Source organism: Enterobacter sp. RHBSTW-00318 (assembly GCF_014101375.1).
GTDB classification, from domain to species: Bacteria; Pseudomonadota; Gammaproteobacteria; order Enterobacterales; family Enterobacteriaceae; genus Enterobacter; species Enterobacter ludwigii.
Map to the genome: position 1 here is coordinate 798829 of NZ_JABXQH010000001.1, position 56563 is coordinate 855391.

General features: G+C 54.5%; 58 protein-coding genes and 1 pseudogene (1 of these 59 cut by a window edge). 30 read left to right on the forward strand and 29 right to left on the reverse strand.

Translation table 11 applies throughout. From position 1 onward, the window contains the following. The 5 genes in view from astE to HV157_RS03945 are tightly spaced (at most 10 nt apart) and all read right to left on the reverse strand, a layout consistent with a single transcriptional unit that may run on beyond the window. A protein-coding gene (gene astE / locus HV157_RS03925) for a succinylglutamate desuccinylase (protein ID WP_182268484.1) crosses the window boundary here: on the reverse strand, positions 1–702 show its 5' portion. It extends 264 nt beyond the left edge of the window; the window shows 702 of its 966 coding nt (coding positions 1–702); its start codon is at positions 700–702; the stop codon falls past the left edge of the window. 10 nt (positions 703–712) lie between these two features. Next, the gene (gene astB / locus HV157_RS03930; protein ID WP_182268483.1) at positions 713–2038 is read right to left on the reverse strand and encodes an N-succinylarginine dihydrolase; all 1326 of its coding nucleotides are present in this window, start codon (positions 2036–2038) and stop codon (positions 713–715) included. Further along, positions 2025–3512: a succinylglutamate-semialdehyde dehydrogenase gene (gene astD / locus HV157_RS03935; RefSeq protein ID WP_182268482.1), complete on the reverse strand. Its 1488-nt coding sequence runs from the start codon at positions 3510–3512 to the stop codon at positions 2025–2027. The genes astB and astD overlap by 14 nt, the downstream gene beginning before the upstream one ends. Continuing rightward, positions 3509–4543: an arginine N-succinyltransferase gene (gene astA / locus HV157_RS03940; RefSeq protein WP_014169664.1), complete on the reverse strand. Its 1035-nt coding sequence runs from the start codon at positions 4541–4543 to the stop codon at positions 3509–3511. Before astA ends, astD begins: the two co-directional genes overlap by 4 nt. Next, positions 4540–5760: an aspartate aminotransferase family protein gene (locus HV157_RS03945; protein WP_040017242.1), complete on the reverse strand. Its 1221-nt coding sequence runs from the start codon at positions 5758–5760 to the stop codon at positions 4540–4542. The genes astA and HV157_RS03945 overlap by 4 nt, the downstream gene beginning before the upstream one ends. A 433-nt stretch (positions 5761–6193) precedes the next feature. Here HV157_RS03945 and xthA point away from each other — a divergent pair, with 433 nt between their 5' ends. The 6 genes from xthA to HV157_RS03975 all read left to right on the forward strand — a co-directional run bounded on the left by xthA (position 6194) and on the right by HV157_RS03975 (position 12369). Beyond that, the gene (xthA, locus tag HV157_RS03950; protein ID WP_020884424.1) at positions 6194–7000 is read left to right on the forward strand and encodes an exodeoxyribonuclease III; all 807 of its coding nucleotides are present in this window, start codon (positions 6194–6196) and stop codon (positions 6998–7000) included. Between the two features lie 6 nt (positions 7001–7006). After that, positions 7007–7690, forward strand: coding sequence for a TVP38/TMEM64 family protein (locus HV157_RS03955; protein ID WP_025204411.1), 684 nt, complete (start codon positions 7007–7009; stop codon positions 7688–7690). Positions 7691–7696: 6 nt separating this feature from the next. Then, complete coding sequence (locus HV157_RS03960; protein WP_074147003.1) at positions 7697–8866, forward strand: ABC transporter substrate-binding protein; 1170 nt, start codon at positions 7697–7699, stop codon at positions 8864–8866. Continuing rightward, positions 8839–10368 (forward strand): thiamine ABC transporter permease, encoded by a 1530-nt coding sequence (locus tag HV157_RS03965; protein ID WP_040017241.1) that lies wholly within the window; start codon positions 8839–8841, stop codon positions 10366–10368. The genes HV157_RS03960 and HV157_RS03965 overlap by 28 nt, the downstream gene beginning before the upstream one ends. After that, entirely contained in the window at positions 10368–10988 is a 621-nt protein-coding gene (locus HV157_RS03970) for an ATP-binding cassette domain-containing protein (RefSeq protein ID WP_040017239.1), read from the forward strand. The genes HV157_RS03965 and HV157_RS03970 overlap by 1 nt, the downstream gene beginning before the upstream one ends. A gap of 73 nt (positions 10989–11061) precedes the next feature. Beyond that, on the forward strand, positions 11062–12369 hold the full coding sequence (locus HV157_RS03975; RefSeq protein ID WP_182268481.1) for a rhodanese-like domain-containing protein: 1308 nt from the start codon (positions 11062–11064) through the stop codon (positions 12367–12369). On the opposite strand, the gene HV157_RS03980 is transcribed toward HV157_RS03975, so the two are convergent. Both HV157_RS03980 and HV157_RS03985 read right to left on the reverse strand, forming a co-directional pair. Beyond that, positions 12366–12983, reverse strand: a complete 618-nt coding sequence (locus tag HV157_RS03980) for a CDP-alcohol phosphatidyltransferase family protein (RefSeq protein ID WP_032677958.1) — start codon at positions 12981–12983, stop codon at positions 12366–12368. The two genes, HV157_RS03975 and HV157_RS03980, sit on opposite strands and share 4 nt — an antisense overlap. Further along, positions 12976–13545, reverse strand: coding sequence for a carboxymuconolactone decarboxylase family protein (locus HV157_RS03985; protein WP_040017238.1), 570 nt, complete (start codon positions 13543–13545; stop codon positions 12976–12978). Before HV157_RS03985 ends, HV157_RS03980 begins: the two co-directional genes overlap by 8 nt. 75 nt (positions 13546–13620) lie before the next feature. Here HV157_RS03985 and HV157_RS03990 point away from each other — a divergent pair, with 75 nt between their 5' ends. Then, on the forward strand, positions 13621–14037 hold the full coding sequence (locus HV157_RS03990; RefSeq protein WP_025204417.1) for a pyrimidine (deoxy)nucleoside triphosphate diphosphatase: 417 nt from the start codon (positions 13621–13623) through the stop codon (positions 14035–14037). On the opposite strand, the gene HV157_RS03995 is transcribed toward HV157_RS03990, so the two are convergent. Continuing rightward, positions 13997–14269: a YnjH family protein gene (locus tag HV157_RS03995; protein ID WP_032677956.1), complete on the reverse strand. Its 273-nt coding sequence runs from the start codon at positions 14267–14269 to the stop codon at positions 13997–13999. The two genes, HV157_RS03990 and HV157_RS03995, sit on opposite strands and share 41 nt — an antisense overlap. A gap of 228 nt (positions 14270–14497) precedes the next feature. On the opposite strand from HV157_RS03995, the gene gdhA reads away from it, so the two are divergent. Beyond that, the gene (gene gdhA, locus HV157_RS04000; RefSeq protein ID WP_014169652.1) at positions 14498–15841 is read left to right on the forward strand and encodes an NADP-specific glutamate dehydrogenase; all 1344 of its coding nucleotides are present in this window, start codon (positions 14498–14500) and stop codon (positions 15839–15841) included. A 49-nt stretch (positions 15842–15890) separates the two neighbouring features. Here the strand turns inward: gdhA and HV157_RS04005 are convergent, their stop codons facing one another. The 3 genes from HV157_RS04005 to HV157_RS04015 form a co-directional block, all read right to left on the reverse strand. Continuing rightward, positions 15891–17798: a DNA topoisomerase III gene (locus HV157_RS04005; protein WP_040017237.1), complete on the reverse strand. Its 1908-nt coding sequence runs from the start codon at positions 17796–17798 to the stop codon at positions 15891–15893. A 4-nt stretch (positions 17799–17802) separates the two neighbouring features. Then, entirely contained in the window at positions 17803–18846 is a 1044-nt protein-coding gene (gene selD / locus HV157_RS04010; protein WP_020884436.1) for a selenide, water dikinase SelD, read from the reverse strand. A gap of 116 nt (positions 18847–18962) precedes the next feature. Then, positions 18963–19514 (reverse strand): NAD(P)H nitroreductase, encoded by a 552-nt coding sequence (locus HV157_RS04015; protein WP_014169648.1) that lies wholly within the window; start codon positions 19512–19514, stop codon positions 18963–18965. A gap of 167 nt (positions 19515–19681) precedes the next feature. Here HV157_RS04015 and sppA point away from each other — a divergent pair, with 167 nt between their 5' ends. The 4 genes from sppA (at position 19682) to HV157_RS04035 (ending at position 24699) form a co-directional block, all read left to right on the forward strand. Next, positions 19682–21538: a signal peptide peptidase SppA gene (gene sppA, locus HV157_RS04020; protein WP_014169647.1), complete on the forward strand. Its 1857-nt coding sequence runs from the start codon at positions 19682–19684 to the stop codon at positions 21536–21538. 63 nt (positions 21539–21601) lie between these two features. Continuing rightward, the gene (ansA, locus tag HV157_RS04025) at positions 21602–22618 is read left to right on the forward strand and encodes an asparaginase (protein ID WP_020884438.1); all 1017 of its coding nucleotides are present in this window, start codon (positions 21602–21604) and stop codon (positions 22616–22618) included. Positions 22619–22627: 9 nt separating this feature from the next. Further along, the gene (gene pncA / locus HV157_RS04030) at positions 22628–23269 is read left to right on the forward strand and encodes a bifunctional nicotinamidase/pyrazinamidase (RefSeq protein WP_032681225.1); all 642 of its coding nucleotides are present in this window, start codon (positions 22628–22630) and stop codon (positions 23267–23269) included. Positions 23270–23439: 170 nt separating this feature from the next. Next, complete coding sequence (locus HV157_RS04035; RefSeq protein ID WP_182268480.1) at positions 23440–24699, forward strand: glycoside hydrolase family 18 protein; 1260 nt, start codon at positions 23440–23442, stop codon at positions 24697–24699. Between the two features lie 55 nt (positions 24700–24754). Here HV157_RS04035 and HV157_RS04040 read toward each other — a convergent pair whose 3' ends face one another. Together HV157_RS04040 and msrB are read right to left on the reverse strand one after the other, a co-directional pair. Then, a complete protein-coding gene (locus tag HV157_RS04040) occupies positions 24755–25033 on the reverse strand; it encodes a YeaC family protein (protein ID WP_182268479.1) in 279 nt (92 codons plus the stop codon). Positions 25034–25074: 41 nt separating this feature from the next. Next, entirely contained in the window at positions 25075–25488 is a 414-nt protein-coding gene (msrB, locus tag HV157_RS04045; RefSeq protein WP_020884441.1) for a peptide-methionine (R)-S-oxide reductase MsrB, read from the reverse strand. 341 nt (positions 25489–25829) lie between these two features. Between msrB and gapA the strand changes: the two genes are divergently transcribed. Together gapA and HV157_RS04055 are read left to right on the forward strand one after the other, a co-directional pair. Beyond that, positions 25830–26825 (forward strand): glyceraldehyde-3-phosphate dehydrogenase, encoded by a 996-nt coding sequence (gene gapA, locus HV157_RS04050; protein ID WP_020884442.1) that lies wholly within the window; start codon positions 25830–25832, stop codon positions 26823–26825. 74 nt (positions 26826–26899) lie between these two features. After that, entirely contained in the window at positions 26900–27784 is an 885-nt protein-coding gene (locus HV157_RS04055) for a D-hexose-6-phosphate mutarotase (protein ID WP_182268477.1), read from the forward strand. A gap of 47 nt (positions 27785–27831) precedes the next feature. Here HV157_RS04055 and HV157_RS04060 read toward each other — a convergent pair whose 3' ends face one another. Together HV157_RS04060 and HV157_RS04065 are read right to left on the reverse strand one after the other, a co-directional pair. Then, entirely contained in the window at positions 27832–28686 is an 855-nt protein-coding gene (locus HV157_RS04060) for an aldo/keto reductase (protein ID WP_182268476.1), read from the reverse strand. Between the two features lie 91 nt (positions 28687–28777). Then, positions 28778–29527 carry a MipA/OmpV family protein gene (locus HV157_RS04065; RefSeq protein ID WP_014169638.1) on the reverse strand — a complete coding sequence of 250 codons (750 nt, stop codon included), beginning with the start codon at positions 29525–29527 and terminating at the stop codon, positions 28778–28780. A 432-nt stretch (positions 29528–29959) separates the two neighbouring features. On the opposite strand from HV157_RS04065, the gene yeaG reads away from it, so the two are divergent. The 3 genes from yeaG (at position 29960) to HV157_RS04080 (ending at position 33892) form a co-directional block, all read left to right on the forward strand. Continuing rightward, positions 29960–31894, forward strand: coding sequence for a protein kinase YeaG (gene yeaG / locus HV157_RS04070; RefSeq protein ID WP_014169637.1), 1935 nt, complete (start codon positions 29960–29962; stop codon positions 31892–31894). A 99-nt stretch (positions 31895–31993) separates the two neighbouring features. Next, a complete protein-coding gene (locus HV157_RS04075; protein WP_040017223.1) occupies positions 31994–33277 on the forward strand; it encodes a YeaH/YhbH family protein in 1284 nt (427 codons plus the stop codon). Positions 33278–33391: 114 nt separating this feature from the next. Then, on the forward strand, positions 33392–33892 hold the full coding sequence (locus HV157_RS04080) for a YbaK/prolyl-tRNA synthetase associated domain-containing protein (protein WP_014169635.1): 501 nt from the start codon (positions 33392–33394) through the stop codon (positions 33890–33892). Between the two features lie 20 nt (positions 33893–33912). On the opposite strand, the gene yoaI is transcribed toward HV157_RS04080, so the two are convergent. Further along, positions 33913–34017 carry a small membrane protein YoaI gene (gene yoaI / locus HV157_RS26215; RefSeq protein ID WP_014169634.1) on the reverse strand — a complete coding sequence of 35 codons (105 nt, stop codon included), beginning with the start codon at positions 34015–34017 and terminating at the stop codon, positions 33913–33915. Positions 34018–34161: 144 nt separating this feature from the next. On the opposite strand from yoaI, the gene HV157_RS04085 reads away from it, so the two are divergent. After that, complete coding sequence (locus HV157_RS04085; RefSeq protein ID WP_014169633.1) at positions 34162–34608, forward strand: DUF441 domain-containing protein; 447 nt, start codon at positions 34162–34164, stop codon at positions 34606–34608. Here the strand turns inward: HV157_RS04085 and HV157_RS04090 are convergent. Next, entirely contained in the window at positions 34592–35383 is a 792-nt protein-coding gene (locus HV157_RS04090) for a helix-turn-helix transcriptional regulator (protein WP_040017221.1), read from the reverse strand. The genes HV157_RS04085 and HV157_RS04090 overlap by 17 nt on opposite strands. A 99-nt stretch (positions 35384–35482) precedes the next feature. Between HV157_RS04090 and HV157_RS04095 the strand changes: the two genes are divergently transcribed. Then, the gene (locus HV157_RS04095; RefSeq protein ID WP_040017220.1) at positions 35483–36670 is read left to right on the forward strand and encodes a CynX/NimT family MFS transporter; all 1188 of its coding nucleotides are present in this window, start codon (positions 35483–35485) and stop codon (positions 36668–36670) included. Between the two features lie 30 nt (positions 36671–36700). Here the strand turns inward: HV157_RS04095 and HV157_RS04100 are convergent, their stop codons facing one another. After that, entirely contained in the window at positions 36701–37408 is a 708-nt protein-coding gene (locus HV157_RS04100; RefSeq protein ID WP_040017219.1) for a CTP synthase, read from the reverse strand. A 151-nt stretch (positions 37409–37559) separates the two neighbouring features. On the opposite strand from HV157_RS04100, the gene HV157_RS04105 reads away from it, so the two are divergent. Beyond that, positions 37560–37904: a DUF488 domain-containing protein gene (locus HV157_RS04105; RefSeq protein WP_040017218.1), complete on the forward strand. Its 345-nt coding sequence runs from the start codon at positions 37560–37562 to the stop codon at positions 37902–37904. Here the strand turns inward: HV157_RS04105 and HV157_RS04110 are convergent, their stop codons facing one another. Beyond that, a complete protein-coding gene (locus HV157_RS04110; RefSeq protein ID WP_182268475.1) occupies positions 37905–38210 on the reverse strand; it encodes a hypothetical protein in 306 nt (101 codons plus the stop codon). Positions 38211–38290: 80 nt separating this feature from the next. Continuing rightward, on the reverse strand, positions 38291–38545 hold the full coding sequence (locus HV157_RS04115; RefSeq protein ID WP_020884447.1) for a DUF333 domain-containing protein: 255 nt from the start codon (positions 38543–38545) through the stop codon (positions 38291–38293). A 304-nt stretch (positions 38546–38849) separates the two neighbouring features. On the opposite strand from HV157_RS04115, the gene HV157_RS04120 reads away from it, so the two are divergent. Together HV157_RS04120 and HV157_RS04125 are read left to right on the forward strand one after the other, a co-directional pair. Continuing rightward, positions 38850–39878 (forward strand): sensor domain-containing diguanylate cyclase, encoded by a 1029-nt coding sequence (locus HV157_RS04120; protein ID WP_182268474.1) that lies wholly within the window; start codon positions 38850–38852, stop codon positions 39876–39878. A 45-nt stretch (positions 39879–39923) separates the two neighbouring features. Next, on the forward strand, positions 39924–40022 hold the full coding sequence (locus tag HV157_RS04125) for a YoaK family small membrane protein (protein ID WP_014883431.1): 99 nt from the start codon (positions 39924–39926) through the stop codon (positions 40020–40022). Between the two features lie 129 nt (positions 40023–40151). Here the strand turns inward: HV157_RS04125 and HV157_RS04135 are convergent, their stop codons facing one another. From HV157_RS04135 to HV157_RS04145, 3 genes are all read right to left on the reverse strand, one after another. Next, a complete protein-coding gene (locus HV157_RS04135; RefSeq protein ID WP_006174788.1) occupies positions 40152–40400 on the reverse strand; it encodes a GlsB/YeaQ/YmgE family stress response membrane protein in 249 nt (82 codons plus the stop codon). Positions 40401–40675: 275 nt separating this feature from the next. Beyond that, positions 40676–42160 carry a sensor domain-containing diguanylate cyclase gene (locus HV157_RS04140; RefSeq protein WP_230074984.1) on the reverse strand — a complete coding sequence of 495 codons (1485 nt, stop codon included), beginning with the start codon at positions 42158–42160 and terminating at the stop codon, positions 40676–40678. A gap of 169 nt (positions 42161–42329) precedes the next feature. Then, positions 42330–43850, reverse strand: coding sequence for a cyclic diguanylate phosphodiesterase (locus tag HV157_RS04145; protein WP_182268473.1), 1521 nt, complete (start codon positions 43848–43850; stop codon positions 42330–42332). Positions 43851–44087: 237 nt separating this feature from the next. Here HV157_RS04145 and HV157_RS04150 point away from each other — a divergent pair, with 237 nt between their 5' ends. Beyond that, positions 44088–45419: an EAL domain-containing protein gene (locus HV157_RS04150; RefSeq protein ID WP_182268472.1), complete on the forward strand. Its 1332-nt coding sequence runs from the start codon at positions 44088–44090 to the stop codon at positions 45417–45419. A 38-nt stretch (positions 45420–45457) separates the two neighbouring features. Here the strand turns inward: HV157_RS04150 and HV157_RS04155 are convergent, their stop codons facing one another. Continuing rightward, positions 45458–46438, reverse strand: coding sequence for an IS5-like element ISKpn26 family transposase (locus HV157_RS04155; protein ID WP_000019445.1), 981 nt, complete (start codon positions 46436–46438; stop codon positions 45458–45460). Between the two features lie 70 nt (positions 46439–46508). On the opposite strand from HV157_RS04155, the pseudogene HV157_RS04160 reads away from it, so the two are divergent. Continuing rightward, positions 46509–46799 (forward strand): annotated as a pseudogene (locus HV157_RS04160) (EAL domain-containing protein); the annotation flags it as partial. Here HV157_RS04160 and HV157_RS04165 read toward each other — a convergent pair. From HV157_RS04165 to icd, 5 genes are all read right to left on the reverse strand, one after another. Beyond that, positions 46796–47491: a hypothetical protein gene (locus tag HV157_RS04165; protein ID WP_182268471.1), complete on the reverse strand. Its 696-nt coding sequence runs from the start codon at positions 47489–47491 to the stop codon at positions 46796–46798. The pseudogene HV157_RS04160 and the gene HV157_RS04165 overlap by 4 nt on opposite strands. Positions 47492–47734: 243 nt before the next feature. Further along, complete coding sequence (locus tag HV157_RS04170) at positions 47735–47980, reverse strand: YmjA family protein (RefSeq protein WP_014169620.1); 246 nt, start codon at positions 47978–47980, stop codon at positions 47735–47737. A 76-nt stretch (positions 47981–48056) separates the two neighbouring features. Continuing rightward, on the reverse strand, positions 48057–48407 hold the full coding sequence (locus tag HV157_RS04175; RefSeq protein ID WP_020884453.1) for a DUF1304 domain-containing protein: 351 nt from the start codon (positions 48405–48407) through the stop codon (positions 48057–48059). A 199-nt stretch (positions 48408–48606) separates the two neighbouring features. Then, a complete protein-coding gene (locus HV157_RS04180; protein ID WP_182268470.1) occupies positions 48607–49653 on the reverse strand; it encodes a glycosyl hydrolase in 1047 nt (348 codons plus the stop codon). A 590-nt stretch (positions 49654–50243) separates the two neighbouring features. Then, positions 50244–51494 carry an NADP-dependent isocitrate dehydrogenase gene (icd, locus tag HV157_RS04185; protein ID WP_014169617.1) on the reverse strand — a complete coding sequence of 417 codons (1251 nt, stop codon included), beginning with the start codon at positions 51492–51494 and terminating at the stop codon, positions 50244–50246. A 117-nt stretch (positions 51495–51611) separates the two neighbouring features. Between icd and rluE the strand changes: the two genes are divergently transcribed. The 6 genes from rluE to HV157_RS04215 all read left to right on the forward strand — a co-directional run bounded on the left by rluE (position 51612) and on the right by HV157_RS04215 (position 56543). Continuing rightward, entirely contained in the window at positions 51612–52265 is a 654-nt protein-coding gene (gene rluE / locus HV157_RS04190; protein ID WP_020884455.1) for a 23S rRNA pseudouridine(2457) synthase RluE, read from the forward strand. A gap of 9 nt (positions 52266–52274) precedes the next feature. Beyond that, positions 52275–52748, forward strand: coding sequence for an NUDIX hydrolase (locus HV157_RS04195; RefSeq protein ID WP_182268469.1), 474 nt, complete (start codon positions 52275–52277; stop codon positions 52746–52748). A gap of 40 nt (positions 52749–52788) precedes the next feature. Then, entirely contained in the window at positions 52789–53901 is a 1113-nt protein-coding gene (gene mnmA, locus HV157_RS04200; RefSeq protein WP_182268468.1) for a tRNA 2-thiouridine(34) synthase MnmA, read from the forward strand. A 27-nt stretch (positions 53902–53928) separates the two neighbouring features. Next, complete coding sequence (gene hflD / locus HV157_RS04205; protein ID WP_014169611.1) at positions 53929–54558, forward strand: high frequency lysogenization protein HflD; 630 nt, start codon at positions 53929–53931, stop codon at positions 54556–54558. A gap of 19 nt (positions 54559–54577) precedes the next feature. Continuing rightward, complete coding sequence (gene purB / locus HV157_RS04210) at positions 54578–55948, forward strand: adenylosuccinate lyase (protein ID WP_182268467.1); 1371 nt, start codon at positions 54578–54580, stop codon at positions 55946–55948. Between the two features lie 331 nt (positions 55949–56279). After that, positions 56280–56543, forward strand: a complete 264-nt coding sequence (locus tag HV157_RS04215) for an XRE family transcriptional regulator (RefSeq protein WP_182268466.1) — start codon at positions 56280–56282, stop codon at positions 56541–56543. Positions 56544–56563 lie beyond the last annotated feature (20 nt).

Here is a 56563-nt window from a genome sequence, read left to right on the forward strand (position 1 = left end):
CAGCGCGCGAAGCGCAAGATGCGTTGGCGCGAAGCGCGTGAGATCGTTCTGGCCAAACGGTAGCGCTTTTCCCAGCTCCAGCGTGCAGGCCAGCGCGCTGAAATGCTCACAGGTGAAATGGGTAAATGTGCCCCCCGGCGACTGATGAAACACCAGAGCCTCCAGCCCGGCGTCGCCCAGCCAGCTCAGAAACGCCTCATCCCACGGCTGGTTACGCTGGGGCAGAACACCAAAGCGCACATGATAAGAGGCGCGAATTGCCGTATGCAGGTCGAGATGCCAGCGCACGGAACCGGCCGCGGCGAAAAATGTTGCAACCACGTGCTCAAGCCACTGCGCCCGCGACGTTTCATCGCTTGGCACAAACTGTGACCAGCGGCCGCCAAACATGCGGTTAAGGTCGCTCTCAAGATAACGTTTGTTTTGCGCCAGCGCAGGCGGGTTGCCAAACACCACCAGCAGACGGCACTGCAGGGTGATATCTCCCCGATACAACGCGCGCAGCAGCAGGTCGACAATTTCAACCGGCGCGGTTTCATTGCCATGGATACCGGTTGAAAGCAGCAGCGATAACTCACTCTTCGCGGCCGGTGTCAGTTCAAGGACGCCGCGACCCAACCACCGCCAGTGAAATGAGGGGCCCTCCCCCTCACGCTCTTCGGGGGTTTCATCGGCCAGTGTCAACGCCAGTAAATTTTCCATAGCCACTCCTTTAGCGCTGGAACGGATAAACCGATCCCAACTGCAGGATTGTTGTTAACGCGTCCAGTGCCTCACGCCCCTCACGCAGTAGCTGAGGGTCGACCAGATCGGCCTGCGTTAATCTGTCACGATAGTAGCGGTCCACCCAGTCATTCAGGGAGTTAAACAGCGTCTCATTCATCATCACGGCCGGATTAACAGCCTGCATTTCGTTCTGCGTCAGCACTACGCGCAGGCGTAAACAGGCCGGACCGCCGCCGTTGGCCATGCTTTCGCGCAGGTCAAAGACGCGCAGTTCATCGATCGGGTTATCGGCTTTCACCAGTTCAGACAGATAACGCCACACCCCTTTATGGTCCTGCGACTCTTGCGGCAGCACCAGCATCATGCTGCCGTCCTCACGGCTCAACAGCTGGCTATTAAAGAGGTAAGTTTCAACCGCGTCCTGCACGCTGACCGCCTGGGTCGGCACCTGAATAGGCATAAACCCCGGCACCCGCTCATGCAGCGTAGCGAGCAGCTTCTCCTGATGGGCAAACGCCTGCTCATGGCAGAACAGCACCTGGCGGTTAGAGACGGCAATGACGTCATTGTGGAAAACCCCCTGGTCAATCACCTGCGGGTTCTGCTGAGCAAAAATCACCTGTGAGGGATTCACCTGGTTCAGCCGCGCGACGGCCTGGCTTGCCGCCAGCGTCTGGCGGGCGGGATAACGGACAGGCGCCGAATGGCCGCCCTCTTCTCGCCCGTAAATGAACAGTTGCACGCCGGGATCGCCATAATCCCCCCCAAGACGGTTATGGTTTGCCGCTCCTTCATCCCCGAACATGGCCACCTGTGGCAACGCCTGATGGACCTCAAAGTGAGCCTCATTACGGAAAATCGCACGCAGAACGCGCTCGGTCGTCTCCGCTTCAGTGGCACGGTGGAATTTGTTATTCAGGTTCGCCACCGTTAAATGCACTTTGCCATCCAGCGTATCAGCCGACGGTGCAACGGTAGCAGCGTTTGCCACCCACATCGACGAAGCAGAGCTCGCCGCTGAAAGCAGGTGCGGCGTCTGCGTACCCGCTTTTTCGATAACCTGCTCATCGCTGCCGCTAAAGCCGATCTGACGTAACACCGCCACGTTCGGGCGCTCCTGCGGCGGGATCACCGCCTGCGGGAAACCGGCATCCGACAGGGCTTTCATTTTCAGCAGCCCCTGCTTCGCCGCCAGTTTCGGGTTGGAGACCTGAAAACGGTGCTTCGTCGAGGCTTCATTACCAAACGAGAGGCCGGCATAGTGGTGCGTCAGCCCCACCAGCCCGTCAAAGTTGACTTCATGCGCTTTCATGACGATCCCCCTGAGTAAAATCCAGCCCCGGACTCAGCGTTTCCGGCAGCGTCAGCGCAGGCGTTTCCAGGCTCGCCATCGGCCACGCGCAGTAATCTGCGGCATACCACGCGCTGGCGCGGTGGTTACCCGAAGCGCCTACCCCGCCAAACGGTGCCGTACTCGCCGCACCGGTAAGCGGTTTATTCCAGTTCACAATCCCGGCGCGTGCTTCGAGCAGCAGCTGATCAAATTTCTCACGATGCGGGGAAATCAGACCGCTCGACAGTCCATAGCGGGTGTGATTGGCCATCTCAATGGCGGTGTCAAAATCGTCATAACGCCAGACGCAGAGCAGCGGGCCAAAGACCTCTTCATCCGGCACGTTGCGTGCGCCACTCATCTCAACAATGCCCGGCGTCAGGAGCGATGTTCCGGGCTTGATTTGCTTTGGCTCAAGCAGGGTTTTCGCCCCGCGCGCCACGTGATCCTGCCAGGCTTTCAGCACGTTCAGCGCGGCCTGCTCGGAAATCAGCCCCCCAATAAACGGCTGTGGGTCGGCATCCCACTGCGCAGGCACCAGACGCGCGCTGATTTCCACCAGCCGCGCGAGGAAGGCGTCGCCCTGTGCACCCCGTTTCACCAGCAGACGACGCGCGCAGGTGCAGCGCTGTCCGGCGGTAATAAACGCTGACTGGAGGGTCAAATGCACCGCCGCGTCGATATCATCGGGATCTTCAACGATCAGCGGGTTGTTACCGCCCATCTCCAGCGCGAGAATTTTTTCCGGCTGCCCCGCCAGCTGGCGATGCAGTTGATAGCCTGTTCCGGCGCTGCCGGTAAACAGCAGGCCGTCGATATCACTCAACGCACTCAGCGCCTGGCCGGTTTCACGTCCCCCCTGCACCAGGTTGAGCACCCCGTGCGGCAGACCAGCCTGTTCCCAGAGCTTCACCACCACCTCACCGGTCAGTGGCGTTAACTCACTCGGCTTGAAAATCACGCTATTGCCCGCCAGCAGCGCGGGCACGATATGCCCGTTCGGCAGATGCCCCGGGAAGTTATAGGGGCCAAATACCGCCAGCACGCCGTGCGGACGGTGGCGCAGCGTGGCCGCGCCGTCAGGCATATCGGTATGTTGCTCGCCGGTCCGGGTATGGTACGCCTTCACCGAAATGGCGATTTTATTGATCATCGCTGTCACTTCCGTGGCCGCCTCCCAGCGCGGCTTGCTGGTTTCCTGAGCGATAACGCGCGTCAATTCGGCTTTATTGGCCTCCAGCAGTGATGCAAATTTCTCGACAATTCCCTGGCGTACGGAGAACGGTTGTTTCGCCCATCCCGGGAAGGCGCGACGGGCGGCGTGACAGGCCTGTTCGACCTGCCCGGCGCTGGCATCATTTCCCTTCCAGAGCACTTCTTGTCCGACCGGATTGGTCTTTATGCGCGGCTCGCCTTCGCCCGTGACCCAGTCACCGTTGATCCATAAAGTCATGCTGTTTTCTCCTCAGGGCAGAGACGCACCAGGCGAACCGTGTCGCCGGCGTTACATTTCAGGGCATCCAGTTGCGCGGCCGTCAGCACCAGACGTTCACTTTTCGGGTTGGTTCGCACCAGCATGGCGCGGAAATTGTTGTACTGCTCGTTAGCCACCAGACATGCCGGCCACTCACCCGGTGCAGGCTGGCCTTCGGAAACCTCAACCAGCCGGCTTTTACGGATCGCACGCACGCGGTCGATATCGCACTCCAGGGTGGGTCCGCCGTCAAAGATGTCCACATAGTTACGGTAGCGGAAACCCTCTTTTTCCAGCACCGCCCGGGCAGGCGCGGTTTGCGGGTGCACTTCGCCAATCACCGCCTGCGCCTGGGGGCTTAAGAAATGGGTATAGATGGGGTGTTTCGGCATCAGTTCGGCGATAAACGCTTTCTGCCCGGTGCCGCACAGATAGTCCGCCCGGCTGAACTCCATCGAGAAGAAGCGCTCGCCCAGGCTCTCCCAGAAAGGTGAATAGCCGGTGTCGTCGATCACGCCGCGCATCTCGGCGACGACCTTTTCGTTAAAACGATCGCGGAACGCGGCCATAAACATGAAGCGCGACTTGGAGAGCAGATAACCGTTGCCCTCTTTGCGCCACGCAGGATCGAGGAACAGCGTGCAAAGCTCGCTGGCTCCCGTGTGGTCATTACAGAGAAAAAGCGTGGGCAGCGCGTTATAGACGTTCAGCTCTTTTGAGGCGTGAACCATCGTACCGACACGGTAGTTGTACCACGGGTCGTTAAGCCCGACGGCCACTTCGATTGCGCAAATGCCGGCCACGGTACCGGTGTCGGTATCTTCGAGAACGAACACATAACCCTGTTCGCTTTTTGGCAACGTCCCCTGCCAGGTTTGCAGGGCGCGCTCAATGCGCGCCGACAGCGTTTTTTCATCGGCAGGAAGCGAGGTCAGCCCGCCTCCCGTCTTACCGGCAAGCTGCATGAGCCCGGCAATATCGCCGCGCTCAACGGGACGGATGACCATCATGATGACACCCCGGACTTCGCATGTTCACAGGCCAGTGCAAAACGGTCTAAACCGGTTCTCACCTCTTCCTCGCTGACAATCAGCGCAGGGGCAAAACGCACCACGTTGGCACCGGCAATCAGTACCATCACGCCCATTTTTGCCGCTTCCTGTGAAATAAGTTTAGCTTTTCCGGCAAACTCAGGTGTGAGTTCGCAGCCAATTAACAGACCCAGACCGCGGATCTCTTTAAACAGTCCCGTCTTGCTGTTGATGGCGTTCAGGCGCTCAACAAACCAGTCATGACGTTGTTTAACGCCCTTGAGCACTTCCGGCGTGTTAATGATGTCGAGAACCTGTCCGGCCACGGCGGTAGCCAGCGGGTTACCCCCGTATGTTGTACCATGCGTACCCACGGTCATTACGCTGGCGAATTTATCAGTGGTCAGCATGGCGCCAATCGGGAAGCCACCGCCCAGCGCTTTCGCCGTAGAGAGCACGTCCGGCGTTACGCCGTAGTGCATATAGGCATACAGCTCACCGGTACGCCCCACACCCGTCTGGACTTCATCGAAAATCAGCACCGCGTGATGACGATCGCACAGCTCACGCAGCCCCTGCAGGAACGCTTTTTGCGCCGGAAGGACCCCGCCCTCACCCTGCATAGGTTCGACGATCACCGCACAGGTGGTGTCGTTGATAAGCTCACTGGCGGACTGCAGATCGTTATACACGCCGTGACGAATATCCGGCGGCAGTGGCGCAAAATCCTGCGAGTATGACGGCTGACCGCCAGCGCTGACGGTAAAGAGCGTGCGGCCGTGGAACGCGTTTTTAAACGCCACAATGCCGCTCTTATGAACGCCGAATTTATCGTGTGCATATTTGCGCGCCAGCTTCAGGGCCGCTTCGTTTGCTTCCGCACCTGAGTTACAGAAAAAGACTTTTTCGGCAAACGTTGCGTCGATCAGCTTTTTCGCCAGTCGCAGAGCGGGCTCGTTGGTAAAACCGTTACCGGTATGCCAGAACTTCGCCGCCTGGTCGTTCAACGCCTGGCGCAGTGCCGGGTGCGCGTGACCCAGCGCGTTTACCGCAATCCCGCCTGCAAAGTCGATATACTCTTTGCCCTGTTGATCCCACAGGCGTGAGCCTTCCCCCCGTACCGGAATAAAAGCCGCCGGAGCGTAAACCGGCATCATCCATTCATCGAAATTTTCACGCGTAATTGACAGAGACATAGCGACCTCATCCGGTAAATAAAAGGTTATTTAGATGTTAAATAATTGAGTGTTTGCACTGTGAATGTAGATTGCAGCCTTCGTGCCAGCCAGCGATAAAAATGCATAAACGGGTTAGGGGTACAGAATATCAATAAGTTACGATATGGAGTTATTCACTGTTATTGCATAAAAAGTGAATATTTTTACGACAAGCGGCGCTTTGCCGCATGAAAATAAGAAAGAGTATGCAGAAGCCAAATATAATTCTGGAATTGTGATCGCTCGCGAAATTTATCGGTTCTTTACGCCCTGTTGGGGGGCAATGCGCGTCAAAATGGTGCAAATATTGCACCGTTGGCATGATCTGTCGCAGTTATTGGTCGAACCCCGTAACAGTTGACGCAAATTCTGCTACCATCCATGCACTATTCACCTTGCATTGGCAGCGACTATGAAATTTGTCTCTTTTAATATCAACGGCCTGCGTGCCCGCCCTCACCAGCTTGAAGCAATTGTTGAGCAACATCAGCCAGATGTGATCGGCCTGCAGGAGACAAAAGTTCACGACGATATGTTCCCCCTCGAAGAGGTGGCGAAGCTCGGTTACAACGTCTTCTATCACGGACAGAAAGGTCACTATGGCGTGGCGCTGCTGACCAAAGAGACGCCGGTTTCCGTACGTCGTGGCTTCCCGGGCGATGATGGCGAAGCGCAGCGTCGCATCATCATGGCGGAAATTCCTTCACCACTTGGCAATATCACGGTGATTAACGGGTATTTCCCGCAGGGTGAGAGCCGCGACCATGAGACAAAATTCCCGGCCAAAGCAAAGTTTTATCAGGATCTGCAGGATTACCTGACCACCGAACTGAAAAAAGAGAATCCGGTGCTGATCATGGGCGACATGAATATCAGCCCGACCGATCTCGATATCGGCATTGGTGAAGAGAACCGCAAACGCTGGTTGCGTACCGGTAAATGTTCTTTCCTGCCGGAAGAACGCGAGTGGATGGAACGCCTGCTCGGCTGGGGTCTGGTTGATACTTTCCGCACCGCCAACCCGGAAACACAGGATCGCTTCTCGTGGTTTGACTACCGCTCAAAAGGCTTTGATGACAACCGCGGTCTGCGTATAGACCTGCTGCTGGCCAGCCCGCCGCTGGCGGAACGCTGCATCGAAACTGGCATCGACTACGATATCCGCAGCATGGAAAAACCGTCTGACCATGCGCCGGTCTGGGCGAAATTCAAACTGTAACCTCGTGTGAACACGCAAAAAATACTCCTGATGTGCGCCCTTCTGGGCGCATTTGTTCTGACCTTCGTCTTTCTTCCGCCGGGGACGCTCTCCCTGGAAACCATCAAAACGCACCAGCAGTCGCTCCTCTCGCACGTGGAACAGGCACCGTGGCAAAGCGCGTTTTTCTTTTTCGCCCTCTACGTATTGGTCTCCGCCCTGTCGATACCCGGTGCGGCGATACTGACGCTGCTGGCGGGAGCGCTGTTTACGCTGTGGGAAGGCACCCTGCTGGTCTCGTTTGCTTCTACCCTCGGCGCCACGCTGGCGATGCTTGCCAGCCGTTATCTGCTGCGCGACTGGGTACAGCGGCGATTCACATCGCAGATGAATACGGTGAATGCCGGTATGGCGCGAGACGGTGCAGGGTATCTTTTTGCCCTGCGTCTGATGCCCTTGTTCCCGTTTTTTCTGGTGAATCTGCTCATGGGGCTGACCCGTATTGCGGTCAGTCGCTACTGGTGGGTGAGCCAGGTCGCCATGCTGCCTGCAACCATTATCTTTCTGAATGCCGGACGCGCGCTGGGGAAAGTGAATTCGCTTCGCGATATTTTATCGCCGGGACTGATATTCGCCTTTACACTACTGGGGTTATTGCCGCTGGCGACGCGCTGGCTGTTTTCCCGTTTTACCCCTTCATCAAAAAAGTGAGGCATTATGCGCCGTGTGCGTTTTTGCACGTTTCTGAGCGGTCTGCTGCTGGCAGCCCCGCTGTTTGCAGCGGACAACTGGCAGGCTATCCAACAACAAGCCAAAGGCCAGACCGTCTGGTTTAACGCCTGGGGCGGCGATCGGGCGGTAAACCGCTACCTCGAGTGGGTAAGCGGTGAGATGAAAACGCATTACGACATAACCCTTAAAATCGTCCCACTGGCGGATGCCGCCGATGCGGTCAAACGTATTCAAACAGAAGCCGCCGCAGGCCGGAAAACGAACGGTTCAGTCGACCTCTTATGGGTCAACGGTGAGAACTTCCGGACCCTGAAAGCCGCTAACCTGCTGCAAACCGGATGGGCGCAGACCTTGCCCAACTGGCGCTATGTCGATACCCGCAAACCGGTTATGGAGGATTTTGCTGTCCCCACCGATGGCGCGGAATCCCCGTGGGGCGGTGCGCAGCTCACCTTTATTGCCCGCCACGCAAGCCTGCCTGCGCCCCCAAACGATCCTCAGGCGTTACTGGCGTATGCGCAGCAGCATCCGGGCAAAGTCAGCTACCCACGCCCGCCCGATTTTACCGGTACGGCATTTCTGGAACAGTTGCTCCTGACCCTCACCGCTCACCCGGAGGCGTTGCAAAAAGCCCCTGATAACACCTTTGCCCAGGTGACGGCTCCGCTGTGGCACTACCTGGACAAATTACACCCGCTGCTGTGGCGAAAGGGAGAGGACTTTCCTCCCTCGCCCGCCAGAATGGATACCTTGCTTGCCAGCGGTAGCCTCAATCTCTCCCTGACCTTTAACCCGGCACATGCGCAGCAAAAAGTGGCCAGCGGTGAACTGCCTGCCGACAGCTACAGCGTTGGTTTTGACAACGGAATGATAGGCAATGTCCATTTTGTGGCCATTCCGTCGAATGCCAGTGCAAGCGCAGGCGCGAAGGTGGTCGCCAATTTCCTCCTTTCACCGCAGGCGCAAATCCGCAAGGCCGACCCGGCCATCTGGGGAGACCCGAGCGTACTGGATGCGAAAACACTGCCCGAAAAAGAAGCGAAGCAGCTCGCTGCCCATACGCCGGCAGGGCTGCCAAAAATGCTTCCCGAGCCGCACGCTGCCTGGGTTAACGCGCTGGAGCAGGAATGGCTGCGTCGTTACGGCACCCGCTGAGCTGGCTCGTCTGGCTGGCGATGGCGGTCATCTATCTGCCGCTGCTACCCACCGCCGCCATACTGTTTGCCCCGGCATTCTCGCTGAACAACTGGCAGTTGCTGCTTAACGACCCGCAGCTGCCACAGGCAACGATCGCCACGCTGGTCTCAACGCTTATCGCGACGCTGGGGTCGATGTTTATCGCTCTGGTGATCGTGGCCCTCCTGTGGCCGGGCGAGCGCTGGCGACGGCTCAGCAGCCGGCTGCCGTGGCTGCTCGCCGTTCCTCATGTGGCCTTTGCCACCAGCGCTTTACTATTGTTTGCCGAAGGGGGCCTGTTGTATCAGGTGTGTAGCGTCTGTACGCCACCGCTTGACCGATACGGTGCAGGGCTGGGGCTGACGCTTGCGGTAAAAGAGAGCGCGTTTGTGCTGTGGGCCCTTTACGCCGTCCTGCCGGAAAAACGCCTTGCGCAGCAAAAGGTCGTGCTGCATACCTTCGGCTACGGGCGTTTTCAGGCGCTGAACTGGTTCATCCTTCCAACGATCGCGCCGGCTCTTGGCGCGGTGATGCTGGCGGTGCTGGCCTGGTCCCTGTCGGTTGTGGACGTGGCGATGGTGCTCGGGCCCGGCAATCCCCCGACGCTTGCCGTACTGGCGTGGCAATGGCTCAGTCAGGGCGATGCGCAGCAGCAGACAAAGGGAACGCTGCTGTGCCTGCTTCTCCTTCTGCTGCTGGCCGCACTTTCTGCACTGGGTTACGGCGCATGGAGACTCTGGCGTCGCACGTTACCGGACCTGAGCGGACGCCGTCGAATGTCGCTTATCGCGCCACCAGCGCGTCTGCTCAGCGGATTTCTGCCCGCCTGCGGGGTGCTTTGCGCGGTCGTGCTGCTCATGCTGGCGCAGCGGGACGACATCGGTGCGGTTGGCGCCAGCCTCTCCTTTGGCCTGCTCGCCAGCCTGATTTCGCTGGGGGTAATTGTTCTCTGGCTTGAGTGGGGACCGCAGCGAGGCACACAGTGGGTGTGGTTGCCGCTGGCGCTGCCGGCGCTGCCCCTCGTTACTGGACAATATGTTATCGCGTTGCGACTGGGTATCGACGGGCACTATGCCGCCGTGCTGTGGAGCCATCTGCTGTGGGTTTTACCGTGGATGTTGCTGGTCCTCCAGCCAGCCTGGCAGAGGATCGATCCCCGTCTGATCCTTACCGCCAGAACGCTCGGCTGGCGGCGGGGAAAAATCTTCTGCTGGCTGAAATGCCCCTTGCTGGTACGCCCGGCGCTGCTGGCTTTCGCGACCGGGTTTTCCGTCAGCATGGCGCAATACATGCCAACCCTCTGGCTGGGCGCGGGCCGTTTTGCGACGCTGACCACTGAAACCGTGGCGCTCAGCAGTGGAGGCAGCATTCCGCTTCTGGCTAACCGGGCGCTGGGGTTGCTGTTGGTCACGGGGAGCGTGTTTGGCCTTGCCGCCCTGCTATCCCGGCTCGCAAGCCGTTACCGACGAGGATTACGTTAATGCTGCAGGTCAGCAATCTCACCATTGAACCGCTTTTCCGCGAGGTCAATTTTTGTGTGCCACGCGGCGAAATAGTCACGCTGATGGGGCCTTCCGGCAGCGGAAAATCAACCCTTTTTGCCTGGATAGTGGGCGCACTGCCAGACGACTTTCAGGCTCAGGGCGAACTGTGGCTTGATGAACGTCGCTGCGACGGACTGCCCGTGGAGGCCCGCGGGTTGGGGATCCTCTTTCAGGATGCCCTGCTGTTTGACCATTTCAGCGTCGGACAAAATTTGCTGCTGGCATTACCTGAACGGATTGTCGGACGAGCACGACGGGAAGCGGTCGAGCAGGCGCTCGGTTCTGCCGGGCTTGCCGGGCATTACGCCAGCGATCCGGCGACCCTTTCCGGCGGAGAACGTGCCCGGGTCAGTCTGCTGCGTGCCCTGCTTGCAGAGCCGCAGGCGTTACTGCTGGATGAACCGTTCAGCCGTCTCGATAATGCGTTACGCGCTTCGTTTCGGGCATGGGTATTTGACACTACCCGCGCACGCAATATTCCGGTGGTTCTGGTCACGCATGACGACGAAGACGTGCCCCCGGGCGGCGAAGTGATTGAGATTTCTCGCTGGCAATAATGTGCTAACGCAATGTTTTACCTTTCAGGAGAGACGACAATGCCCCCCTCTTTTACTGACGTCAGGTTATTCGATGAAACGTGTTTCTCAACTGACCGCGCTGGCCATGCTGTGCGGCCTCGCTTCATTTTCCTCTCTGGCTGCTGATATGCCGCACGCCATGACGCTGTCTCAACTTCAGGCACAACACGGCGCGGTGATCGACACCCGCGCCAGCGCGTTTTACAACGGCTGGCCGCAAACGCTGAGCGTGCCCTCCGGGCATGAGCCCGCCGCACTTAACCTTTCCGCCTCCTGGCTTGGCGCGATGAGCGATGACCAGATTGCCGTCTGGGCCAGACAGCACCAGCTTACGCCGGCCATGACGATCGCGCTCTACGGTCGCGACGCCGATAATCAGGCGGTCAAAACGCGGCTGGAAAAAGCCGGCTACCACCAGATTTCCGTGCTCAACGATGCCCTGCAGGTACCTGAGCGTCTGCAGCGTTTGCCGCACTTTGAACAACTCGTCTACCCGGAGTGGATCCACCGGCTTCAGCAGGGTAAACCCGTCACTGCTGCGCCAACGGGCGACTGGAAAGTCATTGAAGCCGCATGGGGCGCGCCGAAGTTTTATCTGCTGAACCATATTCCCGGTGCCGGCTACATTGATACCAACGAAGTGGAAAGCGAACCGCTGTGGAATAAAGTTTCTGACGACACGCTAAAAGCGATGCTGGCGAAGCACGGGATCCGTCACGATACGACCGTCATTCTGTATGGCCGTGACGTATATGCCGCCGCCCGCGTGGCGCAGATCATGCTGTATGCGGGCGTGAAGGACGTCCGCATTCTTGATGGCGGCTGGAAAGCCTGGTCTGACGCGGGTCTTCCGGTTGAACGGGGAATGCCCAAAGACGTGAAGCCCGCCCCCGATTTTGGTGCACCGATCCCCGGCCAGCCGCAGTTGATGGTGGATATGGCGCAAGCACGCGGGATGCTGCATCGCCAGGACGCGTCGCTGGTCAGCATTCGTTCCTGGCCGGAGTTCATCGGCGAAACCAGCGGCTACAGCTACATCAAGCCAAAAGGTGAAATTGCCGGTGCCCGCTGGGGTCATGCCGGTAGCGACGCCACCCATATGGAAGATTTCCATAATCCGGATGGCACCATGCGCAGCGCTGACGACATCGCCGCCATGTGGAAAACCTGGAACATCCTGCCGGAACAGCACGTCGCGTTTTACTGCGGCACCGGCTGGCGTGCGTCCGAGACGTTTATGTACGCACGGGCGATGGGCTGGAAAAATGTCGCCGTCTATGACGGCGGCTGGTACGAGTGGAGCAGTCATCCACAGAACCCCGTCTCCAGCGGAAAACGTGGGCCAGAAAGTTCACGCTAACGGGTAAGTGACTTCAGCGTCACATACCCGCTCCAGATGCGCGTTGTGGTGGTCAGCCAGCACAACGCGCCAAATATCCACGCCAGCACGCTGAAGTGCGCCGGAAAGAGGCAGCACAGCACAAACAGCGCGATCGTCTCCGTCCCCTCCGTTAACCCACCAATATAGTAAAACGACTTATGCGCGTAGCCGGGGTTGTCGATGTTGTGTTTCGCTGCCAGCGCGGCAAATGCCAGAAAACTGCTCCCGGTACCGATAAAGGCAAACAACAGCCAGCCAGCGGCAAGCGCATTCTCTGCGGGGGCCGCCAGCGCGAATCCGAAGGGAACCAGCGCGTAAAACAGAAAATCGAGGGCGATATCAAGAAATCCTCCCGCATCCGTCAGCCCGCGCCGGCGCGCCAGCGCACCGTCCAGACCATCCAGCAGGCGATTCAGCACGATGGCGACGAGCGCCGCCGGATACCAGCCGAGGGCCAGAAACGGTAAGGCCAGAACGCCTATGGCAAACCCGGTCAGGGTTAATCCGTCAGGCGTGATCCCCGGCTTATCCAGTACTGACACCAGTCGGTTGAGCGTGGGTTTAATCCGCGGGTGCAGATGACGATCAAGCATGGGGATCCTCTTTAAACGTGGCACATAACCCCTGCGCCGGGATGTCCAGCGCGGCATTAAAGCGTGCAGAGAGATTCTGAAACGCAATCAGCGCCGTCATTTCGGCGATCGCGTCCTCGCTGAAATGGCGTTTGATCTCACTTTTTACTTCGTCATTCACACGGGGCGGCGTCGCGGTGACAGCCTCGGCATAGGCCAGCGCTGCACGCTCCTCTTCGCTAAAAAGAGCGGAATCACGCCACGCGTTGACGGCATGAACCTTATCCAATGCGCCCGAGCGCTCCGCCAGGCGCAAACTGTTGGCATCGATACAAAAAGCGCAGTGACAAAGCTGCGATACCCGGGTCATTAACAGCGAACGGAGCACCGGCGACAGGCGCGCGTGACGACGTTCGAGAAAACCGACGAACAATGCCACCAGCCAGAAAAGACGTGGCATCCTTCCCCACCAGCGCGTGGGGTTAAGCACGGCACCAAAGTGTTTTTTCTGCATGGCGGCAATCGGTTTTATGCTGACCGGAAGGGTGGCGATGGGATCTACCCAGGTGGACGTCTCTTTCACCTGATTCTCCTGATGGCTGGACTCTTAGAAAGGGCACGATAATATGGTGTTTTTCGCTAACAAGTATTGACGACCATGCTAAAAACAGTCGATGTCGTTGCGGCAATCATCGAAAAAGACAACAAAATTTTACTGGCCCAGCGCCCGGCTCATGCCGACCAGCCGGGCATGTGGGAATTCGCAGGCGGAAAAGTAGAAGCCGGTGAGACGCAGCCCGAGGCGCTTGTCCGCGAGCTGCACGAAGAGCTCGGCATCCACGCGCAGCCAGGTGAGTATGTGGCAAGCCATCAGCGTGAGGTGTCACAGCGGTTAATCAACCTTCACGCCTGGCACGTTCCGGCGTTCAGCGGCGCGCTGACGGCGCATTACCACAGTGCGCTGGTGTGGTGTACGCCCGAAGACGCATTTGGTTTCAACTTAGCGCCTGCGGACATCCCGCTGCTGGAGGCGTTTATTGTTTTACGCGACGCCAGACCAGCGGATTCGTGCTAATGGTGCGTTCATCACGCTGGCACTGCAACAGAATGCCGTCCGCTTTTACCACTGCCCCTTCCGAATAGTTCTGATCCTGATAGATGCAGCACTGGTTACACGGCTGCGCTCGCTGGCCGCTGGAGCTGAACACCTCCGGCGGCACATTCACGTCCACATCCGGGCGAATGCGGTCTGCCTGCGCGCCTGCGGTAAACATCAAACATAACGCGGTTATCACGTAACGGTTCATAGACTTATCTTCCTGTTGTGCCCTGATAAAGACTATAACGGTAAACCGGCGCAGAACCTTTAATTTATCTCGTCATCGCTTTTGGTTATGACGAAGCCCCGCTGATTAATTTCCTTTTCGGCATGCATTTCTGCTTGCTTCACAAAGCGGTACGGATGGTATAGTCAAAAAAACAACACAATTCGTATAAGCAATATACATAAAATAATATAAGGGGTTCTTATATCTATGGATCAGACACGCTCTCTGGAAACTTTCCTCTCTTATGTTCAACAGCGCGACCCGCATCAAAGTGAGTTTGCGCAGGCCGTACGTGAAGTCATGACCACGTTGTGGCCGTTCCTTGAAGAAAACCCGCGCTATCGCCAGATGTCACTGCTTGAGCGCCTCGTGGAGCCGGAGCGCGTGATCCAGTTTCGCGTGACCTGGGTAGATGACCGTAATCAGGTCCAGGTTAACCGCGCGTGGCGCGTGCAGTTTAATTCCGCCATCGGCCCGTTTAAGGGTGGGATGCGTTTCCACCCTTCCGTGAATCTGTCGATTTTAAAATTCCTCGGCTTTGAGCAGACGTTTAAAAACGCCCTTACGACCCTGCCCATGGGGGGCGGGAAAGGCGGCAGTGATTTCGATCCGAAAGGCAAAAGCGAAGGTGAAGTGATGCGTTTCTGTCAGGCGCTGATGACCGAACTCTATCGTCATCTTGGTCCCGATACTGACGTTCCGGCGGGCGATATCGGCGTCGGTGCGCGTGAAGTGGGCTTTATGGCCGGCATGATGAAAAAGCTTTCGAATAACAGCGCCTGTGTCTTTACGGGCAAAGGGCTCTCCTTTGGCGGCAGCCTGATCCGTCCGGAAGCCACCGGCTACGGGCTGGTCTATTTTACCGAGGCGATGCTGAAGCGCCACGGCTTAGGGTTTGAAGGTATGCGCGTGGCGGTGTCCGGCTCCGGTAACGTGGCCCAGTACGCCATTGAGAAAGCAATGCAGTTTGGTGCCCGCGTGGTTACCGCGTCAGATTCACGCGGTACCGTGGTGGATGAAGCCGGTTTTACGGCCGAGAAGCTGGCACGCCTGTGCGACATTAAAGCCAGCCGCGACGGCCGTCTGGCGGATTATGCCCGTGAATTTGGTCTGACCTGGCTCGAAGGCAAACAACCGTGGGGCGTGCCGGTCGATATCGCCCTGCCATGTGCGACCCAGAACGAACTGGATACCGAGGCCGCACGCACCCTGATTACCAACGGCGTGAAGGCCGTGGCCGAAGGGGCGAATATGCCAACCACCATCGAAGCGACCGATCTGTTCCTTGAGGCTGGCGTGCTGTTTGCGCCGGGCAAAGCCGCGAACGCCGGTGGCGTGGCGACCTCTGGCCTGGAGATGGCGCAAAACGCCGCGCGCCTCGGCTGGAAGGCAGAGAAAGTGGATGCGCGTCTGCACCACATTATGCTGGATATTCACCACGCCTGCGTCGAGTACGGCGGTGAGGCATCGCAAACCAACTACGTGCGCGGCGCAAATATCGCCGGGTTCGTGAAGGTCGCGGATGCGATGATGGGGCAAGGGGTTATCTAAGCACGCTGTCGCCCTTTCCCGTCGGGAGAGGGCGACAACCGAAAGCACATCAGGCTGCGCTTTTTTTCTTTTTGAACGGTTTCTTCGGCGCACCACCCGGTGCAACCATCCCCCGGAACTGCTTCACCGGCGTATTACGCGCCTGGTTAATCAGCTCGTACAAGGTCTCCACCAGCGGCTGCATAAAGTCCTGATAGCGACACTGCTTTTCACTGATTTGCGTCAGCACGGATTCCCAGTGTGCCGTCATGTCCGGCCTTGCGGCCAGCTCAGGCAGCGAGTGGATCAATGCGCGCCCCGGTTCAGTCGAGTGGATATAGCGCCCTTTTTTCTCCAGAAAACCGCGCTTAAACAGCAGCTCGATAATCCCCGCACGGGTCGCTTCTGTGCCCAGTCCGTCGGTAGCACGCAAGATCTTCTTCAGATCCTTATCCTGAACAAAACGGGCGATCCCGGTCATTGCCGAGAGCAGTGTCGCATCGGTGAAGTGGCGCGGCGGTTGGGTCTGGCGTTCAACCACTTCGCCTTTCTCACACAGCAGCTCGTCATCTTTGGCGACCACCGGCAGCGGCGTGCCGTCATTCTCTTCGTCACGCTCTTTGTTGCCAAGCAGCGTGCGCCAGCCAGCCTCCGCCAGGAAACGCGCCTTGGCGATAAATTTCCCTTTGGCAATTTCCAGCTCAATCACGCATTTGCGGAACATGGCGTCCGGGCAGAACTGCATCAGATACTGACGAGCCACCAGGTTATACACCTTCGCTTCGTTTTCCGTGAGGTTAACGTTGCTGGCGCGCGCCGTCGGGATAATCGCATGGTGGGCATCCACCTTTTTATCATCCCAGCAGCGGTTATGAATGTCCGGATTCACAACCGGTTGCGGCAGCAGATCCGGCGCGTGAACGGCAATGGCGTTCATCACCGAGTGACGGCCGGCAAAGTGCTCTTCCGGCAGATACCGGCTGTCAGAACGCGGATAGGTAATGAGTTTGTGGGTTTCGTAGAGCTTCTGGCAGATATCAAGGACGTTCTGCGCGCTCAGACCGAAGCGTTTCGCCGCTTCAATCTGCAGCGCGGAAAGCGAGAACGGCAGCGGCGCGGGTTCTGATTCCCGTTTATCGTTATAGCTGGTGACAATAGCAGGCTGACCGGTAATCCGGTTGACCACGTGCTCCGCCAGCGGACGGTGCAGCAACCGCCCCTCTTCATCCTGATACGATTCGCAGGCATCGCTTGGCTGCCAGACGGCGGTAAAGCGCTCGTCTTTTGGCGTGACGATATGCGCTTTAACCTCAAAGAAATCTTTGGCGACGAAATTCTCAATCTCTTCGTCACGACGCACCACCAGCCCCAGCACCGGCGTTTGCACACGCCCGACGGAGAGGACGCCCTGATAACCGGCATTACGCCCCAGAATGGTGTAGGCGCGGGTCATGTTGATCCCGTAAAGCCAGTCCGCTCGAGCGCGGGCCAGCGCGGAAACGCACAGCGGAATAAACTCGCTGTTCGCGCGCAGACGTGAAATGGCCCGCTCCACGGCCTGCGGATTGAGGTCGTTAATCAGGCAGCGCTGGACCTGCTGGCGTTTTTCCGGCGCCAGCTCCAGATAGTCCAGCACCTCATCCACCAGCAGTTGCCCTTCCCTGTCCGGGTCACCCGCGTGGATGACTTCCGTCGCGTCATGCAAAAAACGTTTAATCACGTTGAGCTGTTTGGTGACGGAAGGCCGTGGCTGCAGGCGCCATTTATCAGGGACGATGGGTAGGTCATTGAGGTTCCAGCGGGCATAGCGGCTGTCGTAAACATCCGGCTGCGCCTGCTCAAGCAGGTGACCGATACACCAGGTGACCACCTGCCCGTTACCGCATTCGATAAAGCCGTCGCCCTTGCGATGCGGCTTCGGCAGCACATCGGCAATGGCACGGGCCAGGCTCGGCTTTTCGGCAATAAACAACCGCATTGAATTAACGGATCTCAATCATCGGTCGGCCACCGCGCGCGGTCACCAGTTCACCGATCGCCGTCAGGGTAATACCAAACTCTGCGGCCGTCGCCTGGACGTCGGCTTCAGCGTCTGGCGTGACCGCCAGCAGCAAACCACCGGACGTTTGCGGATCGCACAGCAGATTGCGCCACGCTTCAGGCATTTCACCCATCAGATGACCATAGCTGGCAAAGTTACGCTGGGTACCGCCCGGAACGGCGCCCGCTGCAATGTACTCCTCCACACCCGGCAGCTTCGGCACGTCCTGATACCAGACCTGCGCCTGTACGCCCGCGCCCTGACACACTTCGGAGAGGTGTCCGAGAAGGCCAAAACCGGTCACGTCGGTCATGGCTTTCACGCCGTCGATATTCGCAAAGGCCGCACCCGCGAGGTTCATCTGGCACATGACCTCGGTTGCCAGCCCCTGGTGTTCCGGCTTCAGCAGCGATTTTTTCTCCGCAGTAGTGAGGACACCAATGCCCAGCGGTTTGGTGAGGAACAGCTTGCAGCCCGCCTGCGCGGTGCTGTTGCGTTTCACGCGCTCGGTGGGCACCACGCCCGTGACCGCGAGACCGAAGATCGGCTCCGGCGCATCGATAGAATGTCCCCCGGCCAGCGCGATCCCCGCCTGCTGGCAGGCAAAACGTCCCCCTTCGATCACCTCACGGGCAATTTCAGGAGCAAGGGTGTTAATCGGCCAGCCCAGAATGGCAATCGCCATAATCGGTTTGCCCCCCATGGCGAAAATATCGCTGATGGCGTTGGTGGCCGCAATACGCCCGAAATCGAACGGGTTGTCGACAATCGGCATAAAGAAGTCGGTGGTACTGATAATGCTGGTGCCGTTACCCAGGTCATAAACTGCCGCATCGTCACGCGTTTCGTTACCGACAAGCAGGTTCGGGTCGACAAACTTCGCCTGTTCACTGTGGAGAATGGTCTCCAGCACTTTCGGGGAAATTTTACAACCGCAACCGGCTCCGTGGCTGTATTGCGTTAAACGAATAGTTTGCTCGCTCATGGACGTCTCCTGTCATCTCAATCGCGCTATGGTAGCGCTCATTCCATAAAGAGGTAAGTATGACTGTCTGAATTCTGCGGCAGATGCTCAGAATCCAGACAGTTTAGCGCGCGTTATCAGAAACGGCTGACGAAAGGCGTGGTGTCCGGCACATTAATGGTGGCGGAGGCTTTAAGCTGAGGCGTGCCGAGATAGAGGAAGCCGACAATTTTATCATGTTCGCCACAGGCGAATCCGTCGCGAACCGGCTGGCTGTTGGTCAGCGGCCCTGTGCGCCAGATACCGTTAAACCCTTGCGCCACGGCGGCCATTTGCATTGCCATGACGGCACAGCCGGCAGACATTTCCTGCTCCCAGACCGGCACTTTGTGGTCGGCCTGACATTTCGCCACGACAGCGATGATCATCGGCGCACGGAATGGCGCACTGCGGGCTTTCTCAATACCCTTCTCATCCTGACCTGCGGCAACCGCCCCCTGCTCCAGTATCTGACTGAAACGATCGCGGCCTTCACCTTCAATCACAAAGAAGTGCCATGGCTGCAGCGTACCATGATCCGGTGCACGCAGGCCGGCACGCAGAATATTCTCCAGTTGCTCCCCTGCCGGCGCCGGCTCGGTGAGACGTGAAGCGCTACGGCGGTTAACAAGCAGTTCAAGTGCGTCCATTGGTTAACTCCTTTCTTGAAATTTACTCACAAAATTAACACGGCGGCAGATTTTGTTACAGCGTAGCAGGCGATTCCTGCTGACAAGTGACGGTTGGGTCATTACGATAACCGCACATTGCCGTCCCGTGGCGACGGAAACAGTCATTTTCTGGTTAGGGAGAATACATGCGAACCCTTTGGCGAATCATTGCCGGTTTCTTTAAATGGACGTGGCGACTGCTCAACTTCGTCCGCAACCTGGTGATGAATATCTTCTTCATCCTCCTGGTTCTGGTTTGCGCAGGCGTCTGGATGCATATCAGCAACGCAAATCAGGCGCAGCATTCGACTCGCGGGGCGCTGTTACTTGATATCACGGGCGTCATCGTCGATAAGCCGTCCACCAGCAATCGTCTGGGCGTTATTGGCCGTCAGCTGTTTGGCGCGACATCAGACCGTCTTCAGGAAAACTCCCTGTTCGATATCGTCGATACCATTCGTCAGGCAAAAGATGACCGCAACATTACCGGCATCGTGCTGGATCTGAAAGATTTTGCCGGCGGCGACCAGCCTTCAATGCAATACATTGGTAAAGCGCTGCGCGAATTCCGCGACAGCGGCAAGCCGGTGATTGCGGTCGGAGACAGCTACAGCCAGGGGCAATATTATCTGGCCAGCTTCGCCAATAAAATCTGGCTCTCCCCGCAGGGTACGGTCGATCTGCATGGCTTTGCCACTAACGGTCTGTATTACAAATCGCTGCTCGACAAACTGAAAGTCACCACCCACGTCTTCCGCGTCGGAACCTATAAATCCGCCGTGGAGCCGTTTATTCGTGATGATATGTCCCCTGCGGCCCGTGAAGCGGACAGCCGCTGGATTGGTGAGCTGTGGCAGAACTATCTGAGCACCGTGGCCGCTAACCGCCAGATAACCGCTGAACAGGTGTTCCCTGGCGCGCAGGGCGTGCTGGAAGGCCTGCGCAAGGTTGATGGTGATACCGCAAAATATGCGCTGGATAACAAACTGGTCGATGCGCTGGGCACCAGCGCGGATATCGAAAAATCACTGAGCAAACAGTTTGGCTGGAGCAAAGAGGATAAAAACTTCAGCGCTATCAGCATGTACGATTATGCGACCAAAAAGCCGGATGACAGCGGTGACAGCGTCGCGGTGGTCTTTGCTAATGGTGCCATCATGGACGGCGAGGAAACGCCGGGTAACGTGGGCGGCGATACCACCGCATCGCAAATCCGTGATGCTCGCCTTGATCCGAAAGTGAAGGCGATTGTACTGCGCGTAAACAGCCCTGGCGGCAGCGTCAGCGCTTCTGAAGTTATCCGCGCTGAACTTGCCGCGGCACGTGCAGCTGGCAAGCCGGTAGTGGTGTCGATGGGCGGAATGGCAGCATCGGGCGGTTACTGGATTTCAACCCCGGCTAACTACATCGTCGCCAACCCGAGCACGCTGACCGGCTCGATTGGCATCTTTGGGGTGATTAACACCGTGGAAAACAGCCTGGATTATCTGGGCGTCCATACCGATGGCGTTGCCACTTCACCGCTGGCGGATGTGTCGGTCACCAAATCGCTGCCGCCTGAAGTCTCTGAGATGATGCAGCTCAGTATCGAGAACGGCTACAAGCGCTTTATTACGCTGGTGGCAGAGTCCCGTAAAAAGACACCGCAACAGATCGACGACATTGCGCAGGGCCACGTCTGGACCGGCCAGGATGCGAAGAATAATGGTCTGGTAGACAGCCTGGGCGACTTTGATGACGCGGTGAAGAAAGCCGCCGAACTGGCGAAGCTCAAGCAGTGGCACGTTGAGTATTACCAGGACGAGCCGTCGTTCTTTGACCTGGTGATGAACAGCATGTCCGGCTCCGTGCGTGCCATGCTGCCTGAGGCGCTGCAGGCGTATCTGCCTGCGCCAGTCGCGACGGCGGCTAAAGCAATGAAAGCGGAAAGCGACAAACTGGCGGCCTTTAACGATCCACAAAGCCGTTACGCGTTTTGTCTGACCTGTGCAAACGTCCGTTAAACACCGTCCCCTCTTCCCGTGAAGAGGGGATTTTTTTCTTTTGAAGAACAAGAACTCACTACCATGCAGAAGAAATCGATTTATGTAGCCTACACTGGCGGTACCATCGGTATGCAGCGCTCTGAAAACGGCTATATCCCGGTCTCCGGCCACCTTCAGCGACAGCTCGCGCTGATGCCTGAATTCCACCGTCCTGAAATGCCTGACTTCACCATTCACGAATACGAGCCGCTGATGGACTCCTCCGATATGACGCCGGAAGACTGGCAGCATATCGCGGACGACATTAAAGCCCATTACGACCAGTACGACGGCTTTGTGATCCTGCATGGTACCGACACGATGGCGTTTACCGCCTCGGCACTCTCCTTCATGCTGGAGAATCTGGGCAAACCCGTCATCGTCACCGGCTCGCAAATTCCGCTGGCGGAGCTGCGTTCTGATGGGCAGATCAACCTGCTCAACTCCCTGTATGTGGCAGCGAATTACCCGATTAACGAAGTGTCGCTGTTCTTCAACAACCGACTGTATCGCGGCAACCGGACCACGAAGGCGCACGCCGATGGTTTTGACGCTTTCGCCTCACCGAACCTGCAGCCGCTACTGGAGGCGGGCATCCATATTCGTCGTCTGGGCACCCCGCCTGCGCCGAGCACGGCGGGCGAACTGATTGTTCATCCGATCACGCCGCAACCGATTGGCGTGGTAACGATTTACCCGGGTATCTCTGCAGATGTGGTGCGTAACTTCCTGCGCCAGCCGGTGAAAGCGCTGATCCTGCGCTCTTACGGCGTGGGCAATGCCCCGCAGAACGGCGAGTTCCTGAAAGAGCTGCAGGAAGCGAGCGAGCGCGGGATCGTGGTGGTTAACCTGACGCAATGCATGTCCGGTAAAGTCAACATGGGCGGTTACGCCACCGGTAACGCCCTCGCGCATGCAGGCGTTATCAGCGGATTCGATATGACCGTTGAAGCTACGCTGACTAAACTTCACTATTTACTGAGTCAGGATCTGGACATTCAGTCCATCCGCAGCGCGATGATGCAAAACCTGCGCGGCGAACTGACGCCGGACGAATAAGGAGACACCATGACGCAACGCGCCCTGTTACTGGTCGATTTGCAAAATGATTTCTGTGCGGGCGGCGCACTGGCCGTCGCTGAAGGTGACAGCACCGTAGACGTGGCGAATACGCTGATTGAGTGGTGCAAAACGCGGGGTGAGGCAGTTGTCGCAAGCCAGGACTGGCACCCGGCTGACCACGGCAGTTTTGCCAGCCAGCACGGCGTTGAGCCCTTCACTCAGGGTGAACTTGACGGCCTGGCACAAACCTTCTGGCCGGATCACTGCGTGCAACAGACGGAAGGTGCGCAGCTGCATCCGCTGCTGAATCAGAAGGCCATCGACGCGGTGTTTCATAAAGGGGAAAACCCGTCTATCGACAGCTACAGCGCCTTCTTTGATAACGGACATCGCCAGAAAACGGCGCTGGACGGGTGGTTACGCCATCACGAAATCACCGAACTGATTGTGCTGGGTCTGGCGACGGATTACTGCGTGAAGTTCACCGTGCTGGACGCCCTCCAGCTAGGCTATACCGTCAGCGTCATCACCGACGGCTGTCGTGGGGTGAACATTCAGGCGCAGGACAGCGCACAGGCGTTTATGGATATGGCCGCGGAAGGCGCCACCCTGTATACCCTGGAAGACTGGCTGGAAACGCACGCCTGACCTTCTCGCCGGGCAAGCCACAGTGCTGCCCGGCACGCCCCGTCTCATTCCCCATAAAGTGAACTCCCTCGCATCACCAGCGAAGCGGCAATGCTATTCTCTTCAGGCTGTTTTTTCGCCACGCCTTTTCCGTGGCGTGGTTATTTTTGTTAAGTCAAAGAGGAACTTGTATGAAACGTTTGCCTTTGCTGGCAGCATTACCCCTGCTTTGCGCGTCAGTTGCTTCCGCCACTCCCCTGATGTCTGTGGGATATTTTAATGGCGGTGGCGATGTCACCGCCGGTCCCGGTGGTGATATCAATACGCTCGACGTTCGTCAGATTACCCACCTGAACTACTCATTTGGTCTGGTCTATAACGATGAGAAAGACGAAACCCATGCTGCACTGAAAGATCCGGCGAAACTTCATCAGATCTGGCTGTCGCCAAAAGTCGCCGCCGATCTGGCGCTAATCCCGACGCTGCGTAAGCAAAATCCAAACCTGAAAGTGCTGCTCTCCGTGGGCGGATGGGGTGCGCGTGGCTTCTCCGGCGCAGCCGCGACCCAAGAGAGCCGTGCGGTGTTTATCCGCTCGGCTCAGGAGATTGTCGAAAAATATGCACTCGACGGCATCGATCTTGACTGGGAATATCCGGTAAATGGCGCATGGGGACTGGTGGCCAGCACGCCAGCCGATCGCGATAACTTCACCGCACTGCTGAAAGAATTGCGCGCCGCCTTCGGGCATAAAAAGCTGGTCACCATCGCGGTGGGGGCAAATGCAGAAAGTCCGAAAAGCTGGGTGGATGTTAAGGCCATTGCCCCGCAGCTCGACTACATCAACCTGATGACCTACGACATGGCGTATGGCACACAGTATTTCAACGCCAATCTGTATGACTCCAGCGACTGGCCAACGGTGGCCGCCGCAGACAAATACAGCGTGGATTTTGTGGTGAACAACTATCTGGCGGCCGGGCTGAAGCCGCAACAGATGAACCTCGGGATTGGTTTTTACGGCCGCGTGCCGAAACGCGCCGTGGAGCCCGGCATTGACTGGACAAAACCCGATGCGCAAAACCATCCGGTGACCCAGCCCTACTTTGGGCCTCAGGAAACCGGCTTGTTCGCGTCACTGGGTTACGACCTGACCAAAGATACGTATGTGAAGTACAACGATATTGTGAAAAAGCTCTTAAACGACCCGCAGAAGCGTTTTACCGAACACTGGGACGAACGGGCGCAAGTGCCGTGGCTTTCAGTGAATGCGGCGGACGGCAAGGCGCTGTTTGCCCTTTCCTATGAGAACCCGCGTTCCGTCGCCATCAAAGCGGATTACATCAAGGAGAAAGGTCTCGCCGGGGCGATGTTCTGGGAGTACGGCGCGGATGACAATAACCAGTTAGCGAAACAGCTGGCGGAGTCGCTGGGAATTAAACCCAAAGAGTAAGGTAAGCACGCCCTCTCTCCAGAGAGAGGGCGCTGGCAGGACTGCCGCCCCACCGTTACTGCATTTTTATCGTCGCGATCGGCTTTGGCGTGATACCAAAGTCCTCTTTCAGCTCGCGCTTGCTCTTCATCACCATCTGGCCTTGAGTGTCGATAGTCATGTGTTGCGCGTCGGTATTGTTACGCGCCTGCCAGAGCATCACCAGTAGCAGACTGTTCTCTTTTTGCTCCGGCGTGAGCGCGACACCGTCTGGCCATTTTCCCAGTTCAACTGCAGTCACCAGGCGCTGATACACCTCCGGCGTCATACCGCTAATCATGTCATCAATATTCACGATCTCTCCCTTTCAAAGGAATAATTTGCTGAATCGTTTTTTCAACCTTTGATCTGGTCACCGTTTTCATCATCGGTGAAGCTCATCGACGCTGAATTCACACAGAAACGCTCACCCGTCGGCTGAGGGCCATCCGGGAACACGTGTCCAAGGTGGGCGTCACAGGTTCCGCAACGAATTTCAGTTCGCACCATGCCGTGCGACGTGTCGCTCAGGTAGCGGATCGCATCGTCGCTGACCGGCTCATAAAAGCTTGGCCAGCCACAGCCAGAATCGAACTTCGTTTGGGAATTGAACAACGGGGCATCACATACCAGACAATGGTAGACACCGTCGCGCTTGTTGTGCAGTAAACGGCCGGTAAAAGGCGGTTCGGTTCCGTGATTTTGCGTCACGTAAAACTGCATTTCGGTGAGGTTTTTTTTCAAATCGTCAGGGTTACGTTGGTTCGACATATGCTTACATCTCGCTGTAGAAACAGACACCTTTTAACCCGGATTCTAACAAAACATTAACACCCTTGCGTGCACTTTTGTTCTAAACTTATGTGTCGCGAAAAGGCGGTCAGGCAATTGTGATCATGTTCACATTTTTATCCTGCGAGGACTTTAAAATGCCGCGCGCAGCCCCCATGTGGTTGCTAGCTCAAAGGGAAAGTGAGGCGAGTCAGTCGCACAAACGTTAGTCACAGGATTGATTTGTCGCAATGATTGACACGATTCCGCTTGACGCTGCGTAAGGTTTTTGTAATTTTACAGGCAACCTTTTATTCACTAACAAATAGCTGGTGGAATATATGACTATCAAAGTAGGTATCAACGGTTTTGGCCGTATCGGCCGTATTGTTTTCCGTGCTGCTCAGAAACGTTCTGACATCGAAATCGTTGGTATCAACGATCTCCTGGACGCTGAATACATGGCGTACATGCTGAAGTACGACTCAACTCACGGTCGTTTCGACGGCACCGTTGAAGTGAAAGACGGCCACCTGGTTGTTAATGGCAAAACCATCCGCGTTACTGCTGAGAAAGACCCAGCTAACCTGAAATGGAACGAAATCGGTGTTGATGTTGTAGCAGAAGCTACCGGTATCTTCCTGACCGACGAAACTGCGCGTAAACACATCACCGCGGGTGCGAAAAAAGTTGTTCTGACCGGTCCTTCTAAAGACAACACACCAATGTTCGTTCGTGGTGCAAACTTCGAAACTTACGCTGGCCAGGACATCGTTTCTAACGCATCCTGCACCACCAACTGCCTGGCACCGCTGGCGAAAGTAATCAACGACAACTTCGGCATCGTCGAAGGTCTGATGACTACCGTTCACGCGACCACCGCGACTCAGAAAACTGTTGACGGCCCGTCTCACAAAGACTGGCGTGGCGGCCGTGGCGCGGCTCAGAACATCATCCCATCCTCTACCGGTGCAGCTAAAGCTGTAGGTAAAGTACTGCCAGAACTGAATGGCAAACTGACTGGTATGGCGTTCCGCGTTCCAACTCCTAACGTATCCGTTGTTGACCTGACCGTTCGTCTGGAAAAAGCTGCTTCTTATGAAGAAATTAAGAAAGCAATCAAAGCTGCTTCCGAAGGCGCAATGAAAGGCGTTCTGGGCTACACCGAAGACGACGTTGTATCTACCGATTTCAACGGCGAAGTGTGCACTTCCGTGTTCGATGCTAAAGCAGGTATCGCACTGAACGACAACTTCGTGAAACTGGTTTCCTGGTACGACAACGAAACAGGCTACTCTAACAAAGTACTGGACCTGATCGCTCACATCTCCAAATAAGTTGAGATGAGTTCTTGATCCAAAAAGGCGACTTCGGTCGCCTTTTTTATTGTTTTTAGACAGAGGATTGCTTAATGATTAATAAAATTTTTGCACTTCCGGTAGTCGAACAACTTACCCCTGTGCTCTCCCGCCGCCAGATTGATGGTGCGGATATCATCGTCGTTGACCACCCGCGCGTAAAAGCCTCCGTGGCGCTGAACGGCGCACACCTGCTCTCCTGGAAACCTGAAGGCGAAACGGAAGCACTGTGGCTGAGCGACTCGACCTCCTTTAAAAAAGGGGATGCGATTCGCGGCGGCGTGCCTATTTGCTGGCCATGGTTTGGACCTTCCACTGAGAAAGGCCTGCCTTCTCACGGTTTTGCCCGTAACCAGCAGTGGACGCTGAAAGCGCACAATGAAGACGATAACGGTGCGGTACTGACCTTTGAGCTGCAGGCGAATGAGGATACCCGCGCCCTGTGGCCGCACGATTTCACCCTGTACGCACGCTTCAAGCTGGGCAAAACCTGCGAAATCGAACTGGAAGCGCACGGTGAATTTGAAACCACCTCCGCCCTGCACACCTATTTCAACGTTGGTGACATCAGCGCCGTGAAGGTGAGCGGCCTTGGCGATACCTTTATCGACAAAGTGGATAACGCGAAAGAAGGAAAACTGAGCGACGGCATTCAGACGTTCCCGGACCGTACTGACCGCGTTTACCTGCATCCGGAAGCGTGCAACGTGATCCACGACAGCGCCCTGAACCGTGGTATCGAAGTGGTACACCACCATCACAGCAACGTGGTGGGCTGGAACCCGGGCCCGGCACTTTCTGTCAGTATGGCCGACGTGCCTGATGACGGTTACAAAACCTTCGTCTGTGTGGAAACGGCGTGCGTCACTGCGACACAAAAAACCAGCGAAGAAAAACCGTCTCGCTTAGGGCAGACAATCAGTATTGTGAAGCGCTAATACGCTACCGCCCCTCTTCCTGTAAAGGAGAGGGGCATGCGTCAGGATTAAACGACATCCAGCGGGCGTTTATGGGTGGGTGGCGGGAAAGCATTATCCAGTTTGTGACGTTCTTCCGCGGTGAGGGTTATCTCCAGCGCTCCAGCGTTGGCGTTAACATGCTCAATCGAGGCCGCTTTCGGTATGGCAATAACACCCTGATGGCGGATAACCCACGCCAGCAGAATTTGGGCGGCAGTGGCGCGGTGGTTATGCGCGATGGCATTCACGACCGGATGGTTCATCAGCCCCGAACGCAGGCGCCCGGCCTGAGCCAGCGGGCAGTAAGCCATCACCGGCATCGCCTGTTGCTGACACCAGGGAAGCAGATCAAATTCAATTCCCCGTGACGCCAGATGATAAAGCACCTGATTAGTGGCACAGGCGGAACCGCCCTCTTCACGCCACAGCGCCTGCATATCTTCATAATCCAGGTTTGAGACGCCCCAGCGGCCAATTTTTCCCTGCTGCTGGAGTGTGTCCATCAGCGTAATGGTTTCATCCAGGCCATAGTTACCGCGCCAGTGCAGAAGGTAGAGATCGATATGGTCTGTCCCGAGACGTCGCAGACTGGCATCACACGCCGCCTGGCCTTTCAGACCGCCAGCGTTCCACGGGTAGACTTTTGATACCAGAAAAACGTCGTCGCGCTGGCCCTTAATGGCCTCCCCGACCACCTCTTCCGCTCCGCCTTCGGCATACATTTCAGCGGTATCAATTAACGTTAACCCCATATCAATGCCCGCCCGCAGTGCATTCACTTCGGATTTACGCTGGCTGGCTTTTTCTCCCATATACCAGGTACCCTGTCCGATAGCCGGAAGTGGACGCCCTGCGGAAAAGGTCACGGTTTTTACGCTCATATCATCCCCTCTTTTTCGTTGCACCACACCAATGCAAACGGGGCGCAAGCGCCCCGTTTTGATGCAATGATTGCACTGTTTTAATGCACAATCAGAACTTGTAGGACACACCGACTGAGAATATGCCCGCCCAGGACTTATCAACCATCGGGCTGTCTTTCACTTCATCGCTCAGACGCTCATAGCGCCCGGTACCGTAGACGTTCCAGTCACCGAGGAAGTTATAGCTCGCCGTCAGCTCAAGGTACGGATCCCAGCCGTCGTCCGCACTGTAGCTCTTCAGACCGCTACGACGGGATTCGTTCTTAGAAACACCATAGTAGTAGTCGTTGTAGTTCTCACTGTTATATTGCACACCGATACCCGGAGTTAGCGTTAACGCACCGTTGGTGTAGCGATAGAGCCAGGCCAGATCCCAGATAAAACCGTTGCTGTTATCCAGCGTATCCCCCGCAAGTGCGGTACGCAGGAAGCCATATTCGGTGTTATGCACATAAGAGAGTCCCGCCATCATGGTGCTCTTACGCTTGTCGAGCTGGCGAAGCGCATGGCTGTCGCTGTCACCCGGCTTGAAGTGCGTCGGATCGTAATAAGCCATGATGGAGAGCTTGTCGGCCGTATCATTCCAGAGATAGTAGCCACCGCCCAGACCGCGGAACCAGAAGTTATCGCCTTCATAGGTGACAACCGGAACTGGATAAACATCACGATCATACTGTTTGTATGGGCTGTTAATCACGCCAACGCCCGCGCCAACAGTCCACTGACTTTCCGCCGCCTGTGCGGTGCTAACAGCGGTTGCGGCAAGTACGCCCAATGCCAGAAGTTTGAGTTTGGTCACAATCCATTCTTTCCTGTAGTCAAATAATCAGCGAGAGAAGTTTAACCGCCATTGTCGTACATCCCAAAATTTTTTGCCTGCTAATCAGTCTGATTAACCCGTTATTTTCAACTTTTCAGGTGACAGCCTGCTTTCATTTATATGACTACTGAATGAAAAACGTGCTTTTACCCTAAAACAGCAGGGGAAATTTTTGGATGAGTTATTGATATGTCATTGAAATTAGATTTTATCGGCATGCAAGTTTTGCAAATGCCATCTACGCTTTAAATTAAGAAGAGTTTTTTCTGAACACCCTGCGGTTCTTAGCGTCTGACCTGGCACACAGGTTGCTGCTCTGGCAGTGAGGTGCGAGAGATTCTCTTCCGGGAGCCTCCACTACTCATACGAACGGCTCTTATCCTGTGCTAAAAAACGAAAGGACGGCATGCCATGAATATATTCGATCACTATCGCCAGCGTTATGAAGCTGCCAAGGACGAAGAGTTCACACTGCAGGAGTTTCTTACCATTTGTCGGCAAGATCGCAGTGCCTATGCCAATGCGGCAGAACGGCTATTAATGGCTATTGGTGAGCCAAACATGGTTGATACTGCCCTGGAACCTCGGCTTTCCCGTCTCTTTTCGAATCGGGTGGTCGCCCGATACCCGGCGTTTGAAGAGTTCTATGGTATGGAAGATGCCATCGAACAGATTGTCTCCTACCTGAAGCATGCCGCCCAGGGTCTGGAAGAGAAGAAACAGATCCTTTATTTACTCGGCCCTGTGGGTGGGGGTAAATCATCACTGGCTGAACGTCTGAAATCACTGATGCAGCGCGTCCCTATCTATGTGCTGAGCGCTAACGGTGAACGCAGCCCGGTGAATGACCATCCGCTGTGCCTGTTTAACCCGCAGGAAGATGCGCAAATTCTGGATAAAGAGTTTGGTATTCCGCGGCGCTATCTTGGCACCATCATGTCGCCTTGGGCGGCAAAACGCCTGCACGAGTTTGGTGGGGATATCACCAAATTCCGCGTCGTCAAGGTGTGGCCATCCATTCTGGAACAGATTGCTATCGCCAAAACTGAACCGGGGGATGAGAACAACCAGGATATCTCCGCCCTGGTGGGTAAAGTCGATATTCGTAAGCTGGAAAACTACGCGCAAAACGACCCGGATGCCTACGGTTACTCGGGTGCGCTGTGCCGCGCCAACCAGGGGATTATGGAGTTCGTCGAGATGTTTAAAGCACCGATTAAAGTGCTGCATCCGCTGCTGACGGCCACCCAGGAAGGCAACTACAATGGTACGGAAGGTATTTCCGCCCTGCCGTTTAACGGCATTATCCTCGCGCACTCAAACGAATCTGAGTGGGTCTCCTTCCGTAATAACAAAAACAATGAGGCGTTCCTTGACCGTGTCTACATCGTCAAAGTGCCTTATTGCCTGCGGATCTCCGAAGAGATCAAAATTTACGAGAAACTGCTTAACCACAGTGAGCTGGTACACGCACCTTGCGCACCGGGCACCCTGGAAACGCTGTCGCGCTTTTCCATTCTCTCGCGCCTGAAAGAGCCGGAAAACTCCAGCATCTACTCGAAAATGCGCGTGTACGACGGGGAAAGCCTGAAAGATACCGACCCGAAAGCGAAGTCTTATCAGGAGTACCGCGACTACGCCGGTGTGGACGAAGGGATGAACGGTCTGTCCACGCGTTTCGCCTTTAAGATCCTCTCCCGCGTGTTTAACTTCGACCATGCGGAAGTGGCAGCCAACCCGGTTCATCTGTTCTACGTGCTGGAGCAGCAAATTGAACGCGAGCAGTTCCCGCAGGAACAGGCTGAACGCTACCTTGAGTTCCTGAAAGGCTACCTGATCCCGAAATATGCGGAGTTCATCGGCAAAGAGATCCAGACCGCCTACCTGGAGTCTTATTCAGAGTACGGGCAGAACATTTTTGACCGTTATGTCACCTATGCTGACTTCTGGATCCAGGACCAGGAGTACCGCGACCCGGATACCGGCCAGTTGTTCGACCGGGAATCCCTGAACGCAGAGCTGGAAAAAATCGAGAAGCCGGCCGGGATCAGTAACCCGAAAGACTTCCGTAACGAGATTGTGAACTTCGTCCTGCGCGCCAGAGCGCATAACAACGGACGTAATCCGAACTGGACCAGCTACGAGAAACTGCGCACGGTAATCGAGAAGAAAATGTTCTCCAATACCGAAGAGCTGTTGCCGGTGATTTCGTTTAACACTAAAACGTCAACCGATGAGCAGAAAAAGCACGACGATTTTGTCGACCGTATGATGGAGAAAGGCTACACCCGCAAACAGGTTCGCCTGCTCTGCGAATGGTATCTGCGCGTACGTAAATCGTCTTAATACAAGTACAAGTGCCCGGTAGCGCATACGCCTGCCGGGCTACAAAAATGTCCGGCACGTCCGGACACTGCAAGTTGGCAAATGCAGTACGGGGGATATATGACCTGGTTTATTGACCGTCGTCTTAACGGCAAAAACAAGAGCACGGTAAATCGCCAGCGCTTCTTGCGCCGTTATAAAGCGCAAATTAAACAGTCGATCTCCGAGGCCATCAACAAACGCTCGGTGACCGACGTCGACAGCGGCGAATCTGTCTCCATCCCCACCGATGACATCAGCGAACCGATGTTTCATCAGGGACGTGGCGGCCTGCGCCATCGCGTACACCCAGGTAATGACCACTTCGTGCAGAACGACAGAATCGAGCGCCCGCAAGGCGGCGGGGGCGGTTCAGGAAGCGGTCAGGGACAGGCCAGCCAGGACGGTGAAGGACAGGATGAGTTTGTCTTCCAGATTTCAAAAGATGAGTATCTCGACCTGCTGTTTGAGGATCTGGCGCTGCCGAATCTGAAAAAGAACCAGCATCGTCAGCTTAACGAGTACAAAACCCATCGCGCGGGATATACCGCAAACGGCGTGCCCGCCAACATCAGCGTGGTCCGTTCGCTGCAGAACTCTCTGGCGCGACGCACGGCCATGACGGCAGGTAAACGGCGCGAACTCCGCGAGCTGGAGAGCAACCTGAAGGTGGTGGAAAATACTGAACCGGCACAACTGCTGGAAGAGGAACGCCTGCGCAAAGAGATAGCCGAACTCCGGGCTAAAATAGACCGGGTACCGTTTATCGACACCTTCGACCTGCGCTACAAAAATTACGAAAAACGCCCCGAACCGTCGAGCCAGGCGGTCATGTTCTGTCTGATGGATGTCTCCGGCTCGATGGACCAGGCCACCAAGGATATGGCGAAGCGTTTTTATATCCTGCTCTATCTGTTCCTGAGCAGAACCTATAAGAACGTGGAAGTGGTCTATATTCGCCATCACACTCAGGCGAAAGAGGTGGATGAACATGAGTTCTTTTACTCGCAGGAGACCGGTGGCACCATCGTGTCGAGCGCTCTGAAACTGATGGATGAAGTGGTGAAAGAGCGTTACGACCCGGCGCAGTGGAACATCTATGCCGCGCAGGCATCAGATGGCGATAACTGGGCGGATGACTCCCCGCTGTGTCACGACATTCTGGCGAAGAAAATTCTGCCGGTGGTGCGTTACTACAGCTATATCGAAATTACCCGCCGTGCTCACCAGACGCTGTGGCGTGAGTATGAACATCTGCAATCGATGTTTGATAACTTTGCCATGCAGCATATCCGCGATCAGGATGATATCTATCCGGTGTTCAGGGAACTGTTCCATAAACAGTCAGCCAACAGCAATGCCTGACCCAACAGCCAGCGAATCCGCTGGCTGTTTTCTTTGCGTCCTGCCTATCCCAACGGCGAAATATTCTGTGCTAAGGTTAAACGCTGCGTATTGGTATTTAACAGGTAAATCGCTATGTCTGATGACGTTAAGGGAACAACAACCCACCAGCAACTCATTACGTTGTTAACCCAGCAGGGCGCACGATTTCGCGTCATGGAGCATGACGCCGTGGGGAAATGTGAAGCGGTGAGTGAGATCCGCGGAACCGATCTGGGGCAAGGGGCAAAAGCACTGGTCTGTAAGGTGAAGGGAAACGGCGTAAAAAAACACGTTCTGGCGATCCTCGCCGCCGATCTGCAGGCCGATTTAAGCCAGCTTGCCAGCCATTTTGGGGGGATAAAAGCGTCTCTCGCAAGCCCTGCCGAAGTCGATACCCTGACCGCCTGCGTTTTTGGCGCCATTCCGCCTTTTAGCTTCCATCCCGATCTGGCACTGGTGGCCGACCCGCTCCTGTTCGAGCGTTTCGATGAAATCGCGTTTAACGCCGGTCTGCTGGAAAAATCCGTGATTATGGATACGCAAGATTATTTGCGTATCGCCCGTCCTGAGCTGGTGACGTTCCATAAAGCGTAATCGTGTAGGCTGGCATCCCGTCAGCCTTTTTTTTCCAGAAAAATAACTGACGCGACCAGGATAATGGCAACAGCGAAAAACGATGAAGAGATGATCAGCGTTTCGACAAACATGTGATCGTACATTTTTGCGACCCTTTTTCGATGCCTGCCCCTGTTTTATCCCCCGTAAATGACAGGGTTATGACAGCAGTAAAATCTTTTTAAAACTGTCTTCAGCCGTGTTTCCGCGTAAAGTAAGCAGGCTTACTCTTTTGGCAAGGATTCCTTATGTTTGACCCGACTCTGCTCATTCTTCTGGCCCTCGCTGCGCTGGGCTTTGTCAGCCATAACACCACCGTCGCTATCTCAATTCTGGTGCTGATCATTGTGCGCGTGACCCCGTTAAACACCTTTTTCCCGTGGATAGAAAAACAAGGTCTCACCATCGGGATCATCATTCTGACCATTGGGGTGATGGCACCTATCGCCAGCGGTACGCTGCCTGCCTCGACGCTGCTGCACTCATTTGTGAACTGGAAATCGCTGATAGCGATAGCGGTAGGCGTTTTTGTCTCGTGGCTGGGCGGGCGTGGCGTTACGCTGATGAGCAGCCAGCCCTCGCTGGTGGCCGGTCTGCTGGTGGGAACCGTGCTCGGTGTGGCGCTCTTTCGTGGCGTTCCGGTGGGCCCGCTGATTGCGGCCGGGCTGGTCTCACTGTTTATCGGGAAGTCATAGTCAGGCTGGCTATATACCGCGCTGGCGTCTGCCCCAACCCCTTCTTAAACATCGTGATAAACGCGGTGGTGGAGTCGTACCCCAGCGACTGTGCCACCTGCTGTACCGACTTCCCCCCAATCAACAGCTGTAACGCCACAATAAGCTGCAGCTGATGCCGCCAGCGGCGAAAGCTCAGGCCCGTCTCTTTTACCACCAGGCGCGCCAGATTGCGTTCACTCATGGCGAAGTGGCTCGCCCATTGCGCCAGCGTCTGCCAGGCGGCAGGCTCTTCCGCCATCTTCTCGCTCATCAGCCGGATTTTTGGATGAGGCGAAACGGGCAGTTGCAAATGTTCCTGACGCTGCAGCGGTAGCTCGTCAAAAAGAACATCCACCAGACGCGATGTGGCAGCAAGCGAAAGCGCTTCACGTGATTTTTCCGCCAGCGATAAGATCAGTTCCCGCACCAGAGGGGAGATCTTCAGGGTGCAGCAGCGATCGGGCAAACTTACCGCTCCGGGTTCAATAAACAAAAAGCAAAGCTGGGCACCCGGCGTGGCCTTATTGCTGTGCGGCATCTGGCCAGGGATCCACACGGCATACTGGGGCGGTACCATCAGCATGGCGTTTTCCACTTCGCAGGTGATGGCTCCCCCCAGCGCCAGAATCAGCTGTCCCTTACGGTGTTGGTGTCGCGGAATGTATTGTTCCTGCGCCACCACGCGGATGCGAAACGCGACAGCCGCATCATGCCGGCTATCGGGATCGTAGCCGTCCAGTCCGAGACCAATCATCAGGTTGTCCGATATTAGCGATAAACTGTCATTTTAGCCTGATTTCAACCGTGGAGAAAATCGGTATTGTGTGCGCTCGCTTGAACGTATGAGAACACAATGACTACTGCAATTCGGGTTTCAGGAAAAAAAGGCGCACTGCTGATCGCAGGTATCCTGATGATTGCCACTACGCTTCGCGTCACCTTTACCGGAGCAGCACCGCTGCTCGATACCATTCGTCTCGATTATGGCTTGAGTACAGCGCAAACCGGTCTGCTGACCACCCTGCCTCTGCTGGCTTTCGCCCTTATCTCCCCGCTCGCCGCAGGTGTTGCCCGGCGTATCGGCATGGAGCGCAGCCTGTTTATCGCCCTGCTGCTGATTTGCGTCGGCATTGCTGTGCGCTCCCTGCCTTCCGCCCCCCTGCTTTTCATCGGTACGGCGGTGATTGGCTGCGGTATCGCACTGGGCAATGTGCTTTTGCCTGGGTTAATTAAACGTGACTTCCCGGGACAGGTTGCCAGACTCACCGGCGCGTATTCCCTGACGATGGGGATCTCCGCGGCGTTAGGTTCCGCACTGATTGTTCCGCTGGCGCAAGGGGAAGCCGGCTGGCATGGCGCCCTGCTAATGCTGATGGCCTTTCCGCTGGCTGCACTACTGCTCTGGCTGCCACAGTGGCGTCAGAAACACGTTGCGACGGTGACCGGTGCAGGCGCGTTACATAACCGCGCCATCTGGCGCTCTGCCCTCGCCTGGCAGGTCACCCTTTTTCTGGGGATTAACTCGCTGATTTACTATGTCATCATCGGCTGGCTACCGGCGATCCTGCTCAGCCACGGGTATAGCGAAGCCCAGGCGGGTTCTGTGCACGGACTCTTACAGCTGGCCACCGCCGTGCCGGGTCTCGCTGTCCCGCTAATCCTCCATCGTCTGAAGGATCAGCGAGCAATCGCCGGCGTCGTGGCGCTGTTGTGCGCGATAAGCGCAGCAGGATTGTGGTTTGCGCCGGGAATGGCGGTCATGTGGACACTGGTGTTTGGTTTTGGTACCGGGGCAACGATGATCCTTGGCCTGACTTTCATCGGGCTGCGCGCCAGCTCTGCGCATCAGGCCGCGGCCTTGTCCGGCATGGCACAGTCGGTTGGCTATCTGCTGGCCGCCTGTGGCCCGCCGTTGATGGGCAAAATTCACGATGCTGCCGGTGACTGGCGTTATCCGCTTCTGGCCTGTGCACTGGCCGCCGTGATCATGGCCGTTTGCGGTATGCTTGCCGGGCGTGACCGGGAGGTCACGCCCCGTTAGTAGAATGGCAGACCACCAGGTCTGCCTTTTTTATCCGCGCGCCGCGCGCAGCATTGCCTGTACCAGCACCACCGGTCGACCTTCCAGCGCGGCACGTTCATGCTGGAATAAGGTGATCACGAAGAACGGATGGGTCAGTAGCTCCGCGGCGCGAATTTCACCCTGCTCGTCCCAGCCGGTGACGCGCATGTCACCGCTCTCCAGCTCCCGTGCAAATTCCGACGACACACCGTAATTGCAGTGATATCCCTCCACGATTTCCGGTTTGCCATAGGCTTTGGCGATGAGCGTATTGTTGCGCAGCTCAATTGCATCGGTTTTTTCCACCAGCGAGCAGGTTAATGGCGCAATCACCATTGTGCCTTCGGTATCCGTTTCGGCGTGCGCCGCATCGTGCCAGCCCAGCACATTACGGGCGTACTCAATCAGCGCATGCTGGAACCCGCCGCAGGTGCCGAGGAAGGGAATGCTGTTTTCGCGTGCGTAGCGTGCAGCGATAAAGGCCGCCGCTGTGTTTTTGTACGGGCTTGCGGGAACCAGCCAGATAGCGTCATAACCTACCAGATCTTCCGGGCTGGTCAGTTCCGTGGTCGCGAGCCAGTCATAATCAGCGGTGAGGTCAAGAACGGCAGCGGCGTCGTCAATTGCCAGCGGGATCGCCTGGTGCGCAATAACATCGGGATTGTAATCGCCAACCAGCGCAATGCGCAGTGTGGTTTTAGCCGGGAGGTGTTCCATGAAAGGTTCCTTATGCCTGAGTATTAGCAGATAACATAAGGAACCTCAGACTACCGATCTTCTGCAATTATCACAATACCTTAAATTGGGTGGGTAAAGACAAAGTGCTAGAGTAATACGCAGAACGTTTGGCCGCAGGTGAGGAGAAAAGATGATCCAGTGTAAACGCGTATACGAACAGGCAAGCCCGGACGATGGTTATCGGGTGCTGGTAGACAGACTCTGGCCGCGTGGCGTGAAGAAAACCGATCTCGCGTATGATGAATGGTGTAAAACGCTCACCCCGTCTAACAATTTACGCAAGGCGTTTCATAGCGAAACCCTTGATTTCAACGCCTTCAGCAAGGCGTACCGGGAAGAGCTGGCGCAGCACAAGGACGAGGGGTTGCGTCTTGCTGCGCTGGCCAGCAAGCAGACCTTAACCCTTCTCTATGGCGCGAAAGATAAGGAACACAATCACGCCCTGGTGTTAGCCGACTGGCTGCGTAATGTCTAGTCAGTCGATCATCAGTTCATCAAGGATTTGCGGCACCGTATCCGGGGTAAGCGGCATCAGATGTTCGGCACGAATAAACGCAAAGCCGTGCTGATTGTCAAACGCGAAGACATCACCGGTCACCAGCCAAAGCGCGCGATCCGAGGTGGCGGGTAACTGCGTCATGACGCCATTGACCGGATTAACGAAACGCTGGCCGGGCTGACACAGGCCAAACAGTTCAACAGATTTACCAATATTACGACGGCCGGACGCCGTGCGGGCACCGATGATCATCGCCATGCTGCCCGGTTTAAGCTGAAACATACTTCTCTCACGATAACGGTAGCCATCGAAAGGCTAAGAATAATCCTAAAGAGAAGTGTACCGCAGCCACTATCCCGCTGTCACCTGGCAGGTTGCGGATGATCGCGACGATAAAGCGCCCATTCATCGATTACTTCGCCGCCAGGCAACTTGCACTCCGTGCGAACCCCTTGCGGGCTTTGAACCGGGACCTGTTCCCCGCCTTTATTCAGGCAGTAGACGGAGGCGGGATTAGCCATCCCGATAACATGGGGCGGTTTCGGGGCATCAGGCGGGGATGTTTTGGAGGTACAGGCGGCCAGCGGTAACGCGAGTGCCAGAAGCAGTAATCTCATCTCATTGATCCTTTTAACTTCATCAGACTTTAAGGGTAACGGGTCATCGCCGCTTTCTCCACGATTTCTCCATCTTAACTGCACTTTTCCACACTACAGTGGCACGTGTTCTCAATGACCAGAGAACATCATTCCGTAATCAAGATGTCTTTGCCCCGGTCTCAACATCGGGGCTTTTTTTCTCCCCCGCTCCCCTGTGATGAATATTAAAATTTTTATATTCATGTTTTACTATGCCCGAAGTCGAAAAATTCAGCATAACATGCAGATGCAGACGTCTTCTGCATGGGAGTGAGCCTACGTCATGTCGGATATTATCCTTGCCCGTGTTTCAGAAACGCTCGCCACTGAGCAGTCCCTTGAAAGTCTCGTTCGCCAGCTGCTGGAGATGCTGGAGATTGTGACTGAAATGGAGTCCACCTACCTGACGAAGGTCGATATCAATGCGCGGCTGCAGCATATCCTCTACGCCCGCAACAGCAAGCAGATGCAGATCCCTGAGGGGCTGAGCGTTCCATGGGGCGACACCTTGTGTAAGCGCGCCATCGAGAGTGGTACGTTGTTCAGTAACGAGGTGGCAGAGCGCTGGCCGGATTGCGATGTCGCGAAAGCCCTTGGCATTACAACCTACATGAGTATCCCTATTCATCTTGCGGATGGTTCACTCTATGGCACGCTCTGCGCCACCAGCACGGAAAAGAAACATCCCAGCGATCGCGGTGAACAAGTTTTGAAATTATTCGCCGGGTTGATTGCCCAGTATATTCAGAAAGAGTCGCTGGTGATCCAGCTTCGGGAAGCCAATGCGGCACTCATTGCGCACTCTTATACCGATGCCCTTACCGGATTACCAAACCGTCGCGCCATCTTCGAAGAGCTGACGACCCTGTTTTCACTGGCAAAGCACCTTAAACGCAACGCCATCATCGCGTTTATCGACCTTGATGATTTCAAGCTGATTAACGACCGTTACGGGCATGAATCAGGCGATCGGTTCCTGATTGAAGTGGGTAAACGTCTGACTGAAGAAAAACAGGCGGACGAGATAATCGGCCGGCTGGGCGGTGATGAGTTTCTGGTGGCCTCGCTTAGCCAGACCAATAGTACGGGTGAGAGCACACAGATTAACCTGCTTAAAACGCGCCTCGACGCCCGTATTGCAGGAGAATACTGGCTGGGGAGCGTGAACATTATTTATCCTGGCGCCAGCTTCGGTGTGATTGAAGTTGACCCCACCGTGACCGATCCGGACAGTGCGTTACGCGCGGCTGATGTCGCGATGTATCAGCATAAGAAAGGAAAAAGCAAAACGCGCTTTCTCGCGATGGATTAACCCCGTACACTCTACGGCGTTATAAAAACCGAAACAGGTGATGGTATGAGAATAGGGATCCTCTTCCCGGTCGTTATTTTTATAACGGCGGTAGTGTTTTTGGCCTGGTTTTTTGTCGGTGGTTACGCTGCTCCGGGGGCATAAATGAGAAAAACAACCCTCATTATGCTGATCGTGGCAATCGTGGCTGTTGCAGGCTCGCAGCTAGGCTGGTGGTAAATCCACCACGTAAAAAGGCCGCCATATGGCAGCCTTTTTCAACATTTATCAGGCTTAGCTTTTGATTTTTCTGTAGATAAACAGAACAACCAACGCACCGATCACCGCGACAGCGAAGCTGCCGAAGTTAAAGCCATCGACCTTACCAAAGCCGAACAGCGTACTGATCCAACCGCCCACCACTGCACCGATAATCCCCAGTATTACGGTGACGATAAACCCACCGCCATCTTTGCCCGGCATAATCCACTTCGCCAGAATACCTGCAATAAGCCCAAAGATAATCCAGGATAAAATTCCCATAAGTTTCCTCTCCGTATGGTTTTTGTCATTAAATCAACGACACAAGAAAGGATAGCACAGGATTTCAGAAAGGAAATTTGTGATAAGCATCACAGTGAGAGAGTGCGCGTTTATTCATCAACAGCACCACAAGAAATGTGGGGTTGCATCTTTTGTTGAGAAAGATTATCTTTCTCAACACTGAATAGTTGAGTGAAACGCTCAGGTATTCAGTACGACATTGCTCACATTGCTTCCAGTATTTCTTGCCCACTCTAGAGTGGGCTTTTTTTTGCCTACACCGCAACAAAAGCGTGCCGGTTTCGCCCTGCACGTTTTGCCTGATAGAGCGCCTGGTCGGCGGCTATAATGATGTTCTGCTGGCTGCCCGCGATATCCACGGCACGCGCAGTGGAGATCCCGACGCTAACCGTGACCCGCCCGAAGGGACTGAAAGCATGTTCAATATGCAGCGAAAAGACATTGCGAATGATCGTCTGACCGAGGCGGAGCGCTTCCTGGATATCCGTGTCTGGCAGGATCAGTGCAAACTCTTCCCCACCATAGCGCGCCACAACCTGGTTGTCCCGGTTCAGGCTCTCCCTGAGGCTATTTCCCAGCAGGGTTAAACAGCGGTCCCCTTCGGGATGACCATAGTTATCGTTGTATTTTTTGAAGTAGTCCACATCGACAATCAACACCGAAATCGGGGCGTCGCTGGCCGCACAGGCCGCAATTTCTGACAGAATTTTTTCATCAAAAATGCGTCGGTTGAAAAGCCCGGTTAGCGCATCTTCAGACGCAATAATCTTCAGCGCCCTGTTATCCCGTGTTTTTCTGGATAAATCGGAATAGAGGAAACAGGACGCCGCAATGAGTATCGCGGTAAAAACCAAAATGAGTACAGAAAGCTGGAGAGCCTGCTTGCGCCAGGGGGCGAGCGCTTCTTGCGTACTGACCGCCACGGTGGTGACGAGCCCGTAGCGCTTGTTCTTCTCGAAGGCATAAATGCGTTCGATTTTATCAAACCGTGAGACAGAGCTGGCGATACCCGCGTTTTGTACCTTGAGGTATGTCCTGAAGAGAGGCGAATCCGAAACAATTGCGCCGATGTAATTATTTTTAAACGGATGACGTACCAGCAACACGCCTGACTGGGTTGTTAAGCCGATCACGCCTGAGTGACCAATATTGATCTGCCCGTATAACGCCAGAAAATTTTCGATACCCAGCGTAACCACAACGACACCGTTAAACGCGCCGGTAGGGGTTTCCAGCCGACGACTAATGGTTATGACCCATTTACCATTCGTTCTGCTGACCACCGGCTGGCCAATAAAAATCTGCTGGCTCTTATTTTCTTTGTGGTAGATAAAAAACGACCTGTCCACCCCTTTCCGGGGTCCGGAAAAACTTTCATGGAGTGCCGTAAAAATATTCCCTTGCGCATCGTAAACAACCACATTATTTATCTGGATAAGAAGATTATCCTGATTGCTTATCATCCGCTGGATATTTTTGGCCTGTTGTGGGGTCATGCCATAAATTTTGATTATGTCGGAAACCGAAGTAATCAACATTTCACTTTGGCGCATGATCCCTTCGCTGTACACGTCTAAGGTATGGCTCAGGTTGGCAACGCTGGTGTTTATTTGCTGGATTGACTGCTGCCTGGACGTGGCAATTTGGACGGCAAGCGACAGCGAAATGATCAATGAGACAATGATGACGGTAATAGTTGTTGTGTAAAAAGTATTTTTCACATGCACGAGCTCTTCCACCTTATCACGCCTGACATCCCTGGCTGACAACTAGAGTCACTGTAACAAAGCTCAGGATAAGAGGAAAATGAATTGCACTTAAGCATACAACAGAAATCTGATGATATTTCGCTTTTCGCAAACGGGCATCAGATATTATTACTGGGCCCCTTTCACAGAAAAAAATCTCTTACAGACTGACCTTCTCCAGCGGCTTAGATAAGATGACTTTAATAAATTCTTTATACGAGACCGGTTTACCAAAATAGTATCCCTGCAACAGGGTAATCTGATTACGGTTGAGATAGTCCAGTTGCTCCTTCGTTTCTACCCCTTCAGCCACGATATGCAGTGAGAGTTTTTTCGCCAGGTCAATCACACAGTCCAGCAGGATCGTAGAGTCTTTCGCCTCTGATACCCGGTTCACGAAACTTTTATCGATTTTAATATAATCAATCGCCAGCGCGTGCAGACAGGAGAGTCCGGAATACCCGGTCCCAAAGTCATCAAGCGCAATGACGAAACCGGCGTTATGTAACGCATTGAGATTTTCCACCAGATGAGGATTATCGATCAGCGGTTCACGCTCGGTCACTTCGAGAACCAGTTTGACCTCTTTACCATAAAAGCCTTTTCCAAAGACCCGGCAGTCAGCGATAAAAGAAGGCGCATTGATGTGTCTGGCGCTGATGTTCACCCCGATGTGAAATCCGTCCGGCAACTTAGGCAAAAGCGGCTTAAGCTCGGTCACCACTTTCGCCATTAAACTTTTGGTCAGCGGAATTATCAGACCGCTGCGCTCGGCAATCGGAATAAAAACATCCGGTGGGATAAAGCCTGATTTTGGGTGCTTCCACCTTGCCAGCACTTCCACGCCATACAAACCGCCGGTATCGCCATTCACGATCGGCTGATAGTACGGAACGATCTGGCCGTGGATGATGGCTTTACGCAGATCGTCTTCAAACGAGCTGCTTTTCCCCCTGTAGCGACGGATAAGAATGCCGACAGCCGCAGATAACGCAAGGATAAGCAGTATCACGCTCCATCCCTGATGCAGTAAACGCGTCAGGCTGAAAAAGGCGGGAGGCTGCCAGGCCATGCTAAACGGAAAATGTGCCGATGCTGTTATGGAGCCCGCCCACTTTACGGGGGGCCAACTGATCACATCGCCCGCGCCGGCTATTGCTTTATCGCCAACAACCAGCCTCAGTCCCGTGTTGTTTGCTGCACTCGCAATAACATCCCGCAAATGCGCGTCGCTAACGCTTACGATAACGCGCCCTTTCGCGACAGGCATCTGAAAAAGTAACACCGGAATGCCGTTCACCAGGCGATTACCGGGGAGCAGCATCAATCCTTTGTTGGGCAGCGTCTGCGGGCGAACAATCAATACGCCGTTTCCGGGAAGGGAGGTACAGACGATCCTGCCCTGCTGCTCAATCATAATGGCGCGAAGATGCGGTTTCAGCGCAGCTTCCGAACCCAGTTCACGCTGTCCGGTGTCGGTACACCCTTTGGCGGCGACCCGTTTTGCGGTATTTGCAGCACTGACAGCCTCAGCAAGAATGGCCTCAATTTTACGCGTGCTTGCGGCGGCGGTTTCGGCATAATTTGACCGGGCCATATGCCACAACTGCCAGTTAATGATCAGCATGCCACTCAGAAACACAAATAAGGCACACAGAATGGGGAGCATAACGTTGCGCACGATTTTTTCCTTAAGAGAAAAATGCTCATTTATGACCTGTATAAGGCGATCGCCTGGCAAACTCTGCACTGCTTAAAGCAATGTGAAAAGTTTAGTTAAGATTTATCTTAAAAAACTGGTACTTCCGCATGAGTTACTCTGACTGAATAAGATAAACCTCCGTTATTATCAGGCTTGTGCCTTGCCCTGGCTGTGTTAAGATTTGTGCAATCAGGGAGCGGACGGGACCACTGGAAAATGAAAAAGATCATTGCCGTTGCTATCATTTCAACGTTGCTGGTCGCCCTCTCTCTCTACGCGGTTAATGCGGTTATCGTGGCCCAGCAAAAGAGCAAACAGCTCGAGGTTTCCCATTCCCTTTTGCAATATTCAGAAGGCCTCTCTCAAAGTGTGGCGCAGGCGCTCAAAAGCATTACTACACAGGGTTGTGATAAAACCAGTCTCGATAGTTACAGGCAGATAAAGTTAGATAGCCTCTATTTCGGGGATATTGGTTTTATTGAAAAGGGGAAAATAGCCTGTACTGCTTTTTGGGGTAAACTCGCCACTCCCGTTGCCCTTCCTGCAGAGCTGCATAAAACGCCACGGGGTTTTCTTCTGGCACAGTTTTCCAGAAAAGATTTTTTTACAGGCAATGCGGCAATTTATAATAACGTGATTATATTCACCTCCCGCTATGCTTACGATAAGTTCACGCCGATTACGGCGAACTATTCACTGAGTACGACGACCAAAGATTTCGGCAGAACATTTTTCTCAGCCTCCCCGGTGATAAAAGAACAGAGCTGGCTGCATTCGAATCTGTTTACCTTAACCCTGACGCAGTGCAGCGCCGTATGGGATTTGTGTGTGATCGTGAAGCATCACAACGCAGGGCTGGCTTCATTGTCTCTGGTGGTGTTTACCCTTCTCACGGCAATTCTGGCTTTCATCTGGATAGCGATCACGCTGTTTTTCTTCCGCATCTATGAAGATCGGTTCTCACTGGAGCGCACGCTGGTTAACGCGGTAAAAGCCAATACCATCAGCGTTAACTACCAGCCCATTATTCGAATCCAGGATAAAAAAATGGTGGGCGTTGAAGTTCTGTCGAGATGGCGCGATAACAATCATGGAGAGGTCTCGCCTGAGCTCTTTATTCCCTTAATTAAGAAAATTGGCCTGTATCAAAAGTATTATATCAATATCATCGAAAAATCCCTGGCAGAAATCGCCTCGCTGGCGATTAAACATCAGCTGGTGATTTCATTAAATATTGGCCGAACCGAGATTGAAGACGGGCAATTCATTAAGATTCTGTGTCGTGAGTGTTTAGTGAATAGCATTCCACTCTCCTTGATAAAAGTCGAACTCTCTGAAAAGGCGGTTTCCACTGCGGATGTTCTCGAAGGGTTCTGTCAGGCGTTAAAATCATTGGGTGTGAGAATATCAATTGACGATTTTGGAGTACAAAACTCTAAGGAAGGTGCGAATAAGCAGGTCATGTCTTCCCAAGCTGACTCGTTGATTAAAATTTCGCGGATCTGGGCCGATTTTTTTCCCGCAAACACATCGAATCAGCCTATTTAGGCTATTTTTTCCACCATTTCTGGCGTTATTTCCGGTTTTTACTGAGATCTCTCCCACTGACGTATCATTTGGTCCACCCGAAACAGGTTGGCCAGGGTGAATAACATCGCCAGTTGGTTATCGTTTTTCAGCAGCCCCTTGTATCTGGCTTTCACGAAGCCGAACTGCCGCTTGATGATGCGAAACGGGTGCTCCACCCTGGCACGGATGCTGGCTTTCATGTATTCGATGTTGATGGCCGTTTTGTTCTTGCGCGGATGCTGCTTCAAGGTTTTTACCTTGCCGGGACGCTCGGCGATCAGCCAGTCCACATCCACCTCGGCCAGCTCCTCGCGCTGTGGCGCTCCTTGGTAGCCGGCATCGGCTGAGACAAATTGCTCCTCTCCATGAAGCAGATTACCCAGCTGATTGAGGTCATGCTCGTTGGCCGCGGTGGTGACCAGGCTGTGGGTCAGGCCACTCTTGGCATCGACACCAATGTGGGCCTTCATGCCAAAGTGCCACTGATTGCCTTTCTTGGTCTGATGCATCTCCGGATCGCGTTGCTGCTCTTTGTTCTTGGTAGAGCTGGGTGCCTCAATGATGGTGGCATCCACCAAAGTGCCTTGGGTCATCATGACGCCTGCTTCGGCCAGCCAGCGATTGATGGTCTTGAACAATTGACGGGCCAGTTGATGCTGCTCGAGCAGGTGGCGGAAATTCATGATGGTGGTGCGATCCGGCAGGGCGCTATCCAGGGATAATCGGGCAAACAGGCGCATGGAGGCGATTTCGTACAGGGCATCTTCCATGGCACCGTCGCTCAGGTTGTACCAATGCTGCATGCAGTGAATACGCAGCATGGTCTCCAGCGGATAGGGCCGTCGGCCATTGCCCGCCTTGGGATAAAACGGCTCGATGACAGCGGTCATATTCTGCCATGGCAGAATCTGCTCCATGCGGGAGAGGAAAATCTCTTTTCGGGTCTGACGGCGCTTAGTGCTGAATTCACTATCGGCGAAGGTGAGTTGATGGCTCATGATGTCCCTCTGGGATGCGCTCCGGATGAATATGATGATCTCATATCAGGAACTTGTTCGCACCTTCCCTAACCTCGCCCGCATATCGCTTCTGGAATACGATGAGATCAAAATAGATAAATCGCTGGTAGATGGTATTAATGAGCATTATAAACAGAATATATTCGTCATCTTTAGTGACGCCCTCGCCAGACTGAATAAAACGCTCGTCTTTGAAGGTGTGGAAAGCGAAACGCAATATCGCTTTATCGCAAACCGGTATCCTGATGCCCTGATTCAGGGATGGTATTTCTCTAAATCACTGACCATTGGTGAACTGACGCAGCAACTTAACAACGATAAGCAAAAACCAGCGCGTTAACGTGTCAACATTGACGACGTGACGGCTCTGCATAGCGTCCAGTTATAATTCACGACGTTGAGTTTTAGCTCTCCGCAAACCTCACCGTAACGCTGCATGCGGCGCTCACGGAAAAACGCCCTCAGTGATTCAGGCAGACAGTCTGCCTGGTAGCGCAACAGCGTAGTGTGCCAGAACGGCGCTGGTAAAGGGGTATTGCCATGGCGTAAGCGCAACGCCTCTTGCCAGTCCGTGGTTAACAGACGTTCACAAAACGCCTGCCGCTGCTTCAAGGCAAGTGTATCGGGTATGCCTGCAAGCAAGAGCTGGTTGGGCAATGCCACCAGCCTGAGTTCCCGAACCGTGATACCCAGACCGGCAAAAGGGGTCCATGCGTCGATAAGCTGATGCGTCTTCGCCGGTAACGGTGCATTCCCGTCGTAGAGAGGGATCGTTATGGGTACGAAGGTGAAATGGAAGCCGGATGGCGGCTGGAGGTCTACTAACGAGTCGTGGCGGGTCAACGCCCGCAGTTCCTGAAACAACATGTCGACAGACGCGGCCATTTCCGGCTGGAAACCTGTCGCCAGTGCGAGCTTTTGCGTAGCATAAAACGGCTCCCTTACCGCTCCGATACCGTCCCGCTTTTCCCAGAGCGCCAGCGTCTTCGCGTTGGTGTCGTGGTAATGTTTTTCCAGATCAGACGTTTCCATTTCTTTCCTAAAAACATATAGTCGTCACATTCAGACCGTAGATTACCCTGAAGCACACTCTCATTTGGTTAAAACGTGAAAAATTCTCTGTTGTTTCCGCTGGTACTCTTTTTCCTGATCGTTATTTTCGCCCTGCTCATCGGTAAACCCTCAACGCACATCCCGGATAAAAAATGCATGTGGTCCGATAGCGTGATGCTGAGCTGTTTAGCAAAGCATCAGCACAACGGTTTTTGAGGCGGACTATTCATTTCCCCACTGATTGAGGAAGTTCGCAATATCATCAATGCGCGCGCTACGGATGCCGGCTTCACTGGCCATCTCTTGCTGGGCTTCCTCGCTGATCTCTTCATTGTTCGATAAACGGGTGAGCAGCAACTGGAAATAACAGGCAAGAGGATCGCGCTCTGCCTCACTTACCGGCTCCGCGGCTTCCGACGCGTATTCATCGACGATGTCATAATATTTAAGTGGAATTTCATTGTGCATAAACAGTCTCTTCTCTGACCTTTAAGGGTAATGCCTGAGTATATCGGACGGCACTCTTAGACCAAAGCCTTGTTAATCAACGTAACCACAATGCAATCAATGCAGCCAGCGCCGGTAAAGCCTGAACATAGAGTATTTTTCGGCTGGCGGTCATGGCACCGTAAATGCCCGCAATCAGCACGCAGGTCAAAAAGAAGAAGACCACAGGAACACCGCTTTCACCAAGCCACAGTCCCCAGAGCAGTCCCGCCGCCAGAAAACCGTTATACAGCCCCTGATTTGCGGCCAGCACGCGGGTATCGCGTGCAAAATCAGGGCTGAGATTAAATGCCTTGTGGCCTGTTTTTGTGTTCCACAGGAACATTTCCAGCACAAGTATGTAGAGATGAATTAATGCAACAATAGCGACAAGGATCGTAGCTAACATCTTGCAGTCTCCCGCAGGCAGAGGAAAAAAACGGGGACCTTCTGGCCCCCGTTCACGTTTAACCCAGAATCTGGATGACATATTCGCGATGATCGTGTCGCCAGACTCTGAACATTTTAGCATCTTCTATAGCGTTAACGATCGGGCCAGCGACTTCAACCATTTTATATGGTGCATCAACGTGACACCGGAACGTACATTAACTCAAAACGCTGCCGTTCCATACATCTCCGAGATTTATTACCCGGTCATTATTGTATGCACCAGAGGCATTCAGGTTTTTCAGCGGGCTCCAGTCATTGTTCCAGGGGATAAACATGGTTGCTTTAGGGTATTTCTGAAGAATAACACTCACTAAGTTTGCATAATCAAACTGGCCGTTAATTGTTGATGGCCCCACTTCTGCAAAGGCAAACGGCTTATTCAATGCCACCATTTCATCGTAACCGTTTACAGTGGCAGGATTGTCTGTATACAAGTCCAGGCCAGTAATATCAACATACTCTGCGCCAGGGTAATAAGATGTCTTATAATCCCGGTTTGCATCAGGAGAGAAGACCCAGAGTAAATTGTTTAACCCTTTCGTTTTAACGAAATAATTAAAGATATCCTGATACAGGCGTCGATACAGATCCATACGTACAGTATCGTTTGTATTCTCACCGGTTGCCCCCCACCAGAACCACTCGCCATTCATCTCATGCAAGGGTCGATAAAAGACGGTGACACCTTTCTCATTCAGTTGCTGTAGGCCCTGAGCGACCTTATCAAGCATTGCCAGCCAGCGTCCACGCGACGGTGTTCCAGACTGTAAGATTGCAGAAAATTCATCATTACTCACAGGATGCTTGAGAGCCCCCTTTCCATCACCAGGATTATTACCCGCAAAACAAGGGTTTGGTAAATGGTGGCTGATCGCGACCAGTCCGCCTTTTTTCCAGTGGTCGATCAGATCGGCATTACAACCAAAATCGATCAAACTGGCTTCCTCTCCAGGGGTACAGGCATCCCAGCCACGGGCATAGTCAGCGCTATAAATAGCCGGGAATTTCCCGGTCAGGGCCTGCAGGTCTTTTCCTTGTTGCAGGGAAAAAGCATCGACGCCGCCGATATTGCTATAGCCACCAAAAATACCTGAAATGAGCTTTTTACCCTGTCGATCAGACAGACCACTCAACCACTGATAAATCATTTTCGCATTATTATCTGCAGACTGATTTGCGGGTACTACAGCAAAAGTACTCATTTATAGAATATCCTTACGTCTCGATTGGAAAATACATGGCAATGAATAACCATGCGTATTTGCTACGTACACAATAAAACCGATATTGCCCGGCTTTATTTTTTCGTACAGTTTGTCTGGCTTTTCCCACTACCGCGGACAGTGCCAGCACAGCAATACCGTTTGATTAAATAACTTGCTGCGACAGGGATATTTATATCAGCCGCCTGCTTAAAATGATGCTAATTCACGTTGTGCTATCTCCCGTAATACGAGTGATATTCCGCACACCAGAAAGTTATGCTGACAACAGAATTAATGAGAGTTTCACCGTAATCGCGTCGTACCCGATAAGTCAGATCAGGTATTCATGAGCGCGGCACCGGGTGAGGCCGGACACCATAACAATGAATTTAGTGAGACGTGGAATTAAGATATTCAAGAAATTTTGGGGCATACATCGCCGAATCAAACGGCGAAAGCGCATGATGGCCCGGTAGAGCGTGGACGGTAAATGCTATTTAGGGGAGGGGTTTTGATAACCGTACGAAATCGAATAATAAAAAACGGGAACCCATCGGCTCCCGTTCTTGTTTAACCCAGCAAGTGGATTACATGTTCGCGATAATCGCGTCGCCAAACTCTGAACATTTCAGCAGCTTAGCGCCTTCCATCAGACGTTCGAAATCATAGGTAACGGTTTTCGCGTTGATCGCGCCTTCCATACCTTTAACGATCAGGTCTGCGGCTTCGAACCATTCCATATGACGGAGCATCATTTCTGCAGACAGGATGATAGAACCTGGGTTCACTTTATCCTGGCCGGCATATTTTGGTGCCGTACCGTGGGTCGCTTCGAACAGTGCGCACTCGTCACCGATGTTCGCACCAGGGGCGATACCAATACCGCCAACCTGCGCCGCCAGGGCGTCGGAGATGTAGTCACCGTTCAGGTTCATACAGGCGATAACGTCATATTCAGCAGGACGCAGCAGGATCTGCTGCAGGAACGCATCGGCGATCACATCTTTAATGATGATCTCTTTGCCGGTGTTCGGGTTCTTGATCTTCTGCCATGGACCACCGTCAATCAGCTCACCACCGAACTCTTCCATCGCCAGCTGGTAGCCCCAGTCTTTGAATGCGCCTTCGGTGAACTTCATGATGTTGCCTTTGTGAACCAGCGTCACAGAGTCACGGTCGTTGGTGATCGCGTATTCAATGGCCGCACGCACCAGACGTTTAGTCCCTTCTTCGGAGCAAGGCTTGATACCGATACCGCAATGTTCAGGGAAGCGAATTTTCTTCACGCCCATCTCTTCGCGCAGGAATTTAATCACTTTCTCTGCGTCAGCAGAGTCCGCTTTCCACTCGATGCCCGCGTAGATGTCTTCTGAGTTTTCGCGGAAGATAACCATGTCGGTCAGTTCAGGGTGCTTAACCGGGCTTGGGGTGCCCTGATAGTAACGAACCGGACGCAGACACACGTACAGGTCCAGCTCCTGACGCAGCGCAACGTTCAGGGAACGAATACCGCCACCGACTGGAGTTGTCAGAGGGCCTTTAATAGCAACGCGGTAGTCGCGGATCAGGTCCAGCGTTTCAGCTGGCAGCCAAACGTCCTGGCCATAAACTTGAGTAGATTTTTCACCGGTGTAAATTTCCATCCAGGAAATTTTACGCTCGCCTTTGTAGGCTTTCTCAACAGCGGCATCAACCACTTTCAGCATTGCCGGGGTAACGTCTACACCGATACCGTCACCTTCGATGAACGGGATAATCGGATTGTGAGGAACGTTAATCTTGCCGTTTTGCAGGGTGATCTTTTTACCTTCCGCCGGAACAACTACTTTGCTTTCCATTAACCTCTCCTTCGAGCGCTTCTGGTTGTTACTGATCTTATGTTAATAAATTGTAATGAGCCCTTCGATAGTACCTGATTGTCCGACGCCATGAAAGGTCTTCGTTAATAGGCTATAATGCGGCAATTGATAACGTCTGAAAATACCATGAAGAAAACTTCTTTTACAAAACACCGGGTTGAGCGATTCAGCTCACGACAAGCCGCCAGAAGACCACAAGAATCCCAGCCAAAGCGGGTGATTTTGTTCAATAAACCCTACGATGTTTTGCCGCAGTTTACTGACGAAGCCGGACGCAGCACGCTGAAGGATTACATTCCTGTTCAGGGCGTCTACGCCGCTGGCCGTCTGGACCGGGATAGCGAAGGACTTCTGGTCTTAACCAACGATGGTGCCTTACAGGCCAGGCTCACTCAGCCGGGCAAACGCACGGGAAAGATTTACTTCGTCCAGGTTGAAGGTGAACCGGATGATGAGACGCTGGCGACATTACGCCGCGGCGTGACGTTAAACGATGGTCCTACCTTGCCTGCAGGTATTGAGCTCGTCAGCGAGCCGGAATGGCTGTGGCCACGCACGCCGCCTATCCGCGAGCGCAAATCCATCCCGACGAGCTGGCTCAAGATCACCCTTTATGAAGGCCGTAATCGCCAGGTTCGCCGGATGACCGCACACGTGGGCTTCCCTACCCTGCGACTTATTCGCTACGCCATGGGCAACTTCACCCTGGATTCACTGGCAAACGGTGAATGGCGGGACGTTACCCCTTAAGGAGTCACTATGTTTAAACCGCATGTCACGGTCGCCTGCGTGGTTCACGCGCAGGGTAAGTTTCTGGTCGTAGAAGAGAGTATTAACGGCAAGGCGCTGTGGAACCAGCCTGCCGGGCACCTAGAAGCCAATGAAACCTTACTGCAGGCCGCTAAACGCGAACTGTGGGAAGAGACCGGTATCCACGCGGAGCCGCAGCACTTCATCCGTATGCACCAGTGGATTGCCCCTGATCACACCCCGTTCCTGCGCTTTTTATTTGCCGTCGAGCTTAGCGAAACGTGCGCCACAGAGCCGCAGGACGATGATATCGATCGCTGCCTGTGGGTCACTGCCGAAGAGATCCTGAACGCGCCAAACCTGCGCTCGCCGCTGGTTGCCGAGAGTATCCTCTGCTGGCAGTCTGCTGGTCGCCTGCCGCTTGAGGTGATTGGAGAATTTAACTGGCCGTTTACAGAGGGTGCCAATGGTGGGGGGGCGTGATAGAATACGCCGCCTTGAAGTTCAATGTCGTGAGTATTCCATGTCAGATAACAGCCAGAAAAAAGTGATCGTCGGCATGTCCGGCGGTGTCGATTCCTCCGTTTCCGCCTACCTGTTGCAACAACAGGGCTATAAGGTGGAGGGCCTGTTCATGAAGAACTGGGAGGAAGATGATGGCGAGGAATATTGCACTGCTGCTGCGGATCTCGCCGATGCGCAGGCGGTGTGCGATAAGCTGGGCATTGAACTGCACACCGTTAACTTTGCCGCAGAATACTGGGACAACGTCTTCGAGCTTTTCCTGGAAGAGTACAAAGCCGGTCGTACCCCGAACCCGGACATTCTGTGCAACAAAGAGATCAAATTTAAAGCCTTCCTGGAATTCGCCGCAGAAGATCTGGGCGCAGACTATATTGCGACCGGGCACTACGTGCGTCGTGCCGATGTGAATGGCAAAAGCCAGCTGCTGCGCGGTCTGGATGGCAACAAAGATCAAAGCTACTTCCTTTATACACTCAGCCACGAACAGATTGCGCAAAGCCTGTTCCCGGTAGGCGAGCTTGAAAAGCCGCAGGTGCGTAAAATCGCCGAAGAGTTGGATCTGATCACCGCGAAGAAAAAAGACTCTACCGGTATCTGTTTTATCGGCGAGCGTAAATTCCGCGATTTCCTTGGTCGTTACCTGCCGGCACAGCCGGGCAAAATCGTTACCGTCGACGGTGATGAGATTGGTCAACATCAGGGGCTGATGTACCACACGCTGGGCCAGCGTAAAGGGCTGGGTATTGGCGGCACCAAAGAAGGCAGCGAAGATCCGTGGTACGTCGTAGATAAAGATGTCGAAAACAATATTCTGGTTGTTGCTCAGGGCCACGACCATCCGCGTCTGATGTCCGTCGGCCTCATCGCACAACAGCTGCATTGGGTCGATCGTGAGCCGCTGAAGGGTACGCTGCGCTGCACGGTAAAAACACGCTATCGCCAGACCGATATCCCTTGTACCGTCACCGCGCTGGATGATGAACGCATTGATGTGCGTTTCGACGAACCGGTTGCAGCGGTCACCCCAGGCCAGTCCGCCGTATTCTACAGCGGCGAAACCTGTCTGGGCGGCGGGATCATTGAACAGCGCCTGCCGCTGCCGGCCGTTTAACACGATTGCACACATAAAGGAGAACGTGTGGCGAAGAACTATTATGACATCACCCTGGCACTGGCTGGAATTTGCCAGTCTGCCCGTCTGGTGCAACAGCTGGCGCATCAGGGTCATTGCGATGCTGACGCGCTGCACGTTTCACTCAACAGCGTTATCGACCTCAACCCCGGTTCGACTCTGGGTGTCTTCGGTGGGAGTGAAACCAATCTTCGTCTCGGTCTTGAAACTTTGCTTGGCGTGCTTAACGCCAGTAGCCGTCAGGGGTTGAACGCGGAGCTGACCCGCTACACGTTAAGCCTGATGGTGCTGGAGCGTAAGCTCAGCGCGGCTAAAGGCGCGCTTGATACGCTCGGTGACCGCATTGCCGGGCTGCAGCGCCAGCTCGACCATTTTGATCTGCAGTCCGAAACGCTGCTCAGTGCTATGGCCGGCATTTATGTTGACGTCATCAGCCCGCTGGGCCCACGTATTCAGGTCACCGGCTCTCCTGCCGTGCTGCAAAGCCCGCAGGTTCAGGCAAAAGTCCGCGCCTCCCTGCTGGCGGGTATTCGTGCCGCCGTGCTGTGGCATCAGGTTGGCGGTGGCCGCCTGCAGTTAATGTTTTCTCGTAATCGCCTGACGACTCAGGCAAAACAAATTCTTGCTCATTGTTAACCTCCCGGAGTTGCGAATTATGGAATTATCCTCACTGACCGCCGTATCCCCTGTAGATGGACGCTACGGCGATAAAGTCAGCGCGCTGCGCGGGATCTTCAGCGAATATGGTTTGCTGAAGTTCCGTGTTCAGGTTGAAGTACGCTGGCTGCAAAAGCTGGCCGCCCAGGCAGCAATCAAGGAAGTTCCTGCTTTTGACGCCCAGGCAAACGATTACCTCGATAAAATCGTTGCTGACTTCAACGAAGAAGATGCTGCGCGCATTAAAACTATTGAGCGCACCACCAACCATGACGTAAAAGCGGTTGAGTATTTCCTGAAAGAGAAAGTGGCAAGCGTGCCTGCGCTGTATGCCGTGTCTGAATTCATTCACTTCGCCTGCACCTCAGAAGACATTAACAACCTGTCTCATGCGCTGATGCTCTCCACCGCGCGCAAAGACGTGGTGCTGCCTTACTGGCGTAAAATCATCGACGCGGTAAAAGCACTGTCTGTCGAATATCGTGATATTCCGCTGCTGTCCCGTACCCACGGTCAGCCGGCCACTCCCTCCACGATGGGTAAAGAGATGGCAAACGTGGCGTACCGTATGGAACGTCAGTATCGTCAGCTGGAGCAGGTCGAGATTCTGGGTAAAATCAACGGTGCGGTAGGTAACTACAACGCCCACATCGCTGCCTACCCGGAAGTGGACTGGCATCAGTTCAGCGAAGCGTTCGTGACCTCTCTGGGCATTCAGTGGAACCCGTACACCACCCAGATTGAGCCGCACGACTATATCGCGGAACTGTTTGACTGCATCGCTCGCTTCAACACCATTCTGATCGATTTCGATCGTGACGTGTGGGGTTACATCGCGCTGAACCACTTCAAACAGAAGACCATCGCCGGTGAAATTGGCTCCTCAACCATGCCGCACAAAGTCAACCCAATCGACTTCGAAAACTCCGAAGGCAACCTGGGTCTGGCGAATGCGGTGCTGCAGCACATGGCGAGCAAACTGCCGGTGTCCCGCTGGCAGCGCGACCTGACTGACTCCACCGTGCTGCGTAACCTGGGCGTGGGTATTGGCTACGCGCTGATCGCGTATCAGTCCACCCTGAAAGGTGTAAGCAAACTGGAAGTGAACCGCGACCGTCTGCTGGACGAGCTGGATCACAACTGGGAAGTGCTGGCAGAGCCCATTCAGACCATCATGCGTCGTTATGGCATTGAAAAACCGTACGAGAAACTGAAAGAGCTGACGCGCGGCAAACGCGTAGACGCCGAAGGCATGAAACAGTTTATCGACAGTCTGGAACTGCCAGAAGACGAGAAAACCCGCCTGAAAGCGATGACCCCGGCAAACTATATCGGCCGTGCCATCACCATGGTTGACGAGCTGAAGTAACCTCCCTTCCCCCTTTCCGCCTGGAAAGGGGGCTGCTTTTCCCCGGTTTACTTAATGTTTATCCCCACAACAACATAATCAGCGTGACCGTGGAAAAGAGAACACAGAAATAGCAATAGAGGGCTCACCCGCCTCACCATAGAGTTATCCATATTGACAACAAGCCCTAAAGGGGCTAATCTTCATCCTTATGGCCCCGAATCGCTTGTGCGCATCATCCCGTAAGTGAGAACAATGAATGCTATATCTTTTGATGCCAGAGTAGTCATTATATCTGTGTATATTAAATTCTTTTAACAAATAAGCCTCGCGGGGCTCTTACCGGTGCATTATGTCGCTGATCGATAATTACACACCACCTACAACAGAAGACCTTGCGCACCTTAAAGAAGAACTTGGTCTCACAGGCCTCCAAATGGCAAATTTAGCTGGTCTTGCCGGCAGCAATCACTGGAGGAAATATACTGGTGGCGAAACGCCCAGAATTATGGGAATGCATATGCTCTTTTTCGTGGCCGCACAGTTAGCATTGAATGATAAAGAGTTGAAGAAAGTACTCGAAAAAATGCGTGAGATAGGGGCAAGCATCTCCTGAGGGATTCGCTATTTAACATG

Bases quoted from the DNA above. Each gene is read 5' to 3' on its own strand.
- astB (WP_182268483.1), bottom strand. From the start codon at position 2,038: ATGAAAGCGCATGAAGTCAACTTTGACGGGCTGGTGGGGCTGACGCAC.
- msrB (WP_020884441.1), bottom strand. From the start codon at position 25,488: ATGTCGAACCAACGTAACCCTGACGATTTGAAAAAAAACCTCACCGAA.
- gdhA (WP_014169652.1), top strand. From the start codon at position 14,498: ATGGATCAGACACGCTCTCTGGAAACTTTCCTCTCTTATGTTCAACAG.
- HV157_RS04155 (WP_000019445.1), bottom strand. From the start codon at position 46,438: ATGAGCCATCAACTCACCTTCGCCGATAGTGAATTCAGCACTAAGCGC.
- HV157_RS03995 (WP_032677956.1), bottom strand. From the start codon at position 14,269: ATGAACCGTTACGTGATAACCGCGTTATGTTTGATGTTTACCGCAGGC.
- xthA (WP_020884424.1), top strand. From the start codon at position 6,194: ATGAAATTTGTCTCTTTTAATATCAACGGCCTGCGTGCCCGCCCTCAC.
- HV157_RS03970 (WP_040017239.1), top strand. From the start codon at position 10,368: ATGCTGCAGGTCAGCAATCTCACCATTGAACCGCTTTTCCGCGAGGTC.
- HV157_RS04170 (WP_014169620.1), bottom strand. From the start codon at position 47,980: ATGCACAATGAAATTCCACTTAAATATTATGACATCGTCGATGAATAC.
- HV157_RS04090 (WP_040017221.1), bottom strand. From the start codon at position 35,383: ATGATTGGTCTCGGACTGGACGGCTACGATCCCGATAGCCGGCATGAT.
- HV157_RS04120 (WP_182268474.1), top strand. From the start codon at position 38,850: ATGTCGGATATTATCCTTGCCCGTGTTTCAGAAACGCTCGCCACTGAG.
- astD (WP_182268482.1), bottom strand. From the start codon at position 3,512: ATGACTTTATGGATCAACGGTGACTGGGTCACGGGCGAAGGCGAGCCG.
- HV157_RS04015 (WP_014169648.1), bottom strand. From the start codon at position 19,514: ATGGACGCACTTGAACTGCTTGTTAACCGCCGTAGCGCTTCACGTCTC.
- HV157_RS04215 (WP_182268466.1), top strand. From the start codon at position 56,280: ATGTCGCTGATCGATAATTACACACCACCTACAACAGAAGACCTTGCG.
- pncA (WP_032681225.1), top strand. From the start codon at position 22,628: ATGACGCAACGCGCCCTGTTACTGGTCGATTTGCAAAATGATTTCTGT.
- HV157_RS04095 (WP_040017220.1), top strand. From the start codon at position 35,483: ATGACTACTGCAATTCGGGTTTCAGGAAAAAAAGGCGCACTGCTGATC.
- HV157_RS03965 (WP_040017241.1), top strand. From the start codon at position 8,839: ATGGCTGCGTCGTTACGGCACCCGCTGAGCTGGCTCGTCTGGCTGGCG.
- HV157_RS04085 (WP_014169633.1), top strand. From the start codon at position 34,162: ATGTTTGACCCGACTCTGCTCATTCTTCTGGCCCTCGCTGCGCTGGGC.
- ansA (WP_020884438.1), top strand. From the start codon at position 21,602: ATGCAGAAGAAATCGATTTATGTAGCCTACACTGGCGGTACCATCGGT.
- HV157_RS03975 (WP_182268481.1), top strand. From the start codon at position 11,062: ATGAAACGTGTTTCTCAACTGACCGCGCTGGCCATGCTGTGCGGCCTC.
- mnmA (WP_182268468.1), top strand. From the start codon at position 52,789: ATGTCAGATAACAGCCAGAAAAAAGTGATCGTCGGCATGTCCGGCGGT.
- rluE (WP_020884455.1), top strand. From the start codon at position 51,612: ATGCGGCAATTGATAACGTCTGAAAATACCATGAAGAAAACTTCTTTT.
- HV157_RS04180 (WP_182268470.1), bottom strand. From the start codon at position 49,653: ATGAGTACTTTTGCTGTAGTACCCGCAAATCAGTCTGCAGATAATAAT.
- HV157_RS04165 (WP_182268471.1), bottom strand. From the start codon at position 47,491: ATGGAAACGTCTGATCTGGAAAAACATTACCACGACACCAACGCGAAG.
- HV157_RS04075 (WP_040017223.1), top strand. From the start codon at position 31,994: ATGACCTGGTTTATTGACCGTCGTCTTAACGGCAAAAACAAGAGCACG.
- HV157_RS04110 (WP_182268475.1), bottom strand. From the start codon at position 38,210: ATGTTTCAGCTTAAACCGGGCAGCATGGCGATGATCATCGGTGCCCGC.
- HV157_RS04195 (WP_182268469.1), top strand. From the start codon at position 52,275: ATGTTTAAACCGCATGTCACGGTCGCCTGCGTGGTTCACGCGCAGGGT.
- HV157_RS04060 (WP_182268476.1), bottom strand. From the start codon at position 28,686: ATGAGCGTAAAAACCGTGACCTTTTCCGCAGGGCGTCCACTTCCGGCT.
- HV157_RS03980 (WP_032677958.1), bottom strand. From the start codon at position 12,983: ATGCTTGATCGTCATCTGCACCCGCGGATTAAACCCACGCTCAACCGA.
- HV157_RS04035 (WP_182268480.1), top strand. From the start codon at position 23,440: ATGAAACGTTTGCCTTTGCTGGCAGCATTACCCCTGCTTTGCGCGTCA.
- HV157_RS04115 (WP_020884447.1), bottom strand. From the start codon at position 38,545: ATGAGATTACTGCTTCTGGCACTCGCGTTACCGCTGGCCGCCTGTACC.
- HV157_RS04005 (WP_040017237.1), bottom strand. From the start codon at position 17,798: ATGCGGTTGTTTATTGCCGAAAAGCCGAGCCTGGCCCGTGCCATTGCC.
- yoaI (WP_014169634.1), bottom strand. From the start codon at position 34,017: ATGTACGATCACATGTTTGTCGAAACGCTGATCATCTCTTCATCGTTT.
- selD (WP_020884436.1), bottom strand. From the start codon at position 18,846: ATGAGCGAGCAAACTATTCGTTTAACGCAATACAGCCACGGAGCCGGT.
- HV157_RS03990 (WP_025204417.1), top strand. From the start codon at position 13,621: ATGCTAAAAACAGTCGATGTCGTTGCGGCAATCATCGAAAAAGACAAC.
- HV157_RS04135 (WP_006174788.1), bottom strand. From the start codon at position 40,400: ATGGGAATTTTATCCTGGATTATCTTTGGGCTTATTGCAGGTATTCTG.
- HV157_RS04175 (WP_020884453.1), bottom strand. From the start codon at position 48,407: ATGTTAGCTACGATCCTTGTCGCTATTGTTGCATTAATTCATCTCTAC.
- sppA (WP_014169647.1), top strand. From the start codon at position 19,682: ATGCGAACCCTTTGGCGAATCATTGCCGGTTTCTTTAAATGGACGTGG.
- HV157_RS03945 (WP_040017242.1), bottom strand. From the start codon at position 5,760: ATGTCTCTGTCAATTACGCGTGAAAATTTCGATGAATGGATGATGCCG.
- HV157_RS04055 (WP_182268477.1), top strand. From the start codon at position 26,900: ATGATTAATAAAATTTTTGCACTTCCGGTAGTCGAACAACTTACCCCT.
- HV157_RS03960 (WP_074147003.1), top strand. From the start codon at position 7,697: ATGCGCCGTGTGCGTTTTTGCACGTTTCTGAGCGGTCTGCTGCTGGCA.
- HV157_RS04105 (WP_040017218.1), top strand. From the start codon at position 37,560: ATGATCCAGTGTAAACGCGTATACGAACAGGCAAGCCCGGACGATGGT.
- HV157_RS04150 (WP_182268472.1), top strand. From the start codon at position 44,088: ATGAAAAAGATCATTGCCGTTGCTATCATTTCAACGTTGCTGGTCGCC.
- yeaG (WP_014169637.1), top strand. From the start codon at position 29,960: ATGAATATATTCGATCACTATCGCCAGCGTTATGAAGCTGCCAAGGAC.
- HV157_RS04100 (WP_040017219.1), bottom strand. From the start codon at position 37,408: ATGGAACACCTCCCGGCTAAAACCACACTGCGCATTGCGCTGGTTGGC.
- gapA (WP_020884442.1), top strand. From the start codon at position 25,830: ATGACTATCAAAGTAGGTATCAACGGTTTTGGCCGTATCGGCCGTATT.
- HV157_RS04125 (WP_014883431.1), top strand. From the start codon at position 39,924: ATGAGAATAGGGATCCTCTTCCCGGTCGTTATTTTTATAACGGCGGTA.
- icd (WP_014169617.1), bottom strand. From the start codon at position 51,494: ATGGAAAGCAAAGTAGTTGTTCCGGCGGAAGGTAAAAAGATCACCCTG.
- astA (WP_014169664.1), bottom strand. From the start codon at position 4,543: ATGATGGTCATCCGTCCCGTTGAGCGCGGCGATATTGCCGGGCTCATG.
- HV157_RS04080 (WP_014169635.1), top strand. From the start codon at position 33,392: ATGTCTGATGACGTTAAGGGAACAACAACCCACCAGCAACTCATTACG.
- purB (WP_182268467.1), top strand. From the start codon at position 54,578: ATGGAATTATCCTCACTGACCGCCGTATCCCCTGTAGATGGACGCTAC.